We start from the raw sequence: 53,712 nt of genomic DNA, 5'->3' as shown, positions 1-53,712 counted from the left end.
AGGGGGAGTTGTGTAAGAAAGTTGCATAACTCTGCCTCAGAGGCGGGTTGAAGGAGGAGTTGTGTAAGAAAGTTACATAACTCTGCCTCAGAGGCGGGTTGAAGGAGGAGTTGTGTAAGAAAGTTACATAACTCTGCCTCAGAAGCGGGGTTGCAGGGGGAGTTGTGATAAAGTTACAGAAGTTCCGGAGGAACCGTACGACAACTTGGATGGTGCGGAGTCGGAGTGCCCTTCGGCATCGACTCGATTCCGTGATTCATCCTCCGTCATGGAAACCTCCTTCCCGAATCCCTTTTTTAACATAAAGGGGATTTTTTTATGTCCCGGTTCCTGTACAATGGAGGATATTGTTGGAATCTAGCGCAATTGAACTCAGGAGGTTGAGGGATTGAAAGTCCATAATCCGGGAATGAAGCTGACGGTCTGGACGCTGGCGGTCGCGATGATCGCTTCCCTGTTCGCGTTCATGGGCGGGGGGAAGGCGGCGGCGGCCGATTCGGCGGCGCTGGCAAGCCGGTTAGTCGAGCAACGGAAGGATCGTACGGGATTCGGCCAATACATGGCTTGGCAGCCGACGCAAGACGGAGGATACGCGGCGGCGATTTCGAACGGGACGAACTCTACCGTGGTTCGATTCGCCGCGGACGGCTCACAAAAGGGGCTCGTGACTTTCATAGGCCTGGATCAGGAGCGCTACGTCATTAATAGCTTGAATGAAGGCGCGGGTTCTACGATTCTCTTTTCCGGTTATCACCGCACGGATTTGAACACCGAGCTTTTTTATGGGGTCTTCGATTCGAACGGAAATTTGAAGTGGAAAAATATGATGAATATCGGCGGGACAGAGAAAGGCTCCGCCTCCGCGATATTGGACCTCGGCACGGCCGGATACATGATCGTGGGGGGAGCGCGCGATTCGTCGACGAACGCGCTCGAAGGGATCGTCGCCATCGTTAACGCAACAACGGGGGACATCACGAAGAGCGTGCGGTACCCGGGCGCCTACAGCCGCACGTTCAGCGACGCGATCCCCGCCTCCGACGGCAGCGGATACTTGCTTGCCGGCACGGATGCTTCGACGACCGATACGTCCCGGGGCTTGCTGGTGAAAGTGGACGGTACGGGGGAGAAAATATGGGAACAAATTTACCTTGCCGATGGCGGAAACAGCCAGTTGACACTGCAAGGAATCGCGGAAAATGCAACGCGTAATGGTTACGTGATGACAGGTAACGTTTTGCGTTCGTCGTACGAGCAGGATGTCGCTTTTCTCGAGACGGACGACGCCGGGACCCCGTTGAGGCTGCAAACCTGCTCGCACGCAGGGCCCCAGGTCGGGCTTGCCGTGACGCCGACAAAGGATGGCGGATATGCCATCGCCGGAGGGAATAACGGCGACGTTTCGGATGCCAGAGGGCTGCTGCTCAAGACCGACGCAGACGGCGCCGAACAGTGGATGAAAGAATTCGAGGGCACCCAGAATCTGCATGCCGTCGATCAACGTTCCGACGGAAGCTACCGGTTGGCCGGAGGTCTGGGCGATACGGCTTCGCTGATCGAAGTCCGGGTCGGGCAGCCGGCCGGGTTGACGATGGACGATACGAACAACACGTTGCAAGGCTTGACGGACGAAATGGAATATTCGGTAAACGGCGGTACCAGCTATCTCGCATTCGATCCCGCCCATCCGCCGCTCCTGGACGGCGATCTGGACATTCTTGTCCGCTATCGGGCAGGCAATGGGCTGGAGGCAGGCGAACCGAGGAAGTTCACGTACCACCGGAATCCCAGCATCGCCGGCGTCGAGCCGCTGTCCGTCATCGAGGCTGCGTATGGGACGCCGCTTTCGGCGCTTCCGCTGCCGCCGCGGGTCGGGATTACGCTGAGCGACGGCACGACGGGCGAAGCCGCCGTCGATTGGGAAGGAAGCGACCCGGTCTACGACAGCAGCCGACCCGGCACGTACGCGTTTTCGGGCACGCTCGCGCTGCCGGCCGGCGTGACGAACCCGTCCCAACTCAAGGCCGAGGTGCAAGTCCGGGTGGGTGACGCCGAGATCGCGGCGATTTCCCGGCTGTCCGTCATCGAAGCCGTGTATGGGACGCCGCGGTCTTCGCTGCCTTTGCCGCCTGTCGTTGAAGCGACCCTCAACGACGGCAGCAAAGCGAACGTGAGCATCGAGTGGGACATTGGCGCGCCGGCCTACGACGGCTATCGTCCCGGCACGTACGCGTTCTCCGGAACGCTGCTTCCGCCCGCAGGCATAAAGAATCCGCTGGGTTTGAAGGCGTCGGTTGACGTGAAGGTCGCCGAACCGGACACGCCTCCGCCGTCGACCGATCCCGGTTCAGATCCTGATCCCGGTTCCGATCCTGATCCTGGTTCAGGCTCTGGCTCAGGTTCCGATCCTGGTTCTGGAGCCGGTTCTGGTTCCGATTCCGATTCCGAAACGCCGCCGACCGATTCCCATACGACGGTGACGACCTGCGGCCCGGCGGGAACCTGCTCGGCTTCGTTCGGAGACGAGGTCGCCATCGAACTTCCGGATGGCTTGACCGAAGGGAGCTTCAAGCTGACGATCCGCAAGCTCGTGCCGCCGGCCGGCTTGATTCCCGAGGACATGCGGCCGCTGGGTCTCGTCTTCGAGCTGTCGAAAGATTTCGAAGGTCCCTTCAAGAAGCCGATAACGCTGAAGTTTAAATTCCAATCGGATCTTCTCGCAGCCGATCAACGCCCTGCGTTGTTCTACTATGACGAAACGGCGCGCCGCTGGATCGAGATTGAAGGGCGCGCGGAAGCGGGGGTATTCGTCGCGCAGGTCGACCATTTCACGAAGTTCGCGGTGTTCGGCGTGCCGAAGAAGGCCGAGGCGATTCCCGCGTCCGAATTCGCGGACGCGAAAGGGCATTGGGCGGCCGACCGAATCCGGGAAGCCGCGGCGCGCGGATTCGCGTCCGGATATGCGGACGGAAGCTTCAAGCCGGACCGGACCCTGACGCGCGCCGAGTTCGCCGCGATGCTGGTGCGGGCGCAACGTTCCGCGGATGGCGGCGCGGCTCCGTCCGCCGGGGAACTCGCGTTCTCCGATGCCGGCCGCATCGGGGCGTGGGCGAGACCGTTCGTGGCGGAAGCGGTTCGGCAGCGAGCCGTCGCCGGATACGAGGATGGAAGCTTCCGACCGGACCGGGCGGTGACCCGCGCCGAGATCGTCTCCATGATCGTTCGCGCCATGGACGTATCGACCTCCGGCGACAATCCGTCTGGAGCATTCGCCGACGCGGACCGGATTCCCCCATGGGCGGCACCCGCCGCCGCTGCCGCCAACCGGCTCGGTATCGCGCAAGGCCGGCCCGGCGGAGTTTTCGACCCGGATGCGCCCGTTACGCGCGCGGAAGCCGTCGTGATGCTGCTGAATATGCTGAGCATAAACCCATAGCTCGTCCAAGAGAAAGCCGTCCGGGCTTGATGCCGGGCGGCTTTTTCCATGCTCGGCATGCCCGGCTGCCGACGAAACGTCCGGCATCGGCGATACAGTGCCGCTTGGCGGAACGCCGCGTTAACGGGAACGATTCCGCTGATCGCTACCTAAGGATAGATCAATAATCCATGAGGATAGGTCATTGTTTTGAAGAAATCGATGCCTTATGATAGCTTCAAAGCAATTAAATGGAAACGCTGTCATCGAATCATAAAATTATCAAATTTTTATAGATTTGTTCGGATTAACCATCGAGAACCGAATGGGAAAAGATGGTTATGGGATAAGCATAAATTCGGATTTATAAATCAGAAAATTCTGAAATGTTATCGATAAACACACCACTAAAAACAGAGAAGGTGCCACCGTGCGTACACAAGCCTATAGCAGGAAAAGCGAGTCGATCCGAAAGTTCCTTTACATCTTGCCCTTTATGGTTCTGCTGGCCACTTTCGCTTATTTCCCGCTGTATGGATGGGTTTATGCGTTCTTCGATTACACGCCGCCGATTCCGTTGTCCCGATCGCCGTTCGTCGGGCTCAAGTGGTTTCATTCCTTGGTCGAAAACCAGGTCAAAATCGATCAGCTGCTTCAGGTCCTCAAGAACACGTTCGGCATGAGCGGTTTGATTCTGCTGTTTTCCTGGCTTCCCATGATTTTCGCCGTTTTCCTGAATGAAATCAAAGCGATGCGGTTTCGGAAGTTCGTGCAGACGGTCACCACCCTTCCGAACTTTATCAGCTGGGTGCTGGTCTACTCGCTGGCCTTCTCCATGTTCTCCAGCGAAGGAATGGTCAACGGGCTGCTGAAGCAATTGGGACTGACCGATTCCCCGATTCTGTTCCTGCAAAGCTCGGAACACGTTTGGATTACGATGTGGATGTGGATAACATGGAAGGCGTTGGGTTGGTCCGCCATCTTGTATATCGCGGCGATCACGGGGATCGACGACTCGCTCTACGAAGCGGCCCGCGTAGACGGCGCGACGAGAATGCAGCTGATCCGGCATGTCACGTTGCCCAGCCTGCTGCCGACCTATTTCGTCTTGTTGATGCTGCAAATCGCGAGCTTCCTGAATAATGGCATGGAGCAGTACTTCGTCTTTCAGAACGCGTTCAACAAAGATACGATCCAGGTTCTGGACCTTTACGTCTACAACTTGGCCATGGGGGGCGGCAGCTATTCCGTTTCCGTCGCGATCAGCATGCTGAAGAGCTTGATCAGCGTCGTGCTGCTCTTCTCCGTAAACGGCCTGTCCAAATGGTTTAGAGGAGAGAGCATCGTATGAGAAACGCCGTACGGGCAGGCGCTGCCGACAAAACGATTTCCGTATTGACCTATGCCCTGTTTGCCCTTTTCGCGCTGCTTTGCATGTACCCGTTTTACTACATCGTGATCAACACCATCAGCGCGAACGACGTCAGCGCCAGAGGAGACATCATCTTCCTCCCGCGGCAAATCCATTTCCAGAACTACTTGGACGTATTTAAAATACCGGGGTTGTGGAACGCGACCCTGATCTCGCTGGAGAGAACGCTGCTCGGGACCTCTTTGACGGTCGGGGCTTCCGCCTTCCTGGGATTCATGTTTACCCAGGAGGATATGTGGGGCCGGAAGTTCTGGTATCGCTTCACCGTGATCACCATGTTTTTCAATGCCGGGATCATCCCGTGGTACCTCACCATGAAGTCCTTGCATTTGACCAATAATTTCATGGCGTATGTTTTGCCGACCATCGTGGCTCCGTTCTTCATCATCCTGGTCAAGACGTTCGTGGAATCGACGCCGAAGGAATTGCAGCAGTCGGCCAGTATCGACGGGGCCGGGATCATGACGATCTTCTTCCGGATCATGCTGCCCATCTGCAAGCCCATATTGGCTACGGTGGCCATATTCGCGGCCGTGGACCAGTGGAACTCCTTCCAGGACACGCTGCTGCTGGTTACGGACAGCAAACTGTACAGCCTGCAGTTCATTCTCTACAACTACATCAATCAGGCGAGTTCGTTATCCACCATGGTGAACCTGCAGAATGCCGGTTCGACCGCGATGGCCAGTCTCGCAACAAAGCAAACCACGACGTCCATCCGGATGACGGTGACCATTATCGTCGTGGCGCCCATCTTGTTGGTCTATCCGATCTTCCAAAGGTTTTTCGTGAAGGGGATTATGATCGGCGCGGTGAAAGGTTAAGCTGCGCTGCGCCATTATAATAAATTACCAGATCTGGGGGATTGCGAATGAGCAAGAGAAGGCATGCGGTAAAAAAGGCGTCGGTGCTGTTCATTGCCAGCCTATTCGTGTTAACGGTCGCGTTAACCGGTTGTCAAAGCGGATCCAAAAACGAAGAGGCTTCGGCGGCACCCGGCTCCAGTCCGGCGGCATCCCAGGGCGACTCGGCGATCGATCACAGCAAGCCGCTGACCATTACCGTTTTCAGCAATGCGGCCAACTACCAAGGGGAGCAGACGGGTTGGTACGGCAAGCTTCTGAAGGACAAGTTCAACATCACCTTGAACATTCTGGCTCCGCAGGTCGCCGGCGATCAATTGTACAAGACGAGGACGGCGGCAGGGGATCTGGGCGATATTCTAGTGATCGACAACAGCCAGTTGGAAGAGTTGATACCGGCCGGCATGATCATGGATCTGACGGACAAGATCAAAAATACGAAATATTTGTCCCAATACGTAGACAAACATTTCAAGCCTTTCAACGCGGGATTCGACAAAGTGAATCCGGAAGGCAAGATATACGCGATGCCGACCTTCGAAGCGGATACTTCGCCAACGACTTACTCCGAGGATACGCCTTACTCCAGCCCGATCATGCCTTGGGATTATTACAAGGGCGTCGGAGCCCCCAAGCTGAACAACCTGAACGACCTTCTGAACGTCCTGAAGCAAATGCAACAGAAATATCCCAAAACGCCGGACGGCAAAACGATCGTTCCGATCACCTTGTGGAAGGATTGGGACGGCGGCACCGGCGCCATGGAAAACGTTCGCTGGATCAGCAACTGGTACGGTTATGAGAAGCCGGACGGCACAACGACGATCCAGTTGAACGCGAAGGGCGACATCGTGCCGATCATTGACGACAACAGCATGTACAAGAAGATTCTGCAATTCCTGTTTACCGCCAATCAGATGGGACTGGTCGACCCGGATTCCGCCTCTCAGGACTGGAATAAAGTGGCGGAGAAGCTGACCAACAAGCAAGTGCTTCTGTTGTGGTACTCCTGGCAGAGAGGGTTCTACAATTCCATTGAAAGAGGCAAGAACGGCGACGGGAACGTCGCGATTCCGATCGCGGACACGCATCTGATCCAGAGCAGCGACGCGTATTTCGGAAATGGCAGAGTATTCGCGATCGGTTCCAAAGCCAAGGATCCGGACCGGATTCTGGAGTTCCTGGATTGGTACGTGTCTCCGGAAGGATTGCGTTATTATACGAGCGGATTCGAAGGCTTTAACTACGAAAAGACGCCCGAAGGCAAGTTCAAGCTGACCGAAATCGGGCAAACCGCGTTCCAGAAAAACACGCCCGTGCCGGACGAGTACGGCGGAGGCGGGTACCAAGACGGACAGAGCAAAATCAACAGCATGATCATGAGCGATTTCGTCATTGATCCTGAAACCGGAGAGTTCTACAACAACAATTACTGGAGTTCGACGATCGAAGCGAATAAAACGGCGCTGACGACGGATTGGCAGAAGACGTTTAACGCAACGAACGCGACGGACTACTACATCAAGAACAACATGATCGATATCGTGCCGAATATCAATACCAGCCTCGGAAGCGATTCGTCGGACATCAAAAACAAACGCAGCCAGATTTCGGACTATGTGAAGAACACGTCCTGGAAGATGGTATTCGCCAAAAACCAAGCGGAGTTCGACCAGTTGTGGACCAAAATGAAGTCCGACGTGGAAGGTCTCGGTTGGAAAGATGTCGTTGCCGTAGATACGGAGAGAGCGCAAAAAATCGTGAAAATGCGCACAGAAGCGACAGCCGGCAAGTAAAATCATATATCGATAGGCTGCCTGAGGGATAGATATGACCCGTCATATCTATCCCTCTATTTTTCGCGCCTTCATTGCCGGGGAGGCCGTCTGAGAATAGATCAAAAAACGGTGAGGATCGTTCATTGTTTTGAAGAAAGCAAAGTTTTATGATAGCGAGACAGCTGAGTTGAAAGCGTTGCCAAGTTCAAACCGTGCTCCGCCTGATGAAAGGAGACCACAATCATGCTGAGAGTCGTAAGGGTTGAAAACGGAATCGTCCAAGGGCTGCCGGCGGCCGATCCCCGGATCACGAGCTTCAAAGGGATCCCGTTCGCCGCCCCGCCCGTCGGAGAGAACCGCTGGCGCGCCCCGCAGCCCGCCGAAGACTGGGAGGGCGTGCTCAAGGCGTACGAATTCGCGCCGGTTTCGATGCAAGTCCGGCAAGAGATCGACGTGAACAACATCTATACCCGCGAATGGGCCGTGGAGCCGGACATCGCCATGGATGAGGATTGCCTCTACCTCAACGTCTGGACGCCGGCCAACCGAGCCGATGAAAAGCTGCCGGTGTTCGTCTGGTATTTCGGCGGAGGCCTGCAGGTCGGCCATACGGCCGAAATGGAGTTCGACGGCGAGCGTATCGCCCGCAGAGGCATCGTCGTGGTCACGATCAACTACCGCCTGAACGTTTTCGGATTTTTAAGCCATCCCGAAATCACGGCGGAATCGCCGGAAGCGCCCGCGAACTTCGGCCACCTCGACCAACAGTTCGCGACGCGATGGGTCAAGCGCAACATCGCGGCGTTCGGCGGCGATCCGGACAACCTCACGATCGGCGGCCAATCCGCCGGCGGCGGCAGCGTCATGAACCAGCTCGCTTCGCCGCAGAACGAAGGGCTTTTCCAGAGGGCCATCGTCCAAAGCGGGATCTTCACGAAGCTGTACCCGGGAGCGCGCACGCCCCGATTCCTGCGGGATTTGAAAGAAGCAGAGGAAGACGGCGTCCGGTTTTTCGAATTTCTCGGCGTATCCTCGCTGGCGGAAGCCCGGAAGCTGGATGCGGTTTACCTTCGCGACAAGATGCTGGAGTACAAATCGTTCTGGGGCACCGTCGTCGATCAGGCGTTCTGCGTAGGAGACGCGTTCGAACGGTTCCTGCAAAACGAACGCTGGAAAGTGCCGGTGCTGCTGGGCCATACGTCATCCGAGTTTATCGGCGCTCCGGAGGTCCGCTCGCTGGACGAATTCAGAACGATGGCCGAGGGCTTGTTCGGCGAAGACGCCGACGAGTTTCTGGCGCTGTGCGACGCGTTATCGGGCAATCTCGAAGAGGCCGTGCGCAAAGCTTCGGTGTGTGGAATCGAATACGCGATCCGGATCGCCGGGCAAGCCAATGCCGATACCGGAGCCCGTCTCCCCCTGTACTATTACCATTTCGACGCGGAGATCCCGGGGTGGGATCGCCCCGGTGCGTTCCACTCGGTGGATCTCTGGTTCTTCTTCGAGACGCTCGCCAAATGCTGGCGGCCGTTCGTCGGCAAGCATTACGACCTGGCCCGCCGAATGTGCAATTACTGGGCCAACTTCATCCGTTCCGGCGATCCGAACGGCCAAGATTCCACCGGAGAAGAGATGCCGCGGTGGGAGCCTTATACGCCCGAGGCGCCTTACGGCATGCGGTTCGCGGACACAGCCGAGTTTTACCGGGAACAGCCGAGCGAGATCATGAGGTTCCTGGTTCGGCAATATTTCAAGAAAAACAAGACGGCTTCGCTTCCGGAATGATCGTCTACCCCAAGGAGGACGCGCGATGAAACTCGAAAACGGCAGCTATGCTTTGGTCTTTCAAGAAGGCGGAGTCGAAGTTCGGAAAAACGGCCAACGGCTCTATTTCAACAAACGGCCCATGTTCTGTGGCCGTAAACTTCGGGCATTACGGCAGCTTTCAGTCGATGATGCGAGACGTCTGGCGGGTCGCTTACGATCGCCTTCGCGATCAATTGTTCGAAGTGGATAACGAAGCCCATTTCCACAACTGCATGAAGATTTTGACCCGATACACGCGGCAGTACGGAGACTCGTACGGGCTGCCCTTTGCCTGCCAATTGCCCGACATGGATATCTCATGCGTGTCTTTCCAATTCGGCTTCGTCGGGCAGCAGCCCGGGATCGGCTATCAACTGCTGCGGTACGGCGACAAGGAAAACGACCCCGAAGCCTATGACAAAGGCGTGAGCGTGATCGATTTCTGGGTGCGGACGGCCATGACCGAATCCGGCTTGCCGCACATGTGCTATAACCCCAACATCCGGGGGTTCGAGCCGTATCCGCATTACGTGCGGATGCTGGCCGACGGGATCGAGGCCATCCTGGACGCTTACCTCTACATGCGAGGGAAAGGCATCGAGAAGCCCGCATGGCTGGAGTTCTGCCGGAAGACCGCCGATTGGCTCGTGAACGTCCAGAACGAAGACGGCAGCTTTTACCGCGCGTATCATACCGACGGTTCCATCCGCATGGACTCGAAAGCCAACACGCCCAGCGTGATCCGTTTCCTGGTGTTGTTCCACCTCGTGACCGGCGAAGAAAAATACCGGACCGCCGCGCTCCGGGCCGGCGAGTGGTCTTACGATAACGTCTATTCGAACATGGAATACCGGGGCGGCACCTGCGACAACTCCGACATCCAGGACAAAGAGGCCGGCATTTACGCTTTGTTCGGCTTCCTGGCCCTTTATGATCTGACCGGCGGGGACCGATGGCTGGAGGGGGCGATCGGCGCCGCCGACTATACCGAGACTTGGACCTATGCTTGGACGTTCCCGGTACGTACGCCTTGGCCGAAACATCCTTTCAACCGGTATTCCATCAGCGGTCAGAGCATCATCACGATCGGCGGGGGAGCCGACGTGTATATGGCCGCCTGCTCGTACACGTATTACAGGCTTTACGTGATCACCGGCGACGAGCATTACCTGGATTTCGCCGAGTTTATCCATAAGAACACCCGGCAGTCCAACGACGTGGACGGCAGCGCCGGATATATCATGCCCGGCCTCGGGCACGAGAGCGGCAACTTCATCGGCCAAACCCTGCAAAGCCACTATCATTGGCTGCCTTGGTGCACCTATGTGGAAGTCGACCCCTCATCCAGGCTATATGACACTTTCGGAGGTTACGAGATCGCCGACGCGCAAAAGCTCAGCCCGGACGAGAGGGCGAGAAGGAACCGCATCTACGACTCATTCGCGAGGGGAACGAAATAATCCGGGATCCATCGAAACGGAAGGCGCCAACTGATGCAATCGCGAGGTTAGCCCGTTTCGCCGTTCATGACGGAGTGTCCGATGCGGCCTGCGCGACCGCGATTTCGTCGGCATGCTTGAGGTATTTTCTCGGCGTACATCCGGTTGCTTGTTTGAACTGCCGGCAGAAATGCTCCACGTTGCGATAACCGCATTGAAACGCGACTTCGGCAATGCTTTGGGAGCCGTGGAGCAAATATTCTTTGGCCAGCCGGATTCGACTGTTGATGACGTCGTCCATGCAGGAGATGCCGAACGTCTTTTTGTAAAGGGTCTGCAGATAGCCCGGGCTGGTCCGGACGAAGTCCGCCATTTTCGGAACGGTCCAATGATCGCCCGGGTTGCCCTGAATCGCGGAGCGAAGCCTCAGAAGATTGTAGTAATGGGGCGTAATGCCGTCTTGGAAGTAGGATTCGAGCAGTTTGTTGAACAGGGTCCTCAGCAGACAATCGATGGAGGATTTCTTGTAGTCCCGATTGAAGTTGTGCTCGATGACCAGCAGTTCGAACAGCTTGTGGCAATAATCCGGATCGTTGAGCGAAAACGGGACGCCGAACGGCAGCGACGTTTTCGTCACGTAAGGTTCGTCGGATTCGAAGCGGATCCAATTGTTGACGTATCGATCGGCGCAGGCCCGATAATAGATTTTCTGATTCGCGCGATAGAGGATGGCGCTGTATGGCGGGTATTCCCGGAGTTCCCCGTTCACCCAGAATTGGGCGGGCGTCTTGGTGATGACCAGAAGCCAGCAGTGATGGCCTTGAGGAATGTCGAAAACGAAATTGCCGGCGTGCGCAGCATCGCATTCTACGTAGTAGATATGGTTCATTCGTTATTCTTCCTCTCGCTTTCGTCTTGGGGAGTCGTTGACGAACGGCGGCGGGTCATCCATCCCCCGCGTGCTTTTGATAGTTTTTCGGAGCCAATCCGGTTACTCGCTTGAACTGCCGGCAGAAGTGCTCCACGTGGCGATAACCGCATCGGAAAGCGACTTCGGCGATAATGGGGGAGCCGTGCATCAAATACTCTTTGGCCAATCGGATCCGGCTGTTGATGACGTCGTCCATGCAGGAAATGCCGAACGTCCTTTTGTAGACGGTCTGCAGGTAGCCCGGGCTGATCCGGAGAAATTCCGCCATTTTCGGAACCGTCCAGGAATCCGCCGGGTTGTTCCGAATGGCCGCGCGAAGCCTTAGAAGATTGTAATATTGCGGCGTGACGCCGTCTTGGAAGCAGGATTCCAGCAGTTTGTTGAACAACGTTCGGAGCAGACAGTCGATGGAGGATTCCCGGTAATCCCGATTGAAGTGGTGTTCGTTGACCAGCAATTCGAACAGCTTGTGGCAATAGTCCGGATCGCCGAGGGAAAAAGGAACGCCGAAGGGGAGCGACGATTCCGTAATGAAGGGTTCGTCGGATACGAAACGCAGCCAGTTGTTGATATAATGCTCGCCGCAAGCTCTATAATACACTTTCTGATGCGGACGGTAGAGGACGGCGCTGTGGGGAGGGTATTCCTTGAGCTCGCCCTCGACCCAGAATAGAGCGGGAGTTTTGGTGACGACAAGCAGCCAGTGGTGGCCTTCGGGAACGTCAAGAACGAAATGGCGATCGTGTACGGCGTCGCATACGGCATAGTAGATATGGGTCATCCGCATCCTCCTTCGAACGGTCGCGACTCCCTATCATCCTAATCTTATATTAGAGAATTGCCTCGAAAAGACAATATCGGGAACGAAAGCGGCATTCCGATCGGGTTCGAACTTCAAAACGAACCGGATTGATTCCGCTTTCAAAGACGTCAATAACGGGTAACGATGTAAAAAGTTGCACATTGTAGCGCTTTCATTCGAATCCCTATAATGAATGCGTATTCAAGGAAAGACATGGATGCTACTCATCACGCATAGGGGGAATGGGAATGGAAAGCAAATCCGGCAAGAAGCGCCTCGTCCATGGACTGGCGCTGCTGATGGCGACGGCGCTCGTGCTGTCGGCGTGCAGCGGCAACGGAAAAAGCGGCGAGGCAAGCGGCTCGCCCAGCGCGCAAACCCAGCAGAGCTCGCCCAGCGCGAGCGGCGATTCCGCGGGAGGAAACGAAACGGCAATCGATCCGCTGGGCAAGTACGACCCGCCGATCGAAGTGACGACCGTTCGGAACCTGAGCGACGTCGTCGAGAATAACGTACTCGGCGTTCTGAAGGGCGAAACGCTGGAAGACAACCGGTGGTCCCGGCTGTACGAAGAGCAGCTCGGCATCAAAATCAAATACGATTGGGTCGTGAAGGGCAACCCGGAGTCGGACCAATACCAGCAGAAGATGAACGTGACGCTGGCGTCCGGCGAGCTGCCGGATTTCCTGCCGGTCAACGCGATCCAACTGAAGCAGTTGGCGGAGTCCGACATGATCGAAGACATGACGGATTTGTACGAGAAATACGCTTCGCCGCTCCTGAAAGACATCCTGTCGCAGGAAGGCAGCGGCCCGTTCGACGCCGCGACGCTGAACGGCAAGCTGATGGCCGTCCCGCAGGTGGAGCCTTCGATCGAGAGGGCCATGTTCATCTGGGTTCGCACCGATTGGCTGGAAAAGGTCGGGCTCCAGCCTCCGAAGACGATGGCGGACGTGCTCGCGATCGCGAAAGCGTTCTCCGAGAACGACCCGGACGGCAACGGCAAGAAGGATACGGTCGGTCTCGGCTTGACCAAAGGCCTCTGGGGCGGATCGATGGGATTGGAAGGGTTCATGGCCGGCTACAAGGCTTATCCGAACATCTGGATCGAAGGCCCGGACGGCAAGCTCGCGTTCGGCAGCATCCAGCCGGAAGTGAAAAAAGCGCTTCAGGTGCTTCAGGACATGATGAAGAACGGCCAGCTCGACAAGGAATTCGGCATCAAGGACGGCGGCAAAGTGGCCGAGGATATTACGGCGGGCAAGCTGGGTTTGGAGTACGGGGAGCAATGGAACTCCATCTGGCCGCTCCAGCTGAACAAGGATAACGATCCCAAGGCGCAGTGGCGCGCGTTCCCCATCGTTACGGAGGACGGCAGCAAGGCGATGGTGCCGGAAAAGTTCAGCACCACGAAGTTCTTCGCCGTCCGCAAAGGCGCCAAGCATCCGGAAGCGGTCATCAAACTGTTCAATATGCACGTGGAGAAGAACTGGGGCGAAACCGCCGAGTTCGACAAGTATTACGCGCCGAAAGAAGCGGAAAGCGTATGGCAGCTGTCTCCGGTTACTCCGGCGCCTCCGAAGAAGAACGTCACGGCGTTCCGCGAAATCGACGCGGCGCGCAAAGCCGGCGACTTCTCGAAGCTTACGGGCGAACCGAAGACGATTCAGGAAAAGATCGACCTGTACAACTCCGGCTCCAAGGAAGGCTTCGCGGTATGGGGCTGGGAGCGCATCTACGGACCGGAAGGTTCGATGGGCATTACCGACCAGTACGACAAGAACGACCAGTTCCTGATCGATAAATTCGTCGGGGCGCCGACGCCGACGATGGTCGAACGGAAAGCGACGCTCGAGAAAATGCAGAACGAGACGTTCGTCAAGATCATTCTCGGCCAATCGATCGACGAATTCGACAAATTCGTGGCCGACTGGAAGAAGCTTGGCGGCGACAAGATTACGCAAGAAGTCAACGAGTGGTACGCATCGACGAAGAAGTAAAGGCGAGCAGGGGAGACGGGCGCCGATGCGCCGGCTTCCCTGCTTCTTGTCACTGGAGACGGAGAGGAGCGTTGCATGATGAACGGAAAGATGCGGAGGGAGCTCCCCCTGCACTTCATGATCGTACCGGGCTTGTTGTTTATCGCGGTTTTTTCTTACGTACCCATGGCCGGCATCGTCATTGCCTTTCAGAAGTTCATTCCGGCCAGAGGCTTGTTCGGGCATCAGAAATGGGTCGGCTGGGACAATTTCGACTATGTCATGGATCTGCCCAGCTTCACCCAAGTGCTCTGGAACACGTTGTACATCTCCAGCTTCAAGCTGGTGCTCGGGCTGGTCGTGCCGATCGTTTTCGCGATCTTGCTGAACGAATTAAAGAACGAGGTCGTCAAACGATCCGTCCAAACGACCATCTACCTTCCCTATTTCCTGTCCTGGGTCGTGCTCGGCGGCATTCTGATCGACCTGCTGTCCCCTTCTACGGGCCTCGTGAACCAGGTGCTGAAATCGTTCGGCCTCGAACCGATCTTTTTCCTGGGGGACAATAAGTGGTTTCCGACCACGCTCATCGTATCGGACATCTGGAAAAACTTCGGCTACGGCACCATCGTGTATTTGGCCGCCATTACGGGGATCGATCCGGGCTTGTACGAAGCGGCCACGATCGACGGCGCGAACCGCTGGAAGAAGGCGTGGCACATCACGCTGCCCGGCATGCGCATGGTCATCGTCCTGCTGTCCGTGCTCAGTTTGGGACAGCTCCTGAACGCCGGCTTCGACCAAGTGTTCAATCTGTACAGTCCCCAGGTCTACGAGAGCGGCGACATTCTGGACACGTTCGTCTACCGGATCGGCTTGCTGGATGCCCAATACGGAGTGGCGACGGCCGTCGGCTTCTTCAAATCGATCGTGTCGTTCATTCTGATCGGAAGCGCGTACTTCTTCGCGTATCGGTTCGCCAAATACAGAATCTTCTAGGAGGTCCCCCTATGCCCGGCTCATCGATGAAACCCGCGGCTGCCGTGCAGTCCGGCTCCTGGAAAGCCGGCAAGCGGCTCGACTGGTTCGCCGCCGCCAATACGGCGTTCCTGATCGTGGTCGCGCTGCTGTGCGTACTGCCGCTTATCCATATTATCGCGGTGTCATTCAGTTCGAGTACCGCCGCTTCCGCCGGCTACGTGAAGCTTTGGCCGGTCGACTTTACGTTTGCCTCCTACGAATTCACCGCGGGACGGGAAGGGTTCTGGCGGTCGATGCTCGTGTCGCTCGAGCGGATCGCCATCGGAACGCCGCTTAACCTGCTGCTGACCATCATGATTGCCTACCCGTTATCGAAAGAAAGCCACGGCTTTCGTTTCCGTCTCGTTTACGCCTGGGTTTTCTTTTTGACGATGCTGTTCCACGGCGGCTTGATTCCCTGGTACATTACGATCAAGCAGCTGGGCTTGCTCGATTCCATCTGGGCGCTCGTGCTGCCGAGCGCGGTTCCGATCTTCAGCGTCGTGCTGCTGCTGAATTTCTTCCGCGAAGTCCCCAAGGAGCTGGAAGAGTCCGCCGTGATCGACGGCGCGAACCAGTGGACGACGTTATGGCGGATTTTCGTCCCGATCTCCAAGCCGGCGATTGCCACGCTCGCCTTGTTCTCGATGGTCGAGCATTGGAACAGCTGGTTCGACGGACTCATCCTGATGGGGAATCCGGAACACTACCCGCTGCAAAGCTTCATTCAGACGATCGTCATTCAGCTCAACTTCGGGTCGATGTCGCGCGAAGACGTGCTGAATTTGACGCTGATCTCGGATCGGACGCTCAAATCGTCGCAGATTTTTCTCGGCTCCTTGCCGATTCTGGCCGCGTATCCGTTCCTGCAAAAATATTTCGTCAAAGGCATCGTGCTCGGCAGCGTGAAAGGATAAAAGGAGTTGAATGCGGAACGGACGTGTCCGATACTAGAGAAAAAGACCGGGGGAGACAACGTTGATCATGCGGCGCGAATTCTCGTTGCGCAATACGATCTTTATCCGGCTGGTCACCACGTTCGTTCTGATCATGCTGCCGATCATCCTATTGGGCGTATACATCTACAATTGGGGTATCCGCACCGCGAGCGAGGATATTTCCAAGACGGCCGTCTCGCAAATCTCCGTCTACTTGAGCGATCTCGAGAACGAAATCGAACGGATGAAGCTGCTTCAGTACGGCTTGTTGGAAGACTCCGATCTGAACAAGCTGTCCATTGCCTGGGAGACGATGGACGATATCGGGCGAACGGAAAAAATCCAGTCGGTGCTGAACCGGATCTTCTCCCTGCAAAACAGCAGCAAATACATCTACAATGTCAGCGTCCATATCCGGCCCATCTCCAAAACGCTTTCCTCCCTGAACGGTGCGGGCCGGTTCGAAGAGGAGCGGTATCGGACGATCCGAACGGAATTCGGGGAAAGCGGAACGAAGCTGATCGAGTGGAAGGGCGACCTGTACCTCAGCGCGGCGAAGCTGAGCGCGGCCAACGAGAAAAATCCGCTTTTCACCATCGAAATCGAGCTGGACAACCGCAAGCTGAAACAGGCGCTCCAGCAGTTCAATACGTATCCGGACAGCAGCACCGTCCTCTTCCTGGGCCGGTCCGGTTTCGCGATCGGCAGCGGTTCCGCGAACGGGATGGCGGAAAGCGAAAAAGAACGGCTCGCGGGAATTCCGGTAGGCGGATCGGACACCCTGCAGCTGGCCGATCGCCGTTATTTCGTCTCGCATGCCTACTCCGATCGGCTGGACATGTCCATTTACCGTTTCATCCCGGAGCAGATCGTCCGCAAGCCGCTGGACAAATTCTATAAATGGGCGTGGCTATTCGCGTCCGGCGCGCTCGCCATCATCGCCGTATATGCCCTCTCGACTTACAAGTTCATCCACAAACCGCTGCTGAAGCTGGTTAAAGGCTTCCGCCGTTTGGAAAACGGCGATCTCGACCAGACCATCGCGCACGACGCCAACGACGAGTTCCGCTACATTTATACCCGCTTCAACCAGATGGTGGTCAATTTGCGCATGTTGATCGACCAAGCGTACAAACAGAAAATCATGGCGCAGCGAGCGGAGCTGAAGCAGCTGCAGTCCCAGATCAACCCCCATTTTCTGTATAACAGCTTCTTTATCCTGAACACGATGGCCAAGACGGGCGACACCGAGCGGATCGAGCAGTTCACGACGATGCTCGGGGAATACTTTCAGTTCGTGACCCGCAACGCTTCCGACGAAGTGACGCTCGATCAGGAGATCCGCCACGCGAGAATGTACGCCGAAATCCAGGAAATGCGCTTCTCCAGGCGCATCCGGGTCCGGTTCGACGAATTGCCCGCGGAACTGGAACCGGTGAAGGTGCCCCGTTTGATCGTGCAGCCCATCATCGAGAACGCGTTCGAACACAGCCTGGAGAAAATGGCCCGGGGCGGCTTGATCGTCATCCGATTCGAACGGGAAGCGGGCTGGGCCTCCATCGTGGTCGAAGATAACGGCAACCGGTTAAGCGAGAGCGACCTTAGGCGAATTTCCCAAATGCTGTCGCAAGAAGACGAGAGTTCCGAGACGACCGGAATCGTGAATATCCATCGCCGGATCGCCATTACGTTCGGCGAGGGGAGCGGATTGCAAGCGTCCCGGGGCGATCTTGGCGGCCTCAAGGTGAAGATCCGGGTGCCGCTTGGGGAGGGGGAAATCCTTGTATAGACTGCTCGTCGTCGACGACGAAGATATCATCACCGACGGAGTGACCGATATCCTCAGCGCTTTGGAAATCCCGGATCTTGATCTTTGCAAGGCGTATTCGGGAAGCGAGGCGCTGGATTGGCTGACCCGAACGAGAATCGATATCGTGCTTACGGACATCCGCATGCCGGAAATCGACGGACTGGAACTGATGGACCTGATCCGCCGGAACTGGCCGAGATGCCGGATTATTTTCCTGACCGGATACAACGACTTCGATCCCGTCTATAAAGCCATCCAAACGGCAGGGGTCCGTTTCCTGTTGAAATCGGAAGGGTATCCCAAAATCGTCCAAGCCGTAAAGGATACGATCCGGGAGCTGGATGAGGATTTGCGGATCGACGACCTCATGGAGCAGGTCCGCAGCCAACGCAACACGCTGGAAGCGCTGGCGCACGGGGATTATTTCCGCCATGCGCTTTTCGGCGCGGGACGCGGCGCGGTTTCGACCCGCTCGGAAGATTTCCGCAAGCTGAAGATTCCGCTCGATCCCCTGCAGCCGGTCCTTCTCGTCTTGGGCAGCTTGATCGGGATTCCGTCCATACCTTCCTACGCCGACCGGCAGGAAGCGGCGCTCGCCGTCAAACTGCTCGGGGACCATTACCTGCGCGACATGACGAAGTCCGTCGGCATCATCGACCGGTTCGGGGATCCGATGTGGCTCATCCAGCCGGATGCCGGGATCTCGGAGGACTATCGGACCGGCGAAAGCCTGGCTCGTTTTCTCGAGGGCACGTTAGAGCTGATCCAGGCGGCTTGTTTGGAAACGCTGGGCATGGAGACGGCCTTCACGATCTGCGACGTGCCGTTCGAATGGGACTCGCTTCCCCAAGCGTACGAATGGATTCGGCAGCTGCAGCACGACCGGGTGGGAGACGGGGCCAGCATGGTGATGACCGTATCGGCGGAGCAAGCGGTGTCGTCCGTCCCGGGCGGAGATCGGCCGACGGCCGAAAAGTTCGAGTTGCTTGCGGGTCACCTGGAAGGCGGGCGCGAAGACGCGTTCATGGGCCTCTTGAAAGAACTTTCGGAACCTGTCTACGGCCGGCGGATGACCAACGTCATCCAGGTGATGGAACTGTTTTATTCGGTTGCGCTCGTCATTCTGTCCTACGTGAACCGGCGGCAGCTGCACGGCGAGATCCCGGCGGCCGGCCTGATGCGGTTCGATTCGTTCGCCTCCTGGCAGGAGGGCTTCGATTATCTCGCCCGTACGGCGGAAACGCTGTTCGCGCTGAGGCGCCGTTCCGAGAGCCATCGGGCCGCGGGCGCCGTGGAGCGGATTTGCGCGTTCATCGAAGGGCATCTGGGCGAGGATCTTTCCCTTGTCCGGCTCGCGGGCCGTTTCCATTTCAACCCCTCGTATCTCTCCCGCCTGTTCAAACAGGAATGCGGCACGAATCTGTCCGAATACATCGACGAAGCCCGAATCCGGAAGGCGAAGGAACTGCTGGCCAGGGCCGATCTGAAAATCCATGAAATCGGGGAGCGGGTCGGTTACGAGGCGCCGCATTCCTTCACGCGTTTCTTCAAGAAGACGACCGGCGTGAGTCCCCAAGCGTATCGCGATGCGGCGAGGAATACCATCTAAGCATTCATCAATAATCGATGAGTATCGATCATTGTTTTGGGGATATCGATCATTTAAGATAGCTTCATCTCAAACGATTGCAAGCGTCGTCGGCGTCGCGATCCGCTGCATTTCACGAGGAGGAAATATGACCGCGAAAAAACAAGGACTGAATCCTTATCTTCCCTCCTGGGAATACATTCCCGACGGCGAACCGTACGTGTTCGACGGCAGAGTCTACGTGTACGGTTCCCATGACCGGTTTAACGGGCACGCCTATTGTTTGAACGATTACGTGTGCTGGTCGGCCCCGGTGGACGATTTGGGCGACTGGCGGTACGAAGGCGTGATTTACCGGAAAACGGACGACCCGCTGAATCCGGACGGCCGCATGTGCCTGTACGCGCCGGACGTCACCGTCGGGCCGGACGGCCGGTATTATCTCTATTACGTGTTGGATAAGGTTTCCGTCGTATCGGTCGCCGTCTGCGACACGCCGGCAGGGAAGTATGAGTTTTACGGCTATGTCAGGCATGCCGACGGTACGCGTTTGGGAGAAAGGGAGGGCGACGAGCCGCAATTCGATCCGGGCGTATTGACGGAAGGGGAGCGGACCTACCTGTATACCGGCTTCTGCGCCGTAGGGGACAAATCCAGACACGGAGCGATGGCCACGGTGCTGGGACCGGACATGCTCACGATTCTGGAAGAGCCGGTATTCGTCGCGCCGAGCGAGCCTTACAGCCAGGGAAGCGGGTTCGAAGGGCACGAGTTTTTCGAGGCCCCTTCCATCCGGAAGAAGGGCGATACCTATTATTTCATCTATTCCTCGATCGTCTTCCATGAACTGTGCTACGCGACGAGCAAGCACCCAACGAAAGGCTTCGTCTTTCAAGGAGTCATCGTAAGCAACAACGATCTGCACATCGATACTTACAAACCGGCGGACAAACCGATGTATTACGGCGGCAACAACCATGGCAGCATCGTGGAAATGGGCGGCCAATGGTATATCTTCTATCACCGGCACACGAACGGTACGAATTTCAGCCGGCAAGGCTGCATCGAGCCGATCGGATTCCGGGAGGACGGGACGATTCCCCAGGTCGAAATGACCTCCTGCGGTCCGAACGGCGGACCGCTCGTCGGCCGGGGAGAATATCCCGCGTACCTGGCCTGCAACCTGTTCTGCAAAGACGAGGCGCCGTACACGGGCGGACCCGGGGAGTGGATGGACAGCCGGTTCCCGAAGATCACCCAGGACGGCAGGGACGGGGACGAGGAAATCGGCTATATCGCCAATATGAGGGATTCCGCGACGGCCGGGTTCAAGTATTTCCGCTGCGAGGGGATCCGCAAAGTCACGATCAAGGTACGTGGATATTGCCGCGGCGCCTTCGAAGTCAAAACGTCGTGGGACGGCCCGGCACTCTGTTCGATACCGGTCGATTTCACGAATATATGGACGGCCTATACCGCGGATGTCGCCATTCCGGACGGCATTCAGGCGTTGTACTTTGCGTATAAGGGCGCGGGCGGCGCGAGCCTGGCTTCGTTCACGTTGGAGTAACCGGTCTGGGAAAGCGGGGAAGGGATCATGAAAGATCCGCAAAGGAAGGCCGTTCCGGCGGACTATCAAAAGGCGGCCCCCAAAGAGGTTCGGGGGACGTTGACCGAAATCGCGTATCCGGTCCGGAACTATATCAACGCGTCGCGGCAGCTCGTGACGGATCGGCCCGTCGATGCCGCGGAAGCGGGAAGGGAAACCGTTGCGGGAGACGCCATCGTCAAGACCTGCAAACTCTATCTTCCCGTCGACTATGAAGAGAACGGGGACAAGAGATATAACGCGTTGTATCTGCTTCACGGCGTGGGCGGCGACTCGTCCGAGTGGTTGCAGAACGATGGGCGGACGGACGGGGAATCGGTTCTATGCCGTCTTTTGGACCACCTGATCGCGGCGGGCGAGATCGAACCGCTCATCGCCGTTTTTCCCAACGGCCGATCCGCACATGATTGGACGGATTGCGCTTTCGACGCCGACGGAACGAACCTGCTCGGCTTCTATTATTTCGATTATGAACTGAGATACGATCTGATCCCTTTTATCGAATCGAATTACCGTACGTACGCGGATATTGCGGATACGTCTGCCGAGGGGATTGCTTACAACCGCCTCCACCGGGCGATCGCCGGGTTGTCCATGGGGGGCATGCAGTCCCTGAACTTGGTGCTCGGCGGATTCAGATGCGATTCCGTCGCCTATACGCCAGACAAGCACGGTTGGGGGAACGGATTGGATACGACCGTGCCGGCGCCGGGTATGGTCGACTTGTTCGCCTACGTAGGCGCGTTTTCCAACGCCCCGACGTCGACCGAGGGTCGGGTGCTGGGCGCAAGCCTGGCGTCTGCCGGGTACAAGCTACATTTGCTGTATATGACCTGCGGCGATCGGGATGAGGTTTCCATGGGCCCCTACGCCCAGGCGATCGAAGGGCTCGCGGAAGCCGCGGGAGACAAGCTCGGCGATTTTCGCCGGATTCTCATACCGGGCGGCGTACACGATTTCGGGGTATGGAACGACGGTGCCTATCATTTCTGCCGACTCGCATTCCGTTAGCGGGAACGACGGCTGGAATCGCCGCCCAAATACGGTATAATGGCTTTGATTCAAGCAAAATCCATTCTATCTCGATGCCAAAGGAGACTCGTGCATGAGCAGCGCACCGAAACCGAATCAACCGCTCGTTACCCACATGTATACGGCGGATCCGTCCGCCCACGTATACGAAGGACGGATCTATATTTACCCGTCGCACGACCTGGATCACGACGGCCCGGACAATGACAACGGGGACCAGTACGCCATGGAAGATTACCATGTGCTGTCCTTGGACAACTTCGAATCGCCGGTCGTGGACCATGGCGAAGCGCTCCATCTGCGGGACATCCCCTGGGCGTCCAAACAATTATGGGCGCCGGATGCCGCGTTCAAGAACGACACCTACTACCTGTTCTTCCCGGCGAGAGACCATGACGGGATTTTCCGGATCGGGGTCGCGACCGGAGCTTCTCCCGCGGGTCCGTTCAAGCCGCAGCCGAATTATATCGAAGGAAGCTTCAGCATCGACCCCGCGGTATTGGTGGATGACGATAACCAAGCCTATATGTATTTCGGCGGCCTGTGGGGCGGACAGTTGGAGAAATGGCAGACGGGCAAGTTCGTTCCGGACGCCGAGGGCCCGGCGGAGAACGAGCCGGCGCTCGGACCGCGCGTCGCGTTGCTTAGCGAAGACATGTTGTCTTTCCAAAACGCGCCGAAGGAAATCTCGATCGTGGACGAGGAAGGCAACCCGATCCTGGCCGGGGACGAGGAGCGGCGGTATTTCGAGGGCCCTTGGGTGCACAAGCATAACGGCTGGTACTACCTGTCCTATTCCACGGGCACCACGCATAAGCTGGTTTACGCCGTGAGCCGGAATCCGATGGGGCCGTATACGTTCAAAGGAACGATCCTGACTCCGGTCATCGGGTGGACGACCCACCATTCGATCGTGCAATTCCAAGACCGGTGGTATCTGTTCTATCACGACAGCTCGCTGTCGGGCGGCGTCAACCACCTGCGCAGCGTCAAATACACGGAGCTGTTCTACAACGAAGACGGGACGATCCGCACGATCAACCCCTACGAATAAGAGAGCGTTACGCGGAGGGATCATTCCCATGACAACGAGCAAAATCGGAATCGTCGGCGCCGGCGTGATCAGTAAAATCTATGGCACCAATCTGTCGGGATATCCGGAAGTCGAGCTCGCGGCGGTCGCCGATCTGGACCTGGACCGGGCGAAAGCGCGGGCGGCCGAATTCGGCGTCGCGAAAGCCTGTTCGGTGGACGAGCTGCTCGCCGACCCGGAGATCGACATCGTCGTCAACCTGACGATTCCCAAAGCGCATGCGTCCGTGTCCATGGATGCGCTGAGAGCCGGCAAGCATGTTTACGTCGAGAAACCGCTGGCGGTCACGAGGGAAGAAGGGAAGGCGATGCTCGAGCTGGCGCGCGAGCAAGGCTTGCGCCTCGCCAGCGCGCCCGAGACGTTCCTCGGCGGCGGCATCCAGACGTGCCGCAAGCTGATCGACGACGGCGCCATCGGCACGCCGATCCATGCGTCAGGCTTCATGATCTGCGGCGGACACGAAAGCTGGCATCCCGACCCGGAGTTTTATTACGAGGTCGGCGGCGGGCCGTTGTTCGACATGGGGCCGTACTACCTGACGGCGTTCGTGACGCTGCTCGGCCCGATCCGGCGGATCACCGGCACCGCGGTCATTTCCTATCCCGAGCGCACGATCACGAGCGAGAAGAAACGCGGGAAGACGATCCAGGTCGAGACGCCGACGCATATCGCGGGCGTGCTCGACTTCGCGGGCGGCGCCGTCGGAACGCTGATCACCAGCTTCGACGCGCCCAGCGGGACGTCGCTGCCGAACATCGAAGTGCTCGGCAGCAAGGGCACGCTGCTCGTGCCGGATCCGAACCATTTCGGCGGCGTCGTGAAGCTGCGCCGCGCCGGCAGTCCGGAGTGGGAAGAAGTTCCGCTCACGCACGGCCATACGGACAACAACCGGGGGATCGGGGTCGTGGATATGGCCCGGGCCATCGCGGAGGGACGGCAGCACCGCGCGAACGGGGACATGGCGTTCCACGTGCTGGAGGCGATGCACGGGTTCCACGACGCTTCGCGGGACGGCAGGCACTATGAGATGGCCAGCTCCTGCGAGCGGCCGGCGCCGATGCCGACGCTGGATCGGGAGCGGAAATGAGCGGGACGGCGGTTCGGAATCCCATTCTGTGGGCGGATGTCCCGGACGTCTGCGTCATCCGCGTCGGCGAGGCGTTCTACATGGTCAGCACGAGCATGCACACGGTGCCGGGCTGCCCGATCATGAAGTCGGCGAACCTGAAGAACTGGGAAATCGTCAACTACGTGTTCGATACGCTCGAGGACAACGACGCCCACAATTTGCTGGACGGGAAAGGCATCTACGGCAAGGGCTCCTGGGCCGCCAGCCTGCGGCAACATAACGGGCGGTTCTATGTCTGTTTCTCTAGCAACGACATGCAGCGATTCTATGTTTACCAGACGGACGATATCGAGAACGGACGCTGGGAACGCTCCGTGATCCCGGGACTGCATCATGACCCCAGCTTGTTGTTCGACGACGACGGTCGCGTATTCGTGATCTACGGCAATGGGGACATCCGCATCCGGGAGCTGACGGCGGACGCGACGGCTCCGAAGCCGGGCGGCATCGACCGATTGCTCTTCGAGACGGAGCGGGATGGGATCATGCTGCGCTGCGAAGGCTGCCATGCGTATAAGCTCAACGGTTATTATTATCTGTTTTTCATCGAATGGCCGAATACCGGCAACCGTCGCCGCCGGCAGCTTGTCTACCGATCGCGGGAGCTGCTCGGCCCCTATGAGCGCAGGGTGATTCTCGACGACGACCTGGGCTACCGCAACCACGGCGCCGCGCAAGGCGGCATCGTGGATACGCCGGCCGGCGACTGGTACGCCGTGTTGTTCCAGGACCACGACGCCGTCGGACGGATTCCTTGCGTGTTCCCGGTATCTTGGGTGGACGATTGGCCGGTGATCGGCGTCGGCGGGAAAGCGCCGTCCGCATTCGAGGTTCCGCTGCCCGACTCGGAACCGAAACCGCTCGTGATCAGCGACGAATTCGACTATGCCGATAACCGATTGGCTTTGAACTGGCAATGGAACCATAATCCGGACAACCGGCTGTGGTCCGTGACCGCCCGGCCGGGATGGCTCCGGCTGCAGACGGGGCGGACGGCCCGCAGCGCGGAATTCGCCCGCAATACGCTGACGCAGCGGACCGAAGGCCCGTCGTGCAGCGGGACGACGCTCTTGGACCTGTCCGGCATGAAGCCGGGGGACCACGCCGGGCTCGTTGCATTGCAGAGCCATTACGGCACCGTCGGAATCCGAGTATCGGAGAGCGGAGTCCGGGAGGTCGCCATGTGCGTCAAAGGGGCGGACGGCGGCGAAGAGACGGCGGAACGCGTTCCCTACGGAGGCAGCAGCATCTATTTGAGGATCGACTGCGACTTCGATAACAGCGCGGATATCGCCCGATTCTATTATTCCGCGGACGGTTCGTCGTGGCATCCGATCGGCCGGCCGCTGCAGATGAAGTATACGCTGGACCATTTCATGGGGTACCGGTTCGGGCTGTTCAACTACGCGACTCTTCAGCCCGGCGGGTATGCCGATTTCGATTATTTTCGGTATGCCAATCCGGCTCTATCTTCGCATGAAACGGACGGCTAGGTTCGGATAAAAGGAGAGCTGCCGCAGGAAGAGCGGCAAGCTCTCTTTTTTCGTGTGCGCCCGGCATGGGCGATAACTTGGCGGTGAAAGTCCGCTAGAGGCTTGGCAGTAGGAACTGTAAGCCAAGGGCAGGGTGTCCGCAGCGAGGCGGAATCTGAAGGAAGCCGGAGGCAAACCCTCGGTCTGACGTACAGAAATCACGTATAAGGCATGGTGAGACGGATAAGCTTGCACGACAAAGCGAAGTCCAATACGCCAGGATCTCATCATGTAAATGCGGCAGATGGATGAGGGGAAGGTCATCGCTCTTACCCGGGGAGATCTCGCATGCTTCGAGTAGACCATTCGAAAGACGGAGTAAAGCTTGCTGTGAGAAGTCAGCAGAGGCCAAACTACCGAGATTTTTTTCTACGACTGACCATTTCGCATACGATCGACCGGAAAACGAGGAAGCGATAGGTTTAACGGACACAGCGGCCGCTATTTAGAATAAACCGCGACCTTTCGTGTTCTAACGGACACAGTCGCACTTATTCGGGGGAAAATGCCCCTTTCAACCGCGAATCGTGGTCGATAAGGGCTCTCCTGTCCGTTACATTTCGAGAATGAAGATTTTGCGGCAAATAAAGGCTGCGGTGTCCGTTAGGTTTAGAATCAGCCGGCCGAATTGAAGTATTGACTTCCGCCGGGTACCAGATGAACGTGCCCGCGTCCCGAATAACGTCTCTGCCGCCCAAATTTTCGTTCCCGGAGCGGATTCGCCTGGAGAAGTCGCCGTCGTAGTCATGCTGGGAGTCCTCCAAGATTTTCTCGATATCCTGCAAGATCGCCGGAACAACGCTCCACTCGGATTCCCGGCAGTGGCCCGCTTCATTGCCGCACCAGCGGACATCCGGACCGCAAACGTTAAGGGGGCTACTTCATTTCGACATAATGCCGATGACCGGAAACCTGCGGTTCGCGGGAGGATGCGGCGCGAGCGTTGCCCATGAACAGGACCGGGACGACCGCAACCGCGATCGGGATCAATGTCAAGCCGAATACGCCGACGATCGATCCGGACAGTACCGTCACTACGTGGTGTTCAGCCGGAATAATCGACCGAGCGCCGGATTGAAACAACTGCTGGGGATCCAGGTTTTGCAAATCGATGCTCCCTGTGCTTCTCGTTCCGGCCCCGGGGACGATCTCATGCAAACGATCGGAGAAACGTCGCGTCTGCAAAGTTCCGAAAACGGCGATGCCGATCGTCATGCCAAGCGTCCGCAAGAATACATTTGTCGAGTTGGCGGATCCACGCTACTTCATGTCCATGCCCTGAAGGGAAGCGGACGGCAACACCGAAAAATTGAACCCCACGCCGATGCCGGACAAAGTCATGTACATTGTCAAAAACCCATGCGGAGTGTCCGGGGTCAATTTGATCGACGAGTTCATTGGCGGGGAAATGCCTAAAAAAGGGAAGGCCCCGCCAGGTTTGAAATGGACGCCCATAATGGAAGCATGTTGTTGGGTGTCTATAATGAAAAATTTTCAATTCGATGAAGATGATTGTTTTGAGGCATGAGGCGGCAATTCGCATCTTTAAAAATGACAACGCTTTCTTAGAAATGTTGGCTTATGGGCCAACGGCTGCTCCGATAGACTTGAAGTAAAGGGAGGCACGCGCATGGCAGGAAATTCGGCAACCGCGAGCGTCAAGGCAAACGCGAGGTCAACAAACGGACGGCAGGCTTTATTTTGGAAGCGGTTCAAAAAACAGAAGCTGCTTCATCTCTTCGTCGGACTCGGCATCGTCTTTTTGCTGATCTTCTCCTACTCTCCGATGTTCGGGATTCTGATGGCGTTCAAGGACTATTCGATTTCCTCCGGCATCAAAGGGATTTTCACCAGCGAATGGGTCGGACTGGCGCACTTCGAAGAATTCGTGAACGATTACCAGTTCGGGACCATCGTCCGCAACACGCTCGTGTTGAGCCTTCTGAAAGTGCTGTTTACGTTTCCGGCTCCGATCCTGCTGGCGATCTTGCTGAACGAAGCGAAAAACTTGCGGTTCAAACGGTTCGTCCAGACGGTCAGCTACTTGCCGCATTTCATCTCGTGGGTCGTCGTGGTCGGCATCTCGTTCTCCTTCTTCTCCGCCGACATCGGCGTCGTGAACAAAGCGCTGATGGGTCTTGGAGTCATCGATAAACCGCTGGCCATCCTGACGAATCCGAATTATTTCTGGGGATTGTCGGTCGGAAGCGCCGTGTGGAAGGAAATGGGTTGGTGGACGATCATCTTCCTGGCCGCCATCGCGGGCATCAACCCGTCGCTTTACGAAGCGGCGCAAATGGACGGGGCCGGAAGGCTTGCCCGCATTCGCCACATCACGTTTCCCGGCATGAAGGGAACGATCGTCGTGGTGCTTATCCTGACGGTCGGAAGCATCCTCGGCGGAGGGCTGGTCGGCTCGAATTTCGAACAAGCTTTCCTGTTCGGGAACAGCATCAACAATCCGACCTCGGAGATCGTGCAGACTTACGCGTTCAAGGTCGGCTTGAAGGACGGGCGATTCTCCTACGCGGCGTCCATCGACCTCATTCAATCCGTCATCTCCGTCATCTTGATCTTCTCCAGCAATGCCATCGCCAAGCGGACGTCGGGTTCCAGTTTATTCTAGAGACAGGAGGGGTCGGCGTTGCCGTTCAGCCAAAGACAGAAAGACCGGTTCATGGATGCCGCGGTTCACCTCGTTCTCTTCGTGATCATGCTGTCGATGCTTTATCCGTTCTATTACGTCCTGATCCTCTCGCTCAACAAGGGGACCGATTCGCTTCTGGGCGGGATCTACTTATGGCCGCGCCAAATCACGTTCGAGAACTACGCCCAGTTCCTGAACGATCCGCACTGGTATCAAGCCTTTCTGGTCACGGTGCTCAGAACCGTATCCGGAACCGTGCTCGGCGTCTTGCTCACTTGTCTCGTCGCATACGGACTCTCGCATCGCGAGCTGCTGCTTCGCAGGTTGTACTTCACGATCATCATTTTCGCGATGTACTTCTCGGGAGGGCTCATTCCTTATTACGTGGTCCTGCGCTCGATCGGACTGCTCAACACGTTCGGCGTCTATATCATCCCTTCCATGCTCAGCACGTTTTTTCTGCTGATCGCCCTCTCGTTCTTCCGCGAAATCCCCGTAGAACTGAAAGAGTCGGCGCATATCGACGGGGCGAACGAGCTCGTCATCTTCTACCGCATCATCCTTCCCGTCTCGATGCCGCTGATCGCCACCATGGCGCTCTTCATGGGCGTCGGCCAATGGAACTCCTGGCTGGACTCCGCCTATTTCGTGCAATCGGACGGCTTGCGGACGCTCGCGTTCCGGATGATGGAGGTCATCAACAAGAGCAACATGCCGATGGATGCGATTGCCGTCGCGAACAGCGCGTCGGCGGGCGTCACGAGCTATTCGCTTCAAGTCGCGGCCATGGTGATCTCCATCGCGCCGATCGTCTGCGTATACCCGTTCCTGCAGAAGTATTTCATCCAGGGAATCATGCTGGGTTCCGTCAAAGGTTGAGAAATCTCTCAGATATTAAAGCGCTTGCTTTAATATAAAGCACAATGATAAACGGAGGGGTTAGGTTGAATCGATTCGGAAAGAAAAAACTGCTGTTAGCAACGCTGGCCGTCGTGCTGGTACTGGCCTTGTTGTCCGCCTGCAGCAAGAACGATGCCGGCAATCAAGGGGCCTCCGGCGAACCGTCGCCGAACCCAAGCAGCGAGTCGGCTCCAAGCGCCAAAGCACCGATTGAGCTTTCCTTGTTCATCGACGCGCCTTGGTATCCGGTCAAGGAGTGGAAAGGCCCGGTCGCGGAGAAGATCACCGAGAAGACGGGGGTCAAGCTGAAAGTGACCGTCGCGACGGACGACAAGCAGCTTCCGCTCATGATCGCTTCCGGAGACCTCCCGGACCTCGTATTCACCTATGCCCAGGTTGACCGCCTGTCGGATTCGAAGCTTTCCTATCCGTGGAATGAACTGATTGCCAAGTACGCCCCGGATTTTAAAATCGACGATACGAGAATCGCCATCCATACGATGGACGACGGCAATTTCTATACGGTCCGGAACTCCTTCGCGACGCAGGAGGAAATGGCCAAAAGCAAATACTCCCTGGGCAGCGACGGCAACCCCGGCATTGCCGTGCGGGAAGATATCCTGAAAGAGCTCGGCAACCCGCCGATTCAAACGCTGGACGATTTCTTGAAGGTCCTGGGCATGGTCAAGGCGAAGTATCCCGACATGATTCCGCTGACCATGGACAAGGAATGGATCGAGCAATATTTCCTGCAGCAGTCCGGCGTCGAAGGGCTCTTGGACGGCTGGTACGAACGGGACGGAAAAGTGGATTACGTCCTCCGTCAGCCGGAGACGCTCGATTACTTCAAATTCATGAACAGCCTGTATCGCAACGGATTCATTCTGGCGGAAAATTTCGCGTACACGAACGATCAGATCGACGATCAGTACGCGACGAGCGGCAAAGCGTTCGCTCACAGTCATACGGTAAGCGTCGCGGACTCCGACAACATCAAAGTCAAGAACAGCGGAGGCTCGTACACGTTCAAACTGCTGCCCAGCGCCTTGTCGGACAAAACGATCTCCGTCAGCTCGGGCCTCGGCTTCGCCGGAACGTTCATTACCAAGAACAACAAGAATCCGGAGGCGTCGATCAAATTCATCCAATACCTGGCGAGCGACGAGGGCAAGAAGCTGACCATGTTCGGCGTCGAGGGCGAACATTGGACGTGGAACGAAGAGGGTTATCCGAATTTGAAATACGATCCGAACGACGCCGATTTCGTGAACGGCAACGGCATCAAATGGTGGTACCTGTACAATGACGGCGTGACGGAAGGCATGTTGTCTTACGTTCCCGGTACTCAGAAAACGCAAGCTTTGATGGACCGGAAAGCCTTTACGGTTTACAAGCCGGCGCTCGGCTTGATCCAGACGCAGCCGGATTCCCCGGAAAAGACGCTCAAGACGAAGATCGACGAGATGGTGAAAAACGAGAAGGTTAAAATTTACTTGGCCAAATCCGAAGAGGAAGCCGTCGCGAATTACGAAAACATGGTGAAGAACGCCGAGAAGCTGGGCTTGCAGAAGCTGGTCGATTGGGCGAACGAGACGTATCAGAAGAAGAAGGATTTGTTCAAGTAAAGTCGAAAATCCGGTAGGGGCGCGGTTCGGCCCTTACCGGACTTTGCTCGCTCATGGGGCGGCAACGGGATACGGAAATCCGACGGAACTCGAAGGGAATGGTTGCCATAAGCATCATGCGTAAAATGATCCTGGGATACGTGATTCTCATCTTGATCCCGGTCATCGCATTCGGTTACCGCTACTATACGCAAACTTACGGCAACCTGACCCAGCAATTCGTAGAGAGCCGTCAGAAGATCCTGGAGCAGGCTTACGCCAATTTGAGGACGGATCTCGCCCGCATCCAATCGGTGCACCGGATGCTGCAATACAATCCGTACGTGACCGATTATTTGGACGGCGTTTACGAAACCGACGCGGACAGCATATACGCGTTCATCCGGTACATCCGTCCGCTCTTTTCGCAATCGTTGTTCGCCAGTCCGGAGATCGAATCGCTTGTCGTCTATAAGATCAAGGACGGGGTCCTGCCGATTTCGGAGCAACTCCTCGAACTGTCCCAGCTGGATCCGCGAATGGCGGAAGCCGTCCGGTCCATCAAGCCGGGCCAGGGCGTATGGGTGCGCGCCGACCCGGAGGTCTCGGATCCGGAATTAATCTATTACCAGTATATTTACAATACCCAAATCACGGAGAAAATCGGGCTGCTCGAGATCCGGGTCCGGAGCAGCCTGATCCGGCATTTCTACGAGGCTGCGGGCGTGGAAGGGAATTGGGAGGCTTTTCTTCTGTCCGAGCAGGGCAAGCCGTTGATCGGCGGTCAAACGGCGGCCGGACCGGACGACAAGACGCTGCGTCTGTTGCAATCGAAGAACGACACGTTCTTCATCAACCGGAAAACGATCGTGAACCAGCTGTTCCTCGGAGAACTCGGCGTCCGCGTGGTCGTCACGGGGCAGGTCGGCGATGTCTTCCATTCGATCAAACGCAGAGAAATCGTGCTGGTGACGACGATCGTCCTGCTGCTTGCCGGATTGTCGATCGCTTATTACGCCCTGGCGTCCACGATCACGAAACGCATTTTCCGGCTCGCCCGCCATATGCGCACCTTACGCGAAGACAATTTCAAACCGCTGGTCATCAAATACGACAAAATGGATGAAAAAGACGAAATCGGGTTCCTCACGCAAACGTATAACGCGATGATCCGGCGCATGGACGAACTGATCAACAACGTCCACCGCGCCGAACTGCGCAATAAAGAAGCCGCTTACAAAGTGCTGCAAGCCCAGATTAAACCGCACTTTCTCTACAACACGCTCGAAACGATCCGAATGATCGCGGAATCCCACGACGATAAGGAAGTCGCCGATATTTCCTTCTGGTTCGGGAAGCTGATGCGCTACAGCCTGTCGCCTCAGAACGACGAGACGGTTCTAGCCAGGGAAATCGAGATGGTCACCTTCTTCCTCAACATTCACAAGATGCGGCTGCAGAGCCGATTGACGTATGAAATCGAGGTGTCCTTGGATGCCGAAAAAGTGCGATGCCCCCGATTTCTCTTGCAGCCTCTTCTCGAGAACTGCATCGCGCACGGAACGTCCACCGTATTGCGGAGCGTCCATATCCGGCTGTCGGCAACGGAGACGGCAGCGGAAATCCGGATTACCGTCTCCGATAACGGCAGCGGAATTCCTCCCGAGAAACTGCAGGCGATTCAGGAGCGGCTGGCGAGGCATGACGAGAGGAACGGCGAGGAGCAAGAGAGCGGCGTCGGGCTGGTCAACGTGAACGAACGGATCCGTTCCTATTTCGGCGGGGCGTCGAGGTTGGAAATCGCAAGCAAAGCGGGCCAAGGGACGACGCTGTGCGTCATCATCGCGAAAGAGAGGGAACCCGACGATGAAGATATTGATCGTGGACGATGAACCGCTCATTCTGAGCGGGCTGGTCAAGGTCGTAAGGGAAGTCGCGCCCGTCGGTGCCCGGTTCCGCGATGCGGGCAACGCCTATGAGGCTTTGGACATCATGAAGGACTATTGGCCCGACGTGACGATTACGGACCTGAACATGCCGGAGAAAAACGGGTTCGAATTGATCGAAGAGGCCAGACAAGACGGATTATGCGACCGTTTCATCATCTTGACGGGCTACGACGAATTCGAATACGCGCGAAGGGCTTTGCGCACGGGCGTGGTCGATTACCTGTTGAAGCCGATCGATAAAGTCGAAATCGCGCGGCTGCTCGAACGCGTGGGCGAGGAACTTCCGGCCGGCAACGATTCGGATTACTCGAAACACGCCAAGCGGATTCTCGCTTACATGGAGGCCAACTTCCGGAGCGATCTATCTTTGGATCATCTCGCCGACCGGATGGATCTCCATCCGAATTACATCAGCAGTTTATTCAAGAAGGAAACGGGCGATACGTTCGTCAATTACTTGAACGGGCTGCGGATTCGGGAGGCGCGGAAGCTGCTCCGGGCGCAGCGCCATCTCCCCGTCAGCGCGGTCGGGCAGCAGGTCGGCTACGAGAATAAGCATTACTTTACGAAAGTGTTCAAGAAATATACGGGCGTCACCCCCAGCGAGTACCGGGAGAGCGCTTCGTCGGAGGAAGAGTGAAACGGGGCGGGTAACATACCGGGACCAACGGAAAGGCGGGATGGACTTGAAGCTGTGGTACGATTCGCCGGGTTTGACGTGGAAAGAAGCGCTTCCGGTCGGGAACGGACGGCTGGGCGCCATGGTATTCGGAGCGCTTACGAAGGAAAGAATCCAGATCAACGAGGAGACGCTGTGGTCCGGGGCTCCCCATGATTACAACCGGCCGGACGCCGGCCGGTATTTGCAAGAAGTCAGGCAGTTGATATTCGCCGACCGCGTCGAGGAAGCGGAGCAGTTGTTCCTGCAGCGCATGATGGGCGATCCGGTCAATTTGCAGGCCTATTTGCCTTTTTGCGATCTGTGGTTGGACTTTCCGGAGCATCGTACGGTCCGGCATTACCGAAGGGAGCTGGATCTGGAACGGGCGGTGGCGACCGTGAGCTATGAAGTGGGCGGGTGCGCGTACACCCGCGAGATTTTCTGCTCCCATCCCGGCGGGTGCCTGGTGATCCGGCTTACGGCCAGCGTGCCGGGCAGCATCGATGTCAAGGCTTCGCTCGCCACCGTGCACCCGGATCACTCCGTGCAGACGGAAGGGAACGATACGATCCGGCTGGCCGGACGCACGGGCACGCGCAAGGAAGCCAAGCATTGGATCGCCGCTTGGGAAGGGCCGGGTCTCCGGTTCGAAGGCGCGCTCTCGGCCGTCTGCGAGGGAGGACGGTGCGACGCAACCGATGGCAGCCTGAGGATCGCGAAAGCAGACGCCGTGACCCTCGTGTTTTCCGGGGCGACCGGATTCTTGAATTACGGCGACATCGGCGGGGATCCGGCCGGGAAGAACGGGCAATTCCTCGCGCGGATCGCCGGCCGTCCCTACGAGGAAGTACTGAACGAACATATAGAGGACTATCGATCGTTGTTCCGGCGTGTCTCGTTACGGCTCGGAGGGGAGACGAACGACGGGCAAGGCGGCGGAAGCGAACGGCAACCGACGGATCGGCGCATTCGTTCTTTCCGCGAGTCCGAGGACCCGGCGCTGGCGGCTTTGTATTTTCAATTCGGCCGGTATTTGCTTATCGCTTCCTCCAGGCCGGGCGGCCAGCCGGCCAATCTCCAAGGAATCTGGAACGAAGAGGAATGGCCGGAATGGGGCAGCAAGTGGACGACCAATATCAACGTCCAAATGAACTACTGGCCGGCCGAGGTCGGGCATTTGCCGGAGTGTCACGGGCCCTTGTTCGATTTGATCGACGACCTGCGCGTTACCGGCGCGCGCACCGCGGAAATCTACTACGGCGCGCGGGGATTCGTCGTGCATCATAACGTCGATCTATGGAGAGCCGCGGCTCCGGTCGATATCCATGCGGGCATATGGCCGCTGGGCGGCGCGTGGTTGGTGCAGCATCTCTGGGATCATTTTGAGTACCATCCCGACTTGGCCTTCCTGAAAGAACGGGCTTATCCCGCGATGAAGGAGGCCGCGAGGTTCCTCTTGGACTTCATGGTAGAAGCGCCGGAAGGGATTACATTCGCCGGTCGACTCGTGACCAACCCTTCTTATTCGCCGGAGAACGCCTACATCGACGGTCAAAGCCGCAGACGCCATCTGACGTATTCGTCCACGATGGATTTGCAGCTGATCCGCGATTTGTTCGAACGATGCGTTGCGGCATGCGATCTTCTGCAAGAGGACGGCGCTTTCCGGGACGAACTGCAAACCGCGCTCGATCGGCTGCCGCCCATGCAGATCGGCCGGTACGGACAATTGCAGGAATGGCTGGAGGATTGGGACCGCCCCGACGACCATAACGGGCATGTCTCCCATCTGTACGGCTTGTACCCCGGGAATCAGATTTCCGGGGAGGACACCCCCGAGTTATTCGCCGGGGCGCGGAAAAGCCTCGAACTACGCGACAACGGAGCAAGCGTGGCCTGGCCGGCGGCGTGGCGCATCGCGCTGCATGCGCGCCTGCGGGACGGCCGGAAGGCGTTCGGCTGTCTCGCCGATTTGTTGGCCGGCTCCACGAACCCGAATCTGTTCAATCAGCACGAGCCTTTTCCCATGCAGATCGACGCGAATTTCGGCGCCGCCGCCGGCATCGCGGAAATGCTGTTGCAAAGCCGCGTCCGTTATCGAGGCGGCAGGGCCGAATACCGGATCGAGCTGCTGCCCGCCCTGCCGGCCCAATGGCCGGAAGGATCCGTCAAGGGTTTGTGCGCCCGCGGAGGATTCGAAATCGACATGAAGTGGGCGGACGGAAAGCTGGTCGGCGCCGATGTGCGCTCGTCGCGCGGATTGCCGTGTATCCTGCGTTACCGGGACGAGTCGATTCGATGCGACGCGCGAGCGGGAGACGTATTTCATTACCGGCCGTCCAAGTGAAATCGCCCGCAGGGAGCCATGAAAGCGGTTCCCTGTTTTTTTGCGTTTGACGCTCATTCGAAATGGTTGGAGCACATCAAAATCGGACATAATCACGCAAATCCCTGCAATTTCTTTTGCCGATTCTCCTTGTACAATGGAAGTAACTGGCGGAGTTTAATCCTTGGATCGAAGGGGCGTTGGACGACATGCTAAAGGGCATTCCCCGCATTTTGTCGCCGGAGTTGTTGAAGATTTTAATGGAGATGGGCCATGGCGACGAAATCGTCCTTGCGGATGCCAATTTCCCGGCCGCAAGTCACGCGCGGAGACTCGTCAGATGCGACGGCCATGGCATACCCGAGTTGTTGGATGCGATTCTGCGATTGTTTCCGCTGGACGCTTATGTCGACAAGCCGGCGGCCCTCATGCAAGTCGTCCCCGGAGATCCCGTAGAGACGCCCGTTTGGGGAACGTACGAGGCTATCATTCGGGACAAAACGCAAAGGAGCAATCCGTTTGAGGAAGTGGAACGGCTTGCGTTTTACGACCGCGCGAAACAAGCTTTCGCCATCGTAGCGACGGGCGAAAACGCCTTGTACGCGAATTTGATTTTGAAAAAAGGCGTCATTGGCGGTTTATAGGCGGGAAGGGGCACATGGCACGCAGCGCGGTCGCCACGATGCCGTCCGACCATGAAACTCACGGATTGGCCGAAACGCCTATTTCGTTGTGAGACCGACAACGAAGTAGGCGTTTCCTTCGAGGATCGGAATCGAAGGAGAGGTGGAACATGAAAGGACTAACCGACCATTTAAGCGCCATTTCCATCAAAAACAAAATTTTCATCACGAATATTTTGATTATCGTCGTTTCGCTTTCCACCCTTGCTCTCTTCGCCAACACCGTTTCGCGGAAAGCCATCATCGAGAAAGCCGTCAACAATTCGGCGAGGGAGCTCGTTCTCATCGACAATAACTTGCAGACGCTGCTATCCACCATAGAGGATTACTCCAAGATTTTAGCCAGCGATTATCGACTGCAGAATGAGCTCTACAACGATCTGATCTCGAACAAAGACCGATCCGCGCTTAAGCCGGCGGAAGGTTTGAATAATCTGTCGATGAACAATACGCTGTCCGCGGTCATGAGCAACATCGTGGAACCCAATACGATGATCAAAGCCGCCAGCATTCTTACCGCCCATCATCAATGGGTCGATGCGGGTTTTGCCGATAACGGCTACGCGAACCGGATATTCGGTTCCGACGCCGAGAACGCGGAACATTCTTATTTGCCGGCATGGACGGGGTTGATCAAATTCAAGTTCCGTTATGAAGGGGAAGACAACGTATTCGCCGTATCTAAGACGGTCATTCACAAAGATACCGGCAAAACGATCGGAAAAGTCGTTTTGTACGTAAAAGAAACGGTGATCGCTTCCATCTATGAACGGAAAAAGAATGACAAGGGCCGAGAATTTTACATTCTCGATCGAGACGGGATCATCATTTCCTCCAGGAACAAAGACAATCTGTATCGGGATTTCCGTGCGGTCACCTCCATCCCGGTTCCCGATTCCGCCCGAGAGGACGGCAACTTCACGCAAGGCGCCGGGAGCAAGAAGGTATTGGTGTCCGCCCGCCGGTTCGAACCGATGCAATGGACGATCGTCAGCGTGATCCCCATGAACGAAATCACGGTGGAAAGCACGGAGATCAATCGGCTGATTCTTCGCATCGGCATCTCGTGCTTACTGCTGGCGCTTATCGTCTCCTTCCTGTTGTCCCGTTCCATCACCAGGCCGATCTTCCGGTTGTCCAAGACGATGAGGGAAATTCGGACCGGGAAGCTGAACGTCAGAAGCCCGTACCGATCGACGAATGAGATCGGATATTTAAGCGACGGCTTTAACAACTTGATGGATCGGATTGAAGCCCTGATGGCCGAGAACGTAGAGAAACAAAGGACGAAGGCCGAGATCGAGTATCAATTGCTCCAGTCCCAAATCAAGCCTCATTTTTTATACAACACGGTGGAAACCATCGTATCGTTGATTAAGTTGAATATGAAAACGGAAGCCATAGCCGCAGCCAAATACATGGCCGATTTTTACAAGATCTCGTTAAGCAAAGGCAACGATATCATCACGATCGGGGAAGAGATGCTGTTAACGGAAAGCTATTTGGAAATTCAGCGGCTGCGATATGTCGAGTATATGGACTATTCGATGGAAATCGACCAGGAGATTAAGAATTCCCCGATCCCGAAGCTTACGCTGCAGCCTCTCGTGGAAAACGCGATTTACCACGGACTCAAAAGGAAAAAGGAAAAAGGATTATTGAGGATTTCCGGAAGTCGTTGCGGGGACGACGTCAGAATCGAAATTTTCGATAACGGCGCGGGGATGGAGCCGTCTCAAGCCGGAGCCATTTTGATGAAGACCGCAAGTCCCCGCGAACGGAAAGGCTTCGGTGCAAGAAGCGTCCACGATCGAATCCGAATGCTGTACGGAGACCGATACGGCCTGGAAATCGAAAGCGCATACGGATCTTATACGAAGGTGATCATCCATCTGCCTTTGCTGCGTGCCGAGGAGGGTTGATATGTTGAATCTGCTGATCGTAGACGACGAATATTATTTCAGGCAAGCCTTGAAAGTTTCATTGCCTTGGGAGGAGCTGGGTTACCGGATCGAAGGCGAAGCGAAGAACGGGGAGGAAGCGCTGGACCTGATGTCCGAGAAAGCTCCGGATGTCGTCTTGGTCGATATTAACATGCCCATCATGGACGGCATGGAGTTTATCCAACAGGCCAAGCGACGCGAACCGGAAACGAAATTCATCGTGCTGACCGGGCACAGCGAATTCGCGTACGCCAGGCAAGCGATGCAGCTCGGCGTGTTCAACTATGTCCTCAAGCCGATTAACGAGGAAGAGCTCCGGAGCTCCTTGCTTGAAGTCAAGCGGCTGATCCAGAAGGAACGGAACGTCAGACTGGAGCTGGAGCGCTTGAAAATGCAGGCCAAAGAATATATGCCCGTGTTGAAGGACCGATTGTTGAACGGGTGGCTCCAGGACACGGGACTCACGGAATCGGCTTTTGCCAAGGAACGTCTGGAATATTTGGGCATCGACTTGAGCTCGTCTTATTACACGGTTGTCGTGATCGACATCGATTCCCTGGATGATCTGGTCTCCGAAGAAGACAAACAGATCCGTAAACTCGCCGTGCGGGGCATCGCCCAAGAATACGTTCATCACGCTTATCCTTATGCCGGTTGTCAGGATCAAGAAGATCGGTTCGTGATGATCATCGGTTCCGCCGACGGCGCGTACGCCAATCTGGAGCCGCTATGCGAAGCGATCCGCCAATCGGTCCAGCGCCATTTGGGATGCACGGTTACGGTCGGCGTCGGCAACGGTTACCCGGGCTTGGAACGGATATCGGTTTCCTATCGGGAAGCGTTATTCGCGCTGAAGCACCGGTTCGTGATGGGAGGCAACCAGGTCATCGTACATTCCGCCATTGCCGAAGCCGGAATGAAAATCAGCCTGTTCTCCGTCGAGAAAAGGAGCGCTCTGCTGATGTGCATGCGAATCGGGAATGCGGCCGAAACGGAGGAGTGGCTCGCCTCTTTTTTTCGAGATGCACGCAATAAGAACGCTTCTTTGGACATGTTGCTCGTCGCCGGCATCGAAATCGTGTCGACTTGCCTGGAGTTTCTGGCCGAGGCGTCGCAAAGCTTCGAAGACGTGTCTCAGGAGCAGGCCGTTCCCGACATGCTGCAGCTCATGCAGAAGATGAACACCATGGGCGAACTGGAAAACTGGGTCCGCACGCTGATTCTCACGGTCATGTCCCATGTCCATGGAAGAAAACAGAATCGGGCGGCCAAAATCGTGGAAGAAGTGAAGGCCTATATCCGAAGGCATTACGGAAACGAAGAATTGAGAATCGAAGCGATCGCCAAGAGCGTGCACATGAATTACAACCACCTATGCTTCGTGTTCAAGAAGGAAACCTCCGTCACGATCAACGACTATTTGACCGAATACCGCATCGCCAAGGCGAAGGAGCTGTTCGACCAGGGAGCCAAGGTGGTCCAGGATGTCGCGAATCGGGTGGGGTACGCGGATGCCAATTATTTCGGAAAATGCTTCAAGAAGCATACCGGGATCACCCCTAGCAAGTACGTGAACGATATCCGACCGTAATCGTCGAATCGGAGGCGCATGGAGACAAACCGCGGATCGGTCTCCCGGCGTCATCGCATTTGCCTACAATTTTCCTTCCCGCACGAGAATCGTCTCTGTAAACCGCGCGTTGGTCTCCTTACAATAAAACCAAGGTTGATATCGCTTTCATAAACAGAAGATCAACCCGATTCCCATTCTACCCAATCAGGAGGTCAACAAATGAGCAAGGCTTCAAAGACGGCGGGTTTGATTCTATTGGCGGGTTTGCTGCTCGTCGCATCGGCGTGCGGCGCCAAAAAAAATGACGCTCAGCCGAGTCCATCCGCGGAGCCGTCCGAAAGTTCGACGCCCGCTGCGTCGAATTCGGAGAGCCAGGCGCCTGGCGAGAAGATCAAGATGAGAGTGATCACCATCACGACGGACGAGAACCGCAACAACATCATGGAAAAATACATTAAACCGAACATCGCCAAGGCGCTGCCTAACCTCGAAGTCGAATTCGAACCGGGCGGCGGCGGCGAAGACATGGCGAACAAATTGAAAACGCTGAACGCTTCCGGCGATATGCCGGACGTCTTCTGGGACGACGCGGGTTACTTCACGCCGCTCAAAAGCACCGGCAGCATCCTCGATTTGACTCCCTATATCGCCAAAGACGGATTTTTGGACAAGTACGCCGTTCCGGATGCCTTAAAGCATTTCGACGGAAAGATTTACAGCATCTCCTCCGGAGCGGACACGTATTTCACGCCGGTCATCTTCTACCATAAAGACATGTTCGAGAAAGCGGGCGTGCAAGTGCCGACAACGTTCGACGAGCTCATCGGCATTTCGAAGACGCTGAAAGACAAGGGAATGGTGCCGGCGGTTACGCCCGGCAAAGACGGATGGGGACCGAAGCTTTACATGCTCCAACAGATGATCCAAATCGGAGATCCGCAGGCGATGGCCGACCTCGTCGCGAACAAGACCGATTTCAACAATCCTTCGGTCAAAGCAGGGGCGGCGCGGATCGAGCAGCTGGCCAAAGAAGGCGTCTTCCCCGACGGCATCGCCAACCTGGATTACGGTCCGGCCATGGAGATGTTTACGTCCAAGAAAGCCGCCATGCTCTGGATGTTTACTTGGGAGCTTCCGAACCTGGCGAAAGACGACACGGTCGATTTCTTCCCGTTCCCGAGCGCCGGCGATGCATACGATCCCGCCAAGTTCGTTCAGTTCTGGGGATCTCCTCTGAACGGTTATGCGGTCAGCGCCAAAACCGAGCATCCGGAAGAAGCGGTCAAGCTTGCCGAGTTCCTGGCCATGGCGGATGCGCTGTATTTCGAATCCACCGGAGCGCCGATCGCCTTGAAGACGGGCAACCCGCCGGCGGAATCGTCTCCCCTGATGAAGAAGTTCATCGACTGGTACAATCCGATTCCGACGAAGATTCCTTCCTTGGCCCTGAACTCGCTGGATGCGCGGACATCGGCCGAGCTGTCGTCGCAAGGAGCGAACTTGTTGACGGGAGAATACTCCGCGGACAAATTCGCCGAGGCCATGAACAAGGTCTGGAGCGAAAATACGTGGTTCGATAATTAACAGCGTGTTAGGGCGACAGCCGTAATCCCCCCGGATCCTCAAGCCGGGGGGATTTTAAAACCAAATCAGACGGTGGAGAGAGCCATGAACAAGTATTTCAGCACCAAGATGTCGATATTCGTATTTGCCGCGCCCGCGTTGCTGTTGTTTACCGTTTTCTGCGTCTACCCCTTGCTGCCCGAAATCTGGATGAGCTTGCATAAGCATGACGGGTTTCGAAGTTTGGGATTCGTCGGCTTGGACAATTACGCGGATGCCTTCAACAATTCCTCGTTCTGGACCGCTCACCGAAACACGTATCTGATCGTCGGGATCTCCGTGCTGCTGGGGCTGCCGCTGTCCATGGCGCTCGCGCTTTTCATGGACGTCCAGCCCCCCCGATTGCGCCGTTTTTTCAAATCGTCCGCCATGTTTCCCGCGATATTGTCGGTGACGGTCGTTTCGCAGATCTGGGTGGCGTTCTACGAACCGAACTGGGGACTTTTCAACGCCATTCTGAAATCGATCGGACTGTCATCCTGGACCCATTCCTGGCTGACGGAGAGAAGGACCGTCATGCCCAGCATCGGATTGGTGTTCTTATGGCAATATATCGGACTCAATGCCATGCTGTTCTATACCGGAATCAAAACGATCCCGAAAATGTATTACGAGGCGGCTTTGATTGACGGGGCGAAGTTCGTTCAGGTCTGCATGCGGATCACGATTCCCTTGCTGCAAGACGTCATCAAATACGTTTTGATCCTGTCCACGTTAGGCTCCATGGCTTTCTATTCCCATGTCCGCGTCATGACGGCCGGGGGGCCCGGAGATGTTTCCCGGACGGTCATCTACCAGATGTACTACACGGCTTTCGATACTTCCGAGTTCGGCAAAGGAACGGCGATTGCGGTGATTTTCATCCTGGAGTGCCTGCTGATCTCGTTTCTCATTCAACGGTTCGTCGCCAAGGAAAAGCTGGAATTTTAGGGGGGACTCTCTTGAAATACTTAAGTCGCGCGTTTTGGCTTCTCGCAGGCGGCACGTTCCTGTTTCCTTTGTATTGGATGATCGCGATGTCGCTCAAATCCAAAAGCGAAGCTTACGACAATCCATTCGGCGTTCCCCGATCGTGGGACTGGCAGAACTTCAGCGAAGCGTTGTCGAAGTATCCGTTTTTTTCGTACTTGGAAAACAGCTTGATTTATACCTTGGGGACGATCGCGCTTACTTTGGCGACGGGGAGCATGCTCGCTTACTGTCTGAGCCGGATGAAATGGAGATTCAATGCGGCCGCGCTATTTTACGTCTCCATGGGTCTGATCGTGCCGATCGAGGTCGTGGTCATTCCGCTATTCCAGTTGATCAAGCTGCTGCATCTCAAAAACAGCTACCTGGGACTCATTTTGCCGTATTCCGGTTTTGCCATGGCTTCCTGCGTATTGATGTTATACGCCTTTCTGCGTTCGCTTCCCAAGGAACTGGAGGAAGCGGCTTGCATGGACGGGGCGAACGTCTACCAGACCTTTTTCAAAATCATCCTTCCGATCGTCATGCCCGCGCTCGTCACGCAATGCGTTCTTCTATTCATGCGGATATGGAACGAGTTCCCGCTCGCTTTCATCATTGCCGCCAAAGACCGATTCCGGCCGCTGACCGTCGGATTGCTGAACTTCTTCGTCAACGTCGGCGTATCGGATTGGGGGATGATCGGCGCGGCGATGCTGCTCTCCAGCTTGCCCGTCATTGTCGTGTATTTGGCCGGGAACGAGAAGATCGAGCAAGCGTTGACCGCAGGGGCGATTTTGAAATAGGAACCGAGTTTGCGTGGGGAACGACCTTGCCGGGTCGTTTCTTTTTTGCGATCTTCCATAAAAACTGAAACGATTTATTACTCTCTCTACTACGTTTTCGCGCGGCGTATCTCTACACTTAAACTATCAAGGTTCCAAGGAGTGAAAGCCAGGATGAAAGCAGCGATTTACGAAGGAAGCCATACGATCCGCGTCGGGGAGTGCGTGCCCGTAGAGCCCGGACCGGACGAGGTCCGGATTTCCGTCGCTTATGCGGGGATCTGCGGAACCGACCTTCATCTCTACCACGGCCGCATGGACCATCGGGTCACGCTGCCGCACGTGATGGGTCACGAGATGGCGGGCATCGTCGAATCCGTCGGATCGGGCGTCACGAACGTGGCCGCGGGGGATCGCGTGGTCGTCATGCCTCTGATCTCGTGCGGCAGCTGCCCGGCATGCCTGGCGGGGCACGGGCATATCTGCCAACGTCTGAAATTCATCGGCATCGAAACGCCGGGCGCCTTCCAAGCGAGCATGACGGTTCCCGCCCATACGGTGCTGCCGATTCCCGACTCGCTTTCCCTGAAGCTGGGCGCGATGATCGAGCCTCTGGCCGTGGCTTGCCACGACGTTCGGATCGGGGACGTCCGCAGCGGCGAACGGGCGGTCGTGCTGGGCGGCGGCCCGATCGGGACGCTGATCGCGATGGTCGCGAAAGCCAAAGGGGCGAACGTGCTCGTATCCGAGCTGAATCCGTACCGGATTCGGCTGCTCGAGGAGATGGGCATCGAGACGATCAATCCCAAGGAAGCCGATGTCGCCGAGCGCGTGGACCGTTTGACCGGGGGAGCCGGGTGCGATATCGTGTTCGAAGTGACTTCTTCGCCCGCGGGAGCCCGGCTCATGACGCAGCTTCCCCGTACGCGCGGCAGGATCGTCGTCGTCGGCATTTTCGGCGACCCGCCTCCGGTCGACCTGCACCGGTTTTTCTGGCGCGAGCTCAAGCTCTTCGGCGCGCGCGTCTACGAGAAGGAAGATTTCGAGCAAGCCATCGCCTGGGCGGCTTCCGGCGAACTTCCCCTTGACCGTTTGATCAGCGATATCTACCCGCTGGATCGCCTGGAAGAGGGATTCCGGCAGATGGAATCCGGCGGGGGCGTCATGAAGATCCTGCTCGACTGCGGCTTCGCTGCGGCAGAACGCGATTCGGAGGTTGGATGAGATGAGCGGAAACCAGCAACGGAATGTCAGCTTGCGCGTCGACGCTCCGTTCCGGCCTCCGGAGTGGGCCGTGCTGCAGCAGCAATTGATGGATTTATTGAACCGGTCGGCGGAGGAATTCGTCGAACGGTACGTCCAGCCGGACGGGACGCTGCTCTGGCGCAGCGCCTGGCCGGGCATGGACGGCTCGGACGATCCGTACGAAGGCTTCATGAATTTGGCGCTGCTCTATGTGCTGGGCGGCAAGCGGGAATTGTACGACCACGCCCGCAAAGTGTTCGACGGCATCACTTGGCAATGGACGGAGTACGGTCAAATCTATCGCGAGTTCGACGGATATTACGACTGGATGCACCATGGAGAAGGGTCCTTGTTCTTCTATTTCCTCGGGCTTGCGGATCCCGCCAGCCTGAAGGATCGGCAGCGGGCCCGGCGATTCGCCCGCATGTACATGGGCGAGGACCCCGAAGCGCCGAACTACGATCCGGAGAAGAAGCTGATGCGTTCGCCGATCAACGGCAGCCGCGGTCCCCGTTTCGTCATGACGGAAGAGGACTGGATGACGCACCGGGGCATCCTGGACGACTACCTGGCCCCGTTCGAGGATTTGACCGGCGTCGACATCGCCAGCGGCAAGTGCCCTTGGTCGGACGATGCCGTCTATAAGGAAATCATTCAAAAGATGAACGAGCGGATGGCGAAAGGGGACGTTCCGCTCAATCTGAACGCGACCAGCCTGATCGCCCATGCCTTCATGTACGGCGGAGACGAGCGCATGATCCGGTGGGTCGTCGAGTACCTGGGCGCGTGGAAGGCGCGGGCGGAGGAGAACGGGGGGATCATGCCGGACAACGTCGGGTTGTCGGGCAAGATCGGCGAGTACAACGACGGCAAATGGTGGGGCGGCTATTACGGCTGGCGCTGGTCCCACGGCTTGTTCACGATCGTGGAACCGCTCACCAACGCGACCATGAATGCCGCGCTGCTGACCGGAGACGTGAGCTGGCTGGACGTCGCGAGACGCCAGCTCGATCTCAACTGGGAGCTGCGCCGGTCGTCGTCGGACGGCCACTGGCTCGTCCCGCACAAGCATCTGGACAGCGGCTGGACGGATTATAAGCGGCCGAACCCCGCCTATCCGATCTATCTCTGGACCGTGTCCATGGATCCGCGGGATATCGAACGGTACGAGAGGGTCGGCGCCGCCGATTTCTACAAGGAGATCGAAATCCCGATTGTCTCCGGCCGCAATCCCCATACGGGCAAAGAGACCAAGCATTATATCGCCAACACCATTCCCTGGTTCGAGTTCATCCGCGGCAACGATCCGGAATACCCGGAGAAAATCCTGAAAGCCAACTACGCGTTGGTCCAAAGACAGATTGAAAAAATGAGGTCGCCGCAGGGCGATCCGGCCGGCTGGATTTCCGACGGGTACAATCTGGAGGACTTGTCCAGCATCCACAAGTGGCAGGAGATGTGCCCGGTCTATCCGGAGGGGTTGCTGCAGCTGACGTTGGGCGCGCCGATGCATATTTCCCACGGGGGACTGCAGCATGCCCGGGTCCGGTATTACGACGCGGCCGCCCGGAGGCCGGGTCTTCCGCCCAAAGTCAGCGCGCTCGTGGAACGGCTCGCCGACGATTCCGTCACGTTAACGCTCGTGAACGTGGACGAATCCGAGGAGAAAGAGGTCGTCATCCAAGCCGGCGGCTTCGGGGAGCATTCCTTTACGAACGCGGAAGTGCGGGATGATCGTGGGGAACTCGCGCAATCCGTACCGGCGGCGGGGAAATGGCTGCATGTCCGGCTCGGTCCGTCGGCCGGCGCCAAGTTGGTCTTGTCGATGAACCGTTACGTCAATAAGCCTTCCTACGAAGCGCCGTGGAGCCCGGCAACCCCGGCCCCGCTCATTCAATCCAGACAAATCACCTGAGAAAGGAGGGGCGCCCTTGAGAAGGAAATGGCGGAAGCACGACGTCTCGATGGCGGGTTACCTGTATATCGCGCCTTGGCTTGCCGGATTCTTCCTCTTGACCGTGTGGCCGATGATCCAGTCCGCGTATTTCTCGTTCACCGACTATTCGTTGCTGGAATCGGCCCGGTGGGTCGGGTTGCGGAACTTCAAGCAAATCTTCACGGACGACGCCTCGTTCGTCCATTCGCTCAAAGCGACCCTGCTGTTCGTGGTCCTGTCCGTGCCCTTGAAATTGGCGGCGGCGCTGCTCATCGCCATCGTGCTGAACAAGAAGCTTCGGGGCATGCACTTCTATCGCGCCGTGATCTACTTCCCTTCCCTCATCGGGGCCAGCGTGGCGGTCGCGATCTTATGGAACAACGTATTCGGCATCAACGGCTTGGTCAACCAGCTGCTGTCCCTCTTCCACGTCGAGGGGCAGAACTGGATCGGCACGCCGTCGACGGCGCTCGGTACCCTGATCGTCCTGGCGGTCTGGCAATTCGGCTCCTCGATGGTCATTTTCCTGGCGGGGCTCAAGCAAATCCCCGGGGAGTTCTACGAAGCCGCCGCCGTCGACGGGGCCGGCAGAGCCCGGACGTTCTTCCAGGTCACGCTGCCGCTGCTGTCGCCGATCATCCTGTTCAACCTGGTGCTTCAGACGATCGGTTCGTTCCAGATGTTCACGCAAGCGTTCATCATTACCAAAGGCGGCCCGGTGGAAAGCACGTATATGTACGCGCTCATGCTTTTCGACAAAGCGTTCGCGCATTTCCAAATGGGATACGCTTCGGCGCTGGCCTGGATCTTGCTCTTGATCATTGCCGTGGTGACCGCGCTCATCTTCGCGACATCCAGAGCTTGGGTCCATTACGAGACGGAAGGAAGGTGAGTCCATGAGAGCAGCCGGACGGAGTCCGCTCGTTTCCCATTTATTACTGCTGATTCTATGCGCGATCATGCTTTATCCTGTATTATGGTGGTTCGGCGCGGTATTCAAGCCGTTGGACGAGCTTTCGTCCGCCAGCCTGATTCCGCAGCATCCGACGCTCAAGAATTTCACCGAGGGTTGGAACGCCATCACGAATTATTCGTTCGGCGTGTTTTTCGGCAACACGATCGCGCTGGCGGCTTCGGTCGTGGTCGTATCGCTCGCGTCCTGCAGCCTCGTGGCTTACGGATTCGCGAGAATGAACTTTCCGCTGAAAAATTTCTGGTTTTCGATCGTCCTTTTGACCTTGATGCTTCCGAACCAAGTGACGATCGTCCCGCAGTACATCCTGTTCGATTCGTTCCGTTGGATCGACACGTATTTGCCTTTCATCGTTCCGCATGCGCTCGCCGGAGGCATCGGGGGCTCGTTCTTCGTTTTCCTGCTCGTCCAGTTCATCCGGGGCATCCCGAAGGAGTTGGACGAAGCGGCGAAAATGGACGGATGCGGCTCGTTCAAGATTTATGCCCGGATCATCGTTCCCCTGCTCGTTCCGGCGCTCGTGACCGTCTCGATCTTCTGCTTCCTATGGAATTGGGACGATTTCTTCGGTCACATGATCTTCATCCAGTCCATCGGGAAATTCACGGTCGGACAAGCTTTGAAACTGTTCGTCGATTCCCAATCCGCGGCGCCGTGGGGGCAATTGTTCGCGATGTCCCTGCTGTCGATCCTGCCGGGCACCATCCTCTTCTTCTTTACCCAAAGATTCCTGGTCGAAGGGATCGCGACGACCGGCCTCAAGGGATGATTCCATGATTGACCGTTTGTTCAAAAAATTCCAAATCCGGCACCTCTACTTTTGGAGCATGACGATTTTCGTCGTGCTTCTATTTGCTGTCGCGATCTGGACCAGTTACTACTTCTCGGTGCAAGGCATCATCCGATCCACTTCGTCCCATCAGGAGCGGATTCTGGCGCAGCTCAACGAGAAATTGCAGGCCCGATTCTCCCTGATCGAATCCGTCTCGCTCTCGGCCATCCGCAACAGCGAACTGATGAACCTGTTCAGCACGCCCAAGGAATCTTACGAAAACCTTCGGGCGGTGCAGAACGTCGTGGCCTCTCTGCAAACGTTGACATTCAGCACGCCTTCGATTTTGAACATCGACGTGTACGTGCGGGACGCTCCCCATAGCGGGATGAACGACCCCGTACGATTCCTGGAGATCGACGACATCGAACACGAAGCTTGGTATCCGCAGATCGAACGGTCGGATTTCGCCTGGATCGGCGAACACCGGATCGCTTCGTACGCCGGGGAGGCTTCGGTTGTCAGCTTCGCGAGGAAGTTCTACTCCTCCGGCGGGGATTACAAGGGCATCGTGATGATCAACATGCGGGCGAGCGAGGTCCGGCAGCTGCTTCTGGAGGAAAATATCGAGCCCAACCGGCAATTATTCGACTCGGGAGGTCGGCTCATCACCCAAGTCGGCGGGAATTCCGCGCTTTCCGGCGTTCAGACGGATCAGATCGGGGAAGGGAACGCCGCTTCCATGCCGGGCGGCAACGGTTATCGGCTGATTCCCGGCAAAGCGCTCGTCGTGTGGACGTATGTCAAAGGCTCCGGATGGCTGCTCGCGGAAACGACCCCTTGGAGGGAGTTGGTCGCGGGGAGTGCGCACATGGCGGAGATCCTGTTCGCGATCGGCGCGGCGGCCGTATGTTTGCTCGTGCTGTACTTCTTCCTGTTGAACCGGAAATTCACCCATCCGATCTATCTCCTGCTGCGGGCCATGAACCGGTTCCCGGCCGAGAAGGGCAATGCGAAACTTCCGAACGACTACCAGAACGAATTCGGCCAACTGTTCCACGGATACCAGAAGCTGCTTCACCGGATCGCGGAGCTGTACGATTCCCTTCGCGTCCAGTACCGCAAGCAGAAGGATGCCGAGATCGGCGCGCTGCAAGCCATGATCAACCCCCATTTTCTCTATAACACGTTGGACCAACTGAACTGGATGGCCATCAAGGACGGCAACGTCCGGATGAGCCAAGTGCTGGAACTGACGGGCAGAATGCTGCGGATCGGCTTATCCAACGGGAAGACGTTGATCCCGCTGTCCGAAGAACTGGAATTGATCGAGTGCTACATGAAGATCCAACAACTCCGTCTAGGGGACCGGATCCGGTACGCGTTGGACGTTCCGGAAGCGCTCATGGAGAGTCCCGTTCCGAAAATGACGCTGCAGCCTTTCGTCGAGAACTGCATCCGTCACGGATTCCATGGACGCAAATCCGGCGTAATCGCCATCCGCTGCCGCATGGAGGAGGATGGCTTGCGGATTACGATCGAAGACGACGGCAAAGGACTGCCTTCCGCCGCCGACCGGTTGTCTTCCCGCACTCGGGGAGGTTACGGGCTCCGCAATGTCCGGGAGAGGTTGTCGACCTTCTACGGGGGTCAAGCGGGATTCGAAATCCGCAATCGCGCCGAAGGAGGAACGCTCGTCACGCTGCGCATTCCGGAGTCTCCGGACGACGAGACGACAAGAGAGGAAGGGATGTCATGAAACGCATCGTCATTATCGACGACGATCCGAATTTGCTGGAAGGCATGAGGGAGTCCATTCCCTGGGATCAGCTCGAAGTGCGGTGGGTCGGGGAAGCGATCGACGGGCAGGAGGGGCTGCGAATCGTGCGCCAGCTTCGCCCGGATATCGTCCTAACGGACGTCAACATGCCGGAAATGAACGGACTCGAAATGATCTCGACGCTCAGGGAGGAGGGGTTTGAAGGGAAATTCGTCATCTTGAGCGGTTATTCCGATTTCGAGTACGCGCGGCAGGCGGTCCGGCTGCGCGTGGACGACTACTTGAGCAAGCCCGTGACGCTGGAAAGCTTGAAAACGGTGCTGTCCAAGGTGACGGAACAGCTGGAGCAAGACCGCTCGGCGGAGAGCGAGTACCGGCAGCTGAAGGATCAGATGAATCGCTACAAACCATACGTGATCCAGGAATGGCTGAAATCCGCCGTGACGGGAAGCCTGTCGGAGTATACGGACGAATGGCCGGAAATCCGGGAGATCAGCACGGATTGGGACGAGCGGGACCATCGGATCATCGGGCTGGACCTTGCTGCCGAAAACCGCTGGGAAGCTTGGGAGAGGGAACGGAATTTGCTGCGGTTTGCCGTTCAGAACGTCACCTGCGAAATGGTCCGGCAGGCGTTCCCCCGCTTCGATTACGTCGAATTGCACAGCCGCCGGTATGCCGTGGTGCTGCACGGGGAACCGGGTCGGGCGCTTCTCGCTTGCGAAAGCGAAGCCGAGCGTTTGCGGGAAGAACTGTCGGCGTATTTGAATACGCGGCTGAAAGTGCCGGCGACCGTCGAACTCGGCCCGGTCGTTCGGGATTGGAGGGGGCTTCCCGAGACGTTCAAAGGGTTGTTCGGCCTTATGGGGGCCGCCCGGCTCCCGTTCTCCTCTCCGGAACGTTCGATGAAGTTTTACCACGAACTGGCGCAAGCCGTTCGAAACGCCAACGAGGCGGAGGCGAAGCAGGTCATCGCCGATTACGTCGGCAAACAAGACTCGGGGCGCCCGTACGACGAACAAGGGCTGCGGATCTGGCGGGCGGAGCTGTGGGCCGCGCTTGCATACTCGCTTTATGATCTTGGAATCGATCTGGATCAAATCGCGCCGAAGTTCGACTTGCCGGCCGAATTGGGCGCGGACGATTCCCCGGAGGCGCTGCGTCATGGGCTGGAGCGTCTGGTGGAGACGATCATCCACAGCAAGCATTGGATCGATAACGTCAAGCATCGTCAAATCATCGACTTTACCGTACGGTACATCCACGAGCACTACCATGAGAACATCACGCTCGGGCTCCTAGCGGATGAAATCCATATTTCCAAAAACTATTTGGGCCAAATCTTCCGCAACGGCACGGGGGAAACGTTCAACCAATACGTCACCCGGATTCGCATGGAAAAGGCGCGGCAGATGATCCTGGAAGGCAAGCACTATATTTACGAGATCGCCCTGAAGGTCGGTTACGCCAACATTCCGTACTTCAGCAGCCAATTCAAGAAGTACATCGGCGTGAATCCCGCCGACGTGCTGAAGAGCAAAACGTAAACTTTGCCGCATTTTCATGTTTTATAGAAGCTTTTGTTGGTTTGTCTCATTTTGGGGCCCGCGGGGGGTGTCTATAATCAGAAGGGAAATCAGTTGGAGAGGGGATATCGCATGTCGAAAGCAAAACGGAAATGGATGGGGCTAGCCGCTCTTTCCCTGGTATTGGCCATCACTGCCTGCGGCGGCAAAAGCTCGAAGGACTCCGCGGAGAACCCGGATTCGCCAGGCGCTTCGCCGGCAGCTGGATCCTCCGTGAAGCTGGGCATCACGTGGGCGGGTTCCCAAGTCCGCCACGACGCTACGTTAGCCGCGCTCGACCTGTACTCGAAGAAAAACCCGGGCGTGACGTTCGAACCGACCTACATGGGCTTTGACACGTATTTCACCAAGCTGGCGACTTTATCGGCCGCCCGCAGCCTTCCCGACATCATGCAGATCGACACGGGGAACCTCATGGACTACGCGCTCCGCGATCAATTGGCGGATTTGTCCGAGGGAATCGATACTTCCAATATCAATGATAAGCTGATGTCCGCCGGCATGGTGAACGGTAAGTTGTACGGGATTCCGCTGGGTGCCAACGCCATGACCTTCATGTATAACAAAACGGCTTTCGACAAGCTGGGCATTCAAGTCCCGGAGCAAGGTTTTACTTGGGACGAGCTGCTGAAGGCCGCGAAGGAAGTGCAGCCGAAGCTGGAGAAAGGCAAATATTTCATGGCGGACTTGTCCATGGCAACGGGAACGACGGAGTCGGACAAGTACGAAATTTACCAGCTGGCCAAGGGCAAAGGATTCATTCACACGCCCGACGGCAAATTCAATATCGACCGGGATACGTACCTGGAATTCAACAAGCTGTTCTCGGATCTGCGGAAAGAAGGGGTCGTTCCTCCGGCCAACGTGACGGCCGGGCATAAGCAATACGATCCGCAGCTCGATCTTTTCATGAACGGGACCATCCTGGTGCAACGCGATTATTCCGCCGGGTTCCCGACGTTCGAAGGCGTGCATCCCGGCCAATACGCGATGATGCCGGTCCCGTCCGCCGCGAATCCAGGCGGCTTCATGCTCCCGTCCCAGTTTTTCACCGTCAGCAAAGAGTCCAAGTACCTGGACGAGGACAAGAAATTCATCGAATGGTTCGTGAACGACAAGGAAGCCGGTCAGACGCTGAAGCTGGCGCGCGGCGTTCCGGTTTCCAAGCCGGTGCTCGACGATCTGGCCCCGTCCTTGGATGCGTCGGCGAAGGCCCAGATCGACATCATCGACCGGATCGCCCCGACCGCCAATCCGTTCACGAGCCGGCCGAAAGGGTTCGGAACGTGGACGGACGAATGGACGAGGATTTCCCAAGCGGTCGCGTTCGATAAGATGGCGCCGGAGAAAGCTTACGACGAATTGAAGAAAAAGTGGGACGAAATCATCAAGCTGTAAGACGAACGGGCCGAGGAAATCCTCGGCCCGTTCCGTCTATCGAAAAACATACGACATGCTTCTTCGCGAAAGGATTTCGGGATGATTCGATTTTTCGAGTTCAATTGATGTTGCGGCCGCATGGTGATTCGCGACGCATTTATGTAACTTTCTTCACTGGCGTTGCATAAACACTGACATCAGC

The 53,712-nt window shown here is 57.0% G+C and carries 38 protein-coding genes; 35 read left to right on the top strand and 3 right to left on the bottom strand.

The window, feature by feature from the left end:
- The first annotated feature begins 388 nt into the window (after positions 1-388).
- The 6 genes from PTZ19_RS23925 (at position 389) to PTZ19_RS23900 (ending at position 10,754) form a co-directional block, all read left to right on the top strand.
- Complete coding sequence (locus tag PTZ19_RS23925) at positions 389-3,436, top strand: DUF4073 domain-containing protein (RefSeq protein ID WP_276358150.1); 3,048 nt, start codon at positions 389-391, stop codon at positions 3,434-3,436.
- Between the two features lie 409 nt (positions 3,437-3,845).
- Positions 3,846-4,766, top strand: a complete 921-nt coding sequence (locus PTZ19_RS23920) for an ABC transporter permease subunit (RefSeq protein WP_276358149.1) — start codon at positions 3,846-3,848, stop codon at positions 4,764-4,766.
- A complete protein-coding gene (locus PTZ19_RS23915) occupies positions 4,763-5,671 on the top strand; it encodes a carbohydrate ABC transporter permease (protein ID WP_276358147.1) in 909 nt (302 codons plus the stop codon). The genes PTZ19_RS23920 and PTZ19_RS23915 overlap by 4 nt, the downstream gene beginning before the upstream one ends.
- Positions 5,672-5,718: 47 nt before the next feature.
- Complete coding sequence (locus PTZ19_RS23910) at positions 5,719-7,506, top strand: type 2 periplasmic-binding domain-containing protein (protein WP_276358146.1); 1,788 nt, start codon at positions 5,719-5,721, stop codon at positions 7,504-7,506.
- Between the two features lie 225 nt (positions 7,507-7,731).
- On the top strand, positions 7,732-9,273 hold the full coding sequence (locus PTZ19_RS23905; protein WP_276358144.1) for a carboxylesterase/lipase family protein: 1,542 nt from the start codon (positions 7,732-7,734) through the stop codon (positions 9,271-9,273).
- Between the two features lie 167 nt (positions 9,274-9,440).
- Positions 9,441-10,754 (top strand): glycoside hydrolase family protein, encoded by a 1,314-nt coding sequence (locus tag PTZ19_RS23900; protein WP_276358143.1) that lies wholly within the window; start codon positions 9,441-9,443, stop codon positions 10,752-10,754.
- Positions 10,755-10,818: 64 nt separating this feature from the next.
- Here the strand turns inward: PTZ19_RS23900 and PTZ19_RS23895 are convergent, their stop codons facing one another.
- Positions 10,819-11,622, bottom strand: a complete 804-nt coding sequence (locus PTZ19_RS23895; protein ID WP_276358142.1) for an AraC family transcriptional regulator — start codon at positions 11,620-11,622, stop codon at positions 10,819-10,821.
- A gap of 55 nt (positions 11,623-11,677) precedes the next feature.
- Positions 11,678-12,445, bottom strand: coding sequence for a helix-turn-helix transcriptional regulator (locus tag PTZ19_RS23890; protein ID WP_276358141.1), 768 nt, complete (start codon positions 12,443-12,445; stop codon positions 11,678-11,680).
- A 269-nt stretch (positions 12,446-12,714) separates the two neighbouring features.
- On the opposite strand from PTZ19_RS23890, the gene PTZ19_RS23885 reads away from it, so the two are divergent.
- The 10 genes from PTZ19_RS23885 (at position 12,715) to PTZ19_RS23840 (ending at position 26,157) form a co-directional block, all read left to right on the top strand.
- Positions 12,715-14,466 carry an extracellular solute-binding protein gene (locus tag PTZ19_RS23885; protein WP_276358140.1) on the top strand — a complete coding sequence of 584 codons (1,752 nt, stop codon included), beginning with the start codon at positions 12,715-12,717 and terminating at the stop codon, positions 14,464-14,466.
- A 78-nt stretch (positions 14,467-14,544) separates the two neighbouring features.
- The gene (locus tag PTZ19_RS23880) at positions 14,545-15,444 is read left to right on the top strand and encodes an ABC transporter permease (protein ID WP_276358139.1); all 900 of its coding nucleotides are present in this window, start codon (positions 14,545-14,547) and stop codon (positions 15,442-15,444) included.
- A 26-nt stretch (positions 15,445-15,470) separates the two neighbouring features.
- Positions 15,471-16,382, top strand: a complete 912-nt coding sequence (locus PTZ19_RS23875) for a carbohydrate ABC transporter permease (RefSeq protein ID WP_422615043.1) — start codon at positions 15,471-15,473, stop codon at positions 16,380-16,382.
- Between the two features lie 67 nt (positions 16,383-16,449).
- The gene (locus PTZ19_RS23870) at positions 16,450-18,192 is read left to right on the top strand and encodes a sensor histidine kinase (protein WP_276358136.1); all 1,743 of its coding nucleotides are present in this window, start codon (positions 16,450-16,452) and stop codon (positions 18,190-18,192) included.
- Positions 18,185-19,822 (top strand): helix-turn-helix domain-containing protein, encoded by a 1,638-nt coding sequence (locus PTZ19_RS23865; protein WP_276358135.1) that lies wholly within the window; start codon positions 18,185-18,187, stop codon positions 19,820-19,822. The genes PTZ19_RS23870 and PTZ19_RS23865 overlap by 8 nt, the downstream gene beginning before the upstream one ends.
- Before the next feature lie 127 nt (positions 19,823-19,949).
- Entirely contained in the window at positions 19,950-21,371 is a 1,422-nt protein-coding gene (locus tag PTZ19_RS23860; protein ID WP_276358133.1) for a family 43 glycosylhydrolase, read from the top strand.
- 27 nt (positions 21,372-21,398) lie between these two features.
- On the top strand, positions 21,399-22,421 hold the full coding sequence (locus PTZ19_RS23855; protein ID WP_276358132.1) for an alpha/beta hydrolase: 1,023 nt from the start codon (positions 21,399-21,401) through the stop codon (positions 22,419-22,421).
- Between the two features lie 94 nt (positions 22,422-22,515).
- Positions 22,516-23,496 carry a glycoside hydrolase family 43 protein gene (locus PTZ19_RS23850; protein WP_276358131.1) on the top strand — a complete coding sequence of 327 codons (981 nt, stop codon included), beginning with the start codon at positions 22,516-22,518 and terminating at the stop codon, positions 23,494-23,496.
- A gap of 28 nt (positions 23,497-23,524) precedes the next feature.
- Positions 23,525-24,622 carry a Gfo/Idh/MocA family protein gene (locus PTZ19_RS23845; RefSeq protein WP_276358129.1) on the top strand — a complete coding sequence of 366 codons (1,098 nt, stop codon included), beginning with the start codon at positions 23,525-23,527 and terminating at the stop codon, positions 24,620-24,622.
- On the top strand, positions 24,619-26,157 hold the full coding sequence (locus PTZ19_RS23840; RefSeq protein ID WP_276358128.1) for a glycoside hydrolase family 43 protein: 1,539 nt from the start codon (positions 24,619-24,621) through the stop codon (positions 26,155-26,157). The genes PTZ19_RS23845 and PTZ19_RS23840 overlap by 4 nt, the downstream gene beginning before the upstream one ends.
- 915 nt (positions 26,158-27,072) lie before the next feature.
- Here PTZ19_RS23840 and PTZ19_RS23830 read toward each other — a convergent pair.
- Complete coding sequence (locus tag PTZ19_RS23830) at positions 27,073-27,411, bottom strand: hypothetical protein (RefSeq protein WP_276358127.1); 339 nt, start codon at positions 27,409-27,411, stop codon at positions 27,073-27,075.
- Between the two features lie 415 nt (positions 27,412-27,826).
- On the opposite strand from PTZ19_RS23830, the gene PTZ19_RS23825 reads away from it, so the two are divergent.
- From PTZ19_RS23825 to PTZ19_RS23735, 19 genes are all read left to right on the top strand, one after another.
- Positions 27,827-28,822: an ABC transporter permease gene (locus PTZ19_RS23825; RefSeq protein WP_276358126.1), complete on the top strand. Its 996-nt coding sequence runs from the start codon at positions 27,827-27,829 to the stop codon at positions 28,820-28,822.
- 18 nt (positions 28,823-28,840) lie between these two features.
- The gene (locus PTZ19_RS23820; RefSeq protein WP_276358125.1) at positions 28,841-29,722 is read left to right on the top strand and encodes a carbohydrate ABC transporter permease; all 882 of its coding nucleotides are present in this window, start codon (positions 28,841-28,843) and stop codon (positions 29,720-29,722) included.
- Between the two features lie 65 nt (positions 29,723-29,787).
- Positions 29,788-31,368 carry an extracellular solute-binding protein gene (locus PTZ19_RS23815; protein WP_276358124.1) on the top strand — a complete coding sequence of 527 codons (1,581 nt, stop codon included), beginning with the start codon at positions 29,788-29,790 and terminating at the stop codon, positions 31,366-31,368.
- A gap of 116 nt (positions 31,369-31,484) precedes the next feature.
- A complete protein-coding gene (locus PTZ19_RS23810; protein WP_276358123.1) occupies positions 31,485-33,239 on the top strand; it encodes a sensor histidine kinase in 1,755 nt (584 codons plus the stop codon).
- Positions 33,214-33,936, top strand: a complete 723-nt coding sequence (locus PTZ19_RS23805; RefSeq protein WP_276358122.1) for a response regulator transcription factor — start codon at positions 33,214-33,216, stop codon at positions 33,934-33,936. Before PTZ19_RS23810 ends, PTZ19_RS23805 begins: the two co-directional genes overlap by 26 nt.
- A 46-nt stretch (positions 33,937-33,982) precedes the next feature.
- Positions 33,983-36,304, top strand: coding sequence for a glycoside hydrolase family 95 protein (locus PTZ19_RS23800; RefSeq protein WP_276358120.1), 2,322 nt, complete (start codon positions 33,983-33,985; stop codon positions 36,302-36,304).
- Positions 36,305-36,492: 188 nt separating this feature from the next.
- Positions 36,493-36,927 carry an RbsD/FucU family protein gene (locus tag PTZ19_RS23795; RefSeq protein WP_276358119.1) on the top strand — a complete coding sequence of 145 codons (435 nt, stop codon included), beginning with the start codon at positions 36,493-36,495 and terminating at the stop codon, positions 36,925-36,927.
- Between the two features lie 149 nt (positions 36,928-37,076).
- Positions 37,077-38,888: a cache domain-containing sensor histidine kinase gene (locus PTZ19_RS23790; RefSeq protein WP_276358118.1), complete on the top strand. Its 1,812-nt coding sequence runs from the start codon at positions 37,077-37,079 to the stop codon at positions 38,886-38,888.
- 1 nt (position 38,889) lies between these two features.
- On the top strand, positions 38,890-40,500 hold the full coding sequence (locus PTZ19_RS23785) for a response regulator transcription factor (RefSeq protein ID WP_276358117.1): 1,611 nt from the start codon (positions 38,890-38,892) through the stop codon (positions 40,498-40,500).
- Between the two features lie 201 nt (positions 40,501-40,701).
- Positions 40,702-42,066: an ABC transporter substrate-binding protein gene (locus PTZ19_RS23780; RefSeq protein ID WP_276358116.1), complete on the top strand. Its 1,365-nt coding sequence runs from the start codon at positions 40,702-40,704 to the stop codon at positions 42,064-42,066.
- An 84-nt stretch (positions 42,067-42,150) separates the two neighbouring features.
- Complete coding sequence (locus PTZ19_RS23775) at positions 42,151-43,035, top strand: carbohydrate ABC transporter permease (RefSeq protein WP_276358114.1); 885 nt, start codon at positions 42,151-42,153, stop codon at positions 43,033-43,035.
- An 11-nt stretch (positions 43,036-43,046) separates the two neighbouring features.
- Positions 43,047-43,859 (top strand): carbohydrate ABC transporter permease, encoded by an 813-nt coding sequence (locus PTZ19_RS23770; RefSeq protein WP_276358112.1) that lies wholly within the window; start codon positions 43,047-43,049, stop codon positions 43,857-43,859.
- Positions 43,860-44,012: 153 nt separating this feature from the next.
- Positions 44,013-45,062, top strand: a complete 1,050-nt coding sequence (locus tag PTZ19_RS23765; RefSeq protein ID WP_276358110.1) for a zinc-dependent alcohol dehydrogenase — start codon at positions 44,013-44,015, stop codon at positions 45,060-45,062.
- Position 45,063: 1 nt separating this feature from the next.
- Positions 45,064-46,998, top strand: a complete 1,935-nt coding sequence (locus tag PTZ19_RS23760) for a DUF8034 domain-containing protein (protein WP_276358109.1) — start codon at positions 45,064-45,066, stop codon at positions 46,996-46,998.
- A gap of 16 nt (positions 46,999-47,014) precedes the next feature.
- On the top strand, positions 47,015-47,911 hold the full coding sequence (locus PTZ19_RS23755; protein WP_422615042.1) for a carbohydrate ABC transporter permease: 897 nt from the start codon (positions 47,015-47,017) through the stop codon (positions 47,909-47,911).
- Positions 47,912-47,915: 4 nt separating this feature from the next.
- On the top strand, positions 47,916-48,761 hold the full coding sequence (locus PTZ19_RS23750) for a carbohydrate ABC transporter permease (RefSeq protein WP_276358108.1): 846 nt from the start codon (positions 47,916-47,918) through the stop codon (positions 48,759-48,761).
- A 4-nt stretch (positions 48,762-48,765) separates the two neighbouring features.
- Positions 48,766-50,523, top strand: a complete 1,758-nt coding sequence (locus tag PTZ19_RS23745; protein WP_276358107.1) for a cache domain-containing sensor histidine kinase — start codon at positions 48,766-48,768, stop codon at positions 50,521-50,523.
- Positions 50,520-52,091: a response regulator transcription factor gene (locus PTZ19_RS23740; protein WP_276358106.1), complete on the top strand. Its 1,572-nt coding sequence runs from the start codon at positions 50,520-50,522 to the stop codon at positions 52,089-52,091. The genes PTZ19_RS23745 and PTZ19_RS23740 overlap by 4 nt, the downstream gene beginning before the upstream one ends.
- Before the next feature lie 111 nt (positions 52,092-52,202).
- Positions 52,203-53,528 (top strand): ABC transporter substrate-binding protein, encoded by a 1,326-nt coding sequence (locus tag PTZ19_RS23735; RefSeq protein WP_276358105.1) that lies wholly within the window; start codon positions 52,203-52,205, stop codon positions 53,526-53,528.
- The last annotated feature ends 184 nt before the right edge of the window (positions 53,529-53,712 follow it).

It is taken from the genome of Cohnella caldifontis (assembly GCF_029360585.1).
GTDB classification, from domain to species: Bacteria; Bacillota; Bacilli; order Paenibacillales; family Paenibacillaceae; genus Cohnella; species Cohnella caldifontis.
Note: the sequence above shows the minus strand (reverse complement) of the source record. Positions and strands in the feature narration are given on the sequence as shown.

What these genes read in the sequence shown, in the direction of transcription:
- PTZ19_RS23915 (WP_276358147.1), top strand. Translation starts at nt 4,763, where the DNA reads ATGAGAAACGCCGTACGGGCAGGCGCTGCCGACAAAACGATTTCCGTA.
- PTZ19_RS23910 (WP_276358146.1), top strand. Translation starts at nt 5,719, where the DNA reads ATGAGCAAGAGAAGGCATGCGGTAAAAAAGGCGTCGGTGCTGTTCATT.
- PTZ19_RS23905 (WP_276358144.1), top strand. Translation starts at nt 7,732, where the DNA reads ATGCTGAGAGTCGTAAGGGTTGAAAACGGAATCGTCCAAGGGCTGCCG.
- PTZ19_RS23900 (WP_276358143.1), top strand. Translation starts at nt 9,441, where the DNA reads ATGATGCGAGACGTCTGGCGGGTCGCTTACGATCGCCTTCGCGATCAA.
- PTZ19_RS23895 (WP_276358142.1), bottom strand. Translation starts at nt 11,622, where the DNA reads ATGAACCATATCTACTACGTAGAATGCGATGCTGCGCACGCCGGCAAT.
- PTZ19_RS23890 (WP_276358141.1), bottom strand. Translation starts at nt 12,445, where the DNA reads ATGACCCATATCTACTATGCCGTATGCGACGCCGTACACGATCGCCAT.
- PTZ19_RS23885 (WP_276358140.1), top strand. Translation starts at nt 12,715, where the DNA reads ATGGAAAGCAAATCCGGCAAGAAGCGCCTCGTCCATGGACTGGCGCTG.
- PTZ19_RS23880 (WP_276358139.1), top strand. Translation starts at nt 14,545, where the DNA reads ATGAACGGAAAGATGCGGAGGGAGCTCCCCCTGCACTTCATGATCGTA.
- PTZ19_RS23875 (WP_422615043.1), top strand. Translation starts at nt 15,471, where the DNA reads ATGAAACCCGCGGCTGCCGTGCAGTCCGGCTCCTGGAAAGCCGGCAAG.
- PTZ19_RS23870 (WP_276358136.1), top strand. Translation starts at nt 16,450, where the DNA reads ATGCGGCGCGAATTCTCGTTGCGCAATACGATCTTTATCCGGCTGGTC.
- PTZ19_RS23860 (WP_276358133.1), top strand. Translation starts at nt 19,950, where the DNA reads ATGACCGCGAAAAAACAAGGACTGAATCCTTATCTTCCCTCCTGGGAA.
- PTZ19_RS23855 (WP_276358132.1), top strand. Translation starts at nt 21,399, where the DNA reads ATGAAAGATCCGCAAAGGAAGGCCGTTCCGGCGGACTATCAAAAGGCG.
- PTZ19_RS23850 (WP_276358131.1), top strand. Translation starts at nt 22,516, where the DNA reads ATGAGCAGCGCACCGAAACCGAATCAACCGCTCGTTACCCACATGTAT.
- PTZ19_RS23845 (WP_276358129.1), top strand. Translation starts at nt 23,525, where the DNA reads ATGACAACGAGCAAAATCGGAATCGTCGGCGCCGGCGTGATCAGTAAA.
- PTZ19_RS23840 (WP_276358128.1), top strand. Translation starts at nt 24,619, where the DNA reads ATGAGCGGGACGGCGGTTCGGAATCCCATTCTGTGGGCGGATGTCCCG.
- PTZ19_RS23830 (WP_276358127.1), bottom strand. Translation starts at nt 27,411, where the DNA reads ATGACGATCGGCATCGCCGTTTTCGGAACTTTGCAGACGCGACGTTTC.
- PTZ19_RS23825 (WP_276358126.1), top strand. Translation starts at nt 27,827, where the DNA reads ATGGCAGGAAATTCGGCAACCGCGAGCGTCAAGGCAAACGCGAGGTCA.
- PTZ19_RS23810 (WP_276358123.1), top strand. Translation starts at nt 31,485, where the DNA reads ATGCGTAAAATGATCCTGGGATACGTGATTCTCATCTTGATCCCGGTC.
- PTZ19_RS23805 (WP_276358122.1), top strand. Translation starts at nt 33,214, where the DNA reads ATGAAGATATTGATCGTGGACGATGAACCGCTCATTCTGAGCGGGCTG.
- PTZ19_RS23795 (WP_276358119.1), top strand. Translation starts at nt 36,493, where the DNA reads ATGCTAAAGGGCATTCCCCGCATTTTGTCGCCGGAGTTGTTGAAGATT.
- PTZ19_RS23790 (WP_276358118.1), top strand. Translation starts at nt 37,077, where the DNA reads ATGAAAGGACTAACCGACCATTTAAGCGCCATTTCCATCAAAAACAAA.
- PTZ19_RS23785 (WP_276358117.1), top strand. Translation starts at nt 38,890, where the DNA reads ATGTTGAATCTGCTGATCGTAGACGACGAATATTATTTCAGGCAAGCC.
- PTZ19_RS23780 (WP_276358116.1), top strand. Translation starts at nt 40,702, where the DNA reads ATGAGCAAGGCTTCAAAGACGGCGGGTTTGATTCTATTGGCGGGTTTG.
- PTZ19_RS23775 (WP_276358114.1), top strand. Translation starts at nt 42,151, where the DNA reads ATGAACAAGTATTTCAGCACCAAGATGTCGATATTCGTATTTGCCGCG.
- PTZ19_RS23765 (WP_276358110.1), top strand. Translation starts at nt 44,013, where the DNA reads ATGAAAGCAGCGATTTACGAAGGAAGCCATACGATCCGCGTCGGGGAG.
- PTZ19_RS23760 (WP_276358109.1), top strand. Translation starts at nt 45,064, where the DNA reads ATGAGCGGAAACCAGCAACGGAATGTCAGCTTGCGCGTCGACGCTCCG.
- PTZ19_RS23750 (WP_276358108.1), top strand. Translation starts at nt 47,916, where the DNA reads ATGAGAGCAGCCGGACGGAGTCCGCTCGTTTCCCATTTATTACTGCTG.
- PTZ19_RS23745 (WP_276358107.1), top strand. Translation starts at nt 48,766, where the DNA reads ATGATTGACCGTTTGTTCAAAAAATTCCAAATCCGGCACCTCTACTTT.
- PTZ19_RS23740 (WP_276358106.1), top strand. Translation starts at nt 50,520, where the DNA reads ATGAAACGCATCGTCATTATCGACGACGATCCGAATTTGCTGGAAGGC.
- PTZ19_RS23735 (WP_276358105.1), top strand. Translation starts at nt 52,203, where the DNA reads ATGTCGAAAGCAAAACGGAAATGGATGGGGCTAGCCGCTCTTTCCCTG.